This window comes from Flavobacterium sp. 38-13, from assembly GCF_001899155.1.
GTDB lineage: Bacteria > Bacteroidota > Bacteroidia > Flavobacteriales > Flavobacteriaceae > Flavobacterium > Flavobacterium lindanitolerans.
The window spans coordinates 348,996-399,140 of the sequence record NZ_MKVG01000014.1 but is presented as its reverse complement, the minus strand read 5'-3'; the positions used below and the strand labels follow the sequence as shown (position 1 = coordinate 399,140).

47 protein-coding genes (1 of these 47 cut by a window edge) are annotated in these 50,145 nt (G+C 38.6%); 32 read left to right on the top strand and 15 right to left on the bottom strand.

The features are described 5' to 3' along the window. Positions 1-3: 3 nt before the first annotated feature. Positions 4-168 (top strand): T9SS type A sorting domain-containing protein, encoded by a 165-nt coding sequence (locus BGO88_RS17400; RefSeq protein ID WP_353743400.1) that lies wholly within the window; start codon positions 4-6, stop codon positions 166-168. Between the two features lie 130 nt (positions 169-298). On the opposite strand, the gene BGO88_RS10125 is transcribed toward BGO88_RS17400, so the two are convergent. Continuing rightward, a complete protein-coding gene (locus BGO88_RS10125) occupies positions 299-754 on the bottom strand; it encodes an SRPBCC domain-containing protein (RefSeq protein WP_286706784.1) in 456 nt (151 codons plus the stop codon). A 185-nt stretch (positions 755-939) separates the two neighbouring features. Between BGO88_RS10125 and udk the strand changes: the two genes are divergently transcribed. The 13 genes from udk (at position 940) to BGO88_RS10060 (ending at position 13,336) form a co-directional block, all read left to right on the top strand. Beyond that, positions 940-1,548, top strand: a complete 609-nt coding sequence (gene udk / locus BGO88_RS10120) for a uridine kinase (RefSeq protein WP_056069670.1) — start codon at positions 940-942, stop codon at positions 1,546-1,548. 36 nt (positions 1,549-1,584) lie between these two features. Continuing rightward, positions 1,585-1,935, top strand: coding sequence for an FtsB family cell division protein (locus BGO88_RS10115; RefSeq protein ID WP_056069665.1), 351 nt, complete (start codon positions 1,585-1,587; stop codon positions 1,933-1,935). Positions 1,936-1,985: 50 nt separating this feature from the next. Further along, entirely contained in the window at positions 1,986-3,359 is a 1,374-nt protein-coding gene (locus BGO88_RS10110; RefSeq protein ID WP_286706783.1) for a methylmalonyl-CoA mutase subunit beta, read from the top strand. A gap of 4 nt (positions 3,360-3,363) precedes the next feature. Beyond that, positions 3,364-3,903 (top strand): hypothetical protein, encoded by a 540-nt coding sequence (locus BGO88_RS10105; RefSeq protein ID WP_286706782.1) that lies wholly within the window; start codon positions 3,364-3,366, stop codon positions 3,901-3,903. Next, positions 3,900-6,032, top strand: a complete 2,133-nt coding sequence (scpA, locus tag BGO88_RS10100; protein ID WP_286706781.1) for a methylmalonyl-CoA mutase — start codon at positions 3,900-3,902, stop codon at positions 6,030-6,032. The genes BGO88_RS10105 and scpA overlap by 4 nt, the downstream gene beginning before the upstream one ends. Positions 6,033-6,108: 76 nt before the next feature. After that, complete coding sequence (locus BGO88_RS10095) at positions 6,109-6,564, top strand: YciI family protein (protein ID WP_273239043.1); 456 nt, start codon at positions 6,109-6,111, stop codon at positions 6,562-6,564. 331 nt (positions 6,565-6,895) lie between these two features. Then, positions 6,896-7,777 carry an SDR family oxidoreductase gene (locus BGO88_RS10090; protein ID WP_286706780.1) on the top strand — a complete coding sequence of 294 codons (882 nt, stop codon included), beginning with the start codon at positions 6,896-6,898 and terminating at the stop codon, positions 7,775-7,777. A gap of 389 nt (positions 7,778-8,166) precedes the next feature. Further along, entirely contained in the window at positions 8,167-8,934 is a 768-nt protein-coding gene (locus BGO88_RS10085; protein ID WP_056069651.1) for a ParA family protein, read from the top strand. Positions 8,935-8,943: 9 nt separating this feature from the next. Next, positions 8,944-9,843 (top strand): ParB/RepB/Spo0J family partition protein, encoded by a 900-nt coding sequence (locus tag BGO88_RS10080; protein ID WP_056069648.1) that lies wholly within the window; start codon positions 8,944-8,946, stop codon positions 9,841-9,843. Continuing rightward, positions 9,843-10,403: a DUF5683 domain-containing protein gene (locus BGO88_RS10075; RefSeq protein ID WP_056069645.1), complete on the top strand. Its 561-nt coding sequence runs from the start codon at positions 9,843-9,845 to the stop codon at positions 10,401-10,403. The genes BGO88_RS10080 and BGO88_RS10075 overlap by 1 nt, the downstream gene beginning before the upstream one ends. A gap of 9 nt (positions 10,404-10,412) precedes the next feature. Continuing rightward, the gene (gene dapB, locus BGO88_RS10070; RefSeq protein WP_286706779.1) at positions 10,413-11,114 is read left to right on the top strand and encodes a 4-hydroxy-tetrahydrodipicolinate reductase; all 702 of its coding nucleotides are present in this window, start codon (positions 10,413-10,415) and stop codon (positions 11,112-11,114) included. A 43-nt stretch (positions 11,115-11,157) separates the two neighbouring features. After that, positions 11,158-12,720 (top strand): signal peptidase I, encoded by a 1,563-nt coding sequence (lepB, locus tag BGO88_RS10065; protein ID WP_286706778.1) that lies wholly within the window; start codon positions 11,158-11,160, stop codon positions 12,718-12,720. Position 12,721: 1 nt separating this feature from the next. Then, positions 12,722-13,336 carry a WbqC family protein gene (locus BGO88_RS10060; RefSeq protein WP_286706777.1) on the top strand — a complete coding sequence of 205 codons (615 nt, stop codon included), beginning with the start codon at positions 12,722-12,724 and terminating at the stop codon, positions 13,334-13,336. A 7-nt stretch (positions 13,337-13,343) separates the two neighbouring features. On the opposite strand, the gene BGO88_RS10055 is transcribed toward BGO88_RS10060, so the two are convergent. From BGO88_RS10055 to BGO88_RS10030, 6 genes are all read right to left on the bottom strand, one after another. Next, entirely contained in the window at positions 13,344-14,390 is a 1,047-nt protein-coding gene (locus tag BGO88_RS10055; RefSeq protein WP_277011778.1) for an endonuclease/exonuclease/phosphatase family protein, read from the bottom strand. Positions 14,391-14,438: 48 nt separating this feature from the next. Continuing rightward, positions 14,439-15,308, bottom strand: coding sequence for a rhomboid family intramembrane serine protease (locus BGO88_RS10050; RefSeq protein ID WP_286706776.1), 870 nt, complete (start codon positions 15,306-15,308; stop codon positions 14,439-14,441). 12 nt (positions 15,309-15,320) lie between these two features. Further along, positions 15,321-16,136 carry a rhomboid family intramembrane serine protease gene (locus tag BGO88_RS10045; RefSeq protein WP_273239037.1) on the bottom strand — a complete coding sequence of 272 codons (816 nt, stop codon included), beginning with the start codon at positions 16,134-16,136 and terminating at the stop codon, positions 15,321-15,323. Further along, positions 16,133-18,025 carry a DNA mismatch repair endonuclease MutL gene (gene mutL / locus BGO88_RS10040; RefSeq protein ID WP_286706775.1) on the bottom strand — a complete coding sequence of 631 codons (1,893 nt, stop codon included), beginning with the start codon at positions 18,023-18,025 and terminating at the stop codon, positions 16,133-16,135. Before mutL ends, BGO88_RS10045 begins: the two co-directional genes overlap by 4 nt. Positions 18,026-18,170: 145 nt before the next feature. Continuing rightward, positions 18,171-18,665: a 6,7-dimethyl-8-ribityllumazine synthase gene (ribH, locus tag BGO88_RS10035; RefSeq protein WP_286706774.1), complete on the bottom strand. Its 495-nt coding sequence runs from the start codon at positions 18,663-18,665 to the stop codon at positions 18,171-18,173. 65 nt (positions 18,666-18,730) lie between these two features. Beyond that, a complete protein-coding gene (locus BGO88_RS10030) occupies positions 18,731-19,510 on the bottom strand; it encodes a tetratricopeptide repeat protein (RefSeq protein WP_101471516.1) in 780 nt (259 codons plus the stop codon). A gap of 144 nt (positions 19,511-19,654) precedes the next feature. On the opposite strand from BGO88_RS10030, the gene recF reads away from it, so the two are divergent. The 11 genes from recF to BGO88_RS09975 all read left to right on the top strand — a co-directional run bounded on the left by recF (position 19,655) and on the right by BGO88_RS09975 (position 33,789). Next, the gene (gene recF / locus BGO88_RS10025) at positions 19,655-20,734 is read left to right on the top strand and encodes a DNA replication/repair protein RecF (RefSeq protein ID WP_286706773.1); all 1,080 of its coding nucleotides are present in this window, start codon (positions 19,655-19,657) and stop codon (positions 20,732-20,734) included. 195 nt (positions 20,735-20,929) lie between these two features. Then, a complete protein-coding gene (locus tag BGO88_RS10020) occupies positions 20,930-23,044 on the top strand; it encodes an ATP-binding response regulator (protein ID WP_286706772.1) in 2,115 nt (704 codons plus the stop codon). A gap of 239 nt (positions 23,045-23,283) precedes the next feature. Then, complete coding sequence (locus BGO88_RS10015; RefSeq protein ID WP_286706771.1) at positions 23,284-23,955, top strand: DUF2461 domain-containing protein; 672 nt, start codon at positions 23,284-23,286, stop codon at positions 23,953-23,955. Between the two features lie 61 nt (positions 23,956-24,016). Further along, a complete protein-coding gene (gene murB / locus BGO88_RS10010; RefSeq protein ID WP_101471512.1) occupies positions 24,017-25,030 on the top strand; it encodes a UDP-N-acetylmuramate dehydrogenase in 1,014 nt (337 codons plus the stop codon). Positions 25,031-25,204: 174 nt separating this feature from the next. After that, positions 25,205-26,311 (top strand): glycosyltransferase, encoded by a 1,107-nt coding sequence (locus BGO88_RS10005; RefSeq protein ID WP_056069600.1) that lies wholly within the window; start codon positions 25,205-25,207, stop codon positions 26,309-26,311. After that, positions 26,302-26,853, top strand: a complete 552-nt coding sequence (locus BGO88_RS10000) for an RNA polymerase sigma factor (RefSeq protein WP_056069597.1) — start codon at positions 26,302-26,304, stop codon at positions 26,851-26,853. The genes BGO88_RS10005 and BGO88_RS10000 overlap by 10 nt, the downstream gene beginning before the upstream one ends. Positions 26,854-26,964: 111 nt before the next feature. Next, complete coding sequence (locus tag BGO88_RS09995; protein ID WP_180326408.1) at positions 26,965-28,422, top strand: T9SS type A sorting domain-containing protein; 1,458 nt, start codon at positions 26,965-26,967, stop codon at positions 28,420-28,422. Between the two features lie 211 nt (positions 28,423-28,633). Next, positions 28,634-29,479, top strand: a complete 846-nt coding sequence (locus BGO88_RS09990) for an energy transducer TonB (protein ID WP_286706770.1) — start codon at positions 28,634-28,636, stop codon at positions 29,477-29,479. 185 nt (positions 29,480-29,664) lie between these two features. Next, a complete protein-coding gene (lipA, locus tag BGO88_RS09985; protein ID WP_056069590.1) occupies positions 29,665-30,537 on the top strand; it encodes a lipoyl synthase in 873 nt (290 codons plus the stop codon). 42 nt (positions 30,538-30,579) lie between these two features. Then, positions 30,580-31,581, top strand: a complete 1,002-nt coding sequence (gap, locus tag BGO88_RS09980; protein WP_056069587.1) for a type I glyceraldehyde-3-phosphate dehydrogenase — start codon at positions 30,580-30,582, stop codon at positions 31,579-31,581. Between the two features lie 30 nt (positions 31,582-31,611). Beyond that, entirely contained in the window at positions 31,612-33,789 is a 2,178-nt protein-coding gene (locus BGO88_RS09975) for an ATP-binding protein (RefSeq protein ID WP_056069584.1), read from the top strand. 353 nt (positions 33,790-34,142) lie between these two features. Here BGO88_RS09975 and BGO88_RS09970 read toward each other — a convergent pair whose 3' ends face one another. Further along, positions 34,143-34,955 carry a purine-nucleoside phosphorylase gene (locus BGO88_RS09970; RefSeq protein ID WP_056069581.1) on the bottom strand — a complete coding sequence of 271 codons (813 nt, stop codon included), beginning with the start codon at positions 34,953-34,955 and terminating at the stop codon, positions 34,143-34,145. Further along, the gene (lpxK, locus tag BGO88_RS09965) at positions 34,927-35,949 is read right to left on the bottom strand and encodes a tetraacyldisaccharide 4'-kinase (protein WP_286706769.1); all 1,023 of its coding nucleotides are present in this window, start codon (positions 35,947-35,949) and stop codon (positions 34,927-34,929) included. The genes BGO88_RS09970 and lpxK overlap by 29 nt, the downstream gene beginning before the upstream one ends. Before the next feature lie 118 nt (positions 35,950-36,067). Between lpxK and BGO88_RS09960 the strand changes: the two genes are divergently transcribed. Genes BGO88_RS09960 through BGO88_RS09950 form a run of 3 tightly spaced genes read left to right on the top strand, consistent with a single transcriptional unit; the run spans position 36,068 to position 38,857 of the window. Beyond that, complete coding sequence (locus BGO88_RS09960) at positions 36,068-37,162, top strand: Nif3-like dinuclear metal center hexameric protein (RefSeq protein ID WP_286706768.1); 1,095 nt, start codon at positions 36,068-36,070, stop codon at positions 37,160-37,162. A 3-nt stretch (positions 37,163-37,165) separates the two neighbouring features. Next, positions 37,166-37,945 carry a zinc ribbon domain-containing protein gene (locus tag BGO88_RS09955; protein ID WP_056069573.1) on the top strand — a complete coding sequence of 260 codons (780 nt, stop codon included), beginning with the start codon at positions 37,166-37,168 and terminating at the stop codon, positions 37,943-37,945. 36 nt (positions 37,946-37,981) lie between these two features. Next, the gene (locus tag BGO88_RS09950) at positions 37,982-38,857 is read left to right on the top strand and encodes an alpha/beta hydrolase (protein ID WP_056069570.1); all 876 of its coding nucleotides are present in this window, start codon (positions 37,982-37,984) and stop codon (positions 38,855-38,857) included. A 13-nt stretch (positions 38,858-38,870) separates the two neighbouring features. Here BGO88_RS09950 and BGO88_RS09945 read toward each other — a convergent pair whose 3' ends face one another. Beyond that, positions 38,871-40,541, bottom strand: a complete 1,671-nt coding sequence (locus BGO88_RS09945; RefSeq protein ID WP_286706767.1) for a S8 family peptidase — start codon at positions 40,539-40,541, stop codon at positions 38,871-38,873. A gap of 160 nt (positions 40,542-40,701) precedes the next feature. On the opposite strand from BGO88_RS09945, the gene rluF reads away from it, so the two are divergent. Further along, positions 40,702-41,526 (top strand): 23S rRNA pseudouridine(2604) synthase RluF, encoded by an 825-nt coding sequence (rluF, locus tag BGO88_RS09940; RefSeq protein ID WP_056069564.1) that lies wholly within the window; start codon positions 40,702-40,704, stop codon positions 41,524-41,526. Positions 41,527-41,570: 44 nt separating this feature from the next. Here the strand turns inward: rluF and BGO88_RS09935 are convergent, their stop codons facing one another. The 3 genes from BGO88_RS09935 to BGO88_RS09925 form a co-directional block, all read right to left on the bottom strand. Then, positions 41,571-42,452, bottom strand: coding sequence for a bifunctional 5,10-methylenetetrahydrofolate dehydrogenase/5,10-methenyltetrahydrofolate cyclohydrolase (locus BGO88_RS09935; RefSeq protein ID WP_056069561.1), 882 nt, complete (start codon positions 42,450-42,452; stop codon positions 41,571-41,573). 83 nt (positions 42,453-42,535) lie between these two features. After that, positions 42,536-43,873, bottom strand: coding sequence for a signal recognition particle protein (gene ffh, locus BGO88_RS09930; RefSeq protein WP_056069559.1), 1,338 nt, complete (start codon positions 43,871-43,873; stop codon positions 42,536-42,538). Positions 43,874-43,997: 124 nt separating this feature from the next. Beyond that, on the bottom strand, positions 43,998-45,368 hold the full coding sequence (locus BGO88_RS09925; RefSeq protein ID WP_286706766.1) for a LamG domain-containing protein: 1,371 nt from the start codon (positions 45,366-45,368) through the stop codon (positions 43,998-44,000). A gap of 180 nt (positions 45,369-45,548) precedes the next feature. On the opposite strand from BGO88_RS09925, the gene BGO88_RS09920 reads away from it, so the two are divergent. Genes BGO88_RS09920 through BGO88_RS09910 form a run of 3 tightly spaced genes read left to right on the top strand, consistent with a single transcriptional unit; the run spans position 45,549 to position 49,345 of the window. Further along, positions 45,549-46,073, top strand: a complete 525-nt coding sequence (locus BGO88_RS09920) for an RNA polymerase sigma factor (RefSeq protein WP_056069553.1) — start codon at positions 45,549-45,551, stop codon at positions 46,071-46,073. A gap of 39 nt (positions 46,074-46,112) precedes the next feature. Next, positions 46,113-47,009 (top strand): FecR family protein, encoded by an 897-nt coding sequence (locus BGO88_RS09915; RefSeq protein WP_286706765.1) that lies wholly within the window; start codon positions 46,113-46,115, stop codon positions 47,007-47,009. 56 nt (positions 47,010-47,065) lie between these two features. Further along, positions 47,066-49,345: a TonB-dependent receptor plug domain-containing protein gene (locus BGO88_RS09910; RefSeq protein WP_286706764.1), complete on the top strand. Its 2,280-nt coding sequence runs from the start codon at positions 47,066-47,068 to the stop codon at positions 49,343-49,345. Positions 49,346-49,382: 37 nt separating this feature from the next. On the opposite strand, the gene BGO88_RS09905 is transcribed toward BGO88_RS09910, so the two are convergent. Together BGO88_RS09905 and BGO88_RS09900 are read right to left on the bottom strand one after the other, a co-directional pair. Beyond that, positions 49,383-49,841, bottom strand: a complete 459-nt coding sequence (locus BGO88_RS09905) for a hypothetical protein (protein ID WP_286706763.1) — start codon at positions 49,839-49,841, stop codon at positions 49,383-49,385. Between the two features lie 101 nt (positions 49,842-49,942). Beyond that, on the bottom strand, positions 49,943-50,145 hold the 3' portion of the coding sequence (locus BGO88_RS09900; protein WP_286706762.1) for an MBOAT family O-acyltransferase. Its footprint extends 1,486 nt past the window's final position; 203 of the gene's 1,689 nt are visible here — the last part of the coding sequence; its start codon lies off the right edge, out of view — the gene reads right to left on this strand; the stop codon is at positions 49,943-49,945.

Below are 50,145 nucleotides of genomic sequence, written 5' to 3'. Positions count from 1 at the left end.
ACCATAGATTCGATTGAGGTATACAGCCTGTTGGGCCAACTGGTCAGAAAACAGGAGAGCCACGCTACGGAAGTAAGGCTATTCCTTGGCGATTTGCCTGACGGAACCTATGCCGTATCTGTCATGTCAAATGGAAAAAAATCAACTGTAAAAGTCGTCAAAAAATAAAATAGTAATAACCTAAAAAAAGCACGCCCATATTTGGGCGTGTTTTTTTATTTATCCAGATTCAGGTTTCCCAAATCTGCGTAATCATTTTAATCTGTGGCTAAAATAAAAATTCTCAGGTGACCTCTCTTTAATCTTCTCTCCTAAATTCAAAGGCTCCTTTTCTAAGGTTGATACCATATTCCAGATACGCTTTAAGACAGGCTAGAAAATTTGCCCAACCTTCCGTATTTCCCATCAGCCAGCTAATTCCTTCCTCGTTATTTTCCATTCCTTTCTCAGTAACCGTTACAACAGTATCTTTTCCTAAAGGTGCCAAGGTAATTCCTACCAGATTTTTCTTTTCATTCACATCCCAATAATAGGATACATACTTGTCCTTTTCGATTTTGCCAACCGTAATCGGGAATTGCATATCAAATTCAGGAAATTTCCATTCAATTTCTTTCCCTTCCTCCATCCTACCCGAACCTTTCGCAATAAAATAATTTGCCATTTTTTCAGGATCAACAATCGCTTCAAACACTTCCGATACAGGCTTGAGTATTTGGATTGCTACCTTAATGGTCAGTTCCTTTTTTTCCATAATTTTTTATTTTAATCTGCTATTTATCAGTCTTATTAAAATTAATAAAATTCCGTTGCTTGTGCATTAATTTTTTCTCAATTAATCAGAACTCCAATTCTCCGCTGAAACATTTCCCTAAAAAACAAAAACCACTCTCAATATAATTTCTATTTTTGCCAAAAGAAAAATATAACACAACCCTTATGCTCATTATCGGAATTGCCGGCGGAACCGGAAGCGGAAAAACAACTGTTGTCCAACAAATTATGAACGAATTACCTCAGACTGAAGTTGGAATAATCTCTCAGGACTCCTATTACAGAGAAAACCACAATCTCAGTTTTGACGAAAGGGCACTCATCAATTTTGACCATCCAAGGGCTATCGATTTTGAATTGTTAGTCGCTCATTTAAAGGATTTAAAAGCCGGAAAAAATGTAGAACAGCCAGTTTATTCTTTTGTAACGCACAATCGTACTGAGGACACTATTAACACACATCCAAGAAAGGTAATGATTGTTGAGGGCATCCTGATTCTTGCCAATCCGGAGCTTCGCGACATGTTCGATATAAAAATATTTGTCCATGCCGATCCAGACGAACGTCTGATTCGCCGTCTCAAACGTGATATTGCCGAAAGAGGCCGCGACATGGAAGAGGTATTGAACCGATACCAGACCACATTAAAACCAATGCACGAGCAATTTATTGAACCGACTAAAGCTTTTGCAGATATCATTATTCCAAACGACAAATACAATACCGTGGCCATTGATGTTGTCCGGGCCGTAATCAATCAGCGTATTTTATAATTTTTATTCCTAATTTTATAAAGTAAAAATTCAGGGATGAAAAATCCGTTCAAAAATATAATCAGCCGTTATCCTTTTCTGAGATTTCTCGGAAACAGATATGTATTGGTATTGGCGCTTTTTATTGCCTGGATGGTTTTTCTAGACAATTATTCCCTGCTCGACCATAGAATTCTTAACAAGGAAATAAAAGAACTGGAAGACAATAAAAAATATTATCAGGACGAGATTAAACTCGACGAAGAAAAAATAAAACTGCTCAAGAATCCTGATCAGATTGAAAAATATGCCCGTGAAAAATACTATATGAAACGCGACAGCGAAGACATATATATTATCGAATTTGAAGAAGACCTGCCAGAAGAAGAGCAAAGCAAATCATTATAATATTATCTCTGCGAAGATTAACAGTTTTAGCAGAACAACATAACCTAAAAATGGCCGACCATCTATTTGACGACTTCAATCCCGTAACTTCCAAACAATGGAAGCAGCAGATTCAGTACGAACTCAAAGGAGCAGATTATAACGAAACGCTAATCTGGGAAAGTCCGGAGGGCATCAAAGTAAAGCCCTTCTACCATATTGACGAATTTGAAAACCCGCTTTCTTTCTCAGAAAAAGAAACCGCTTTCAAAATAGTCCAGAATATTTTCGTACATGATTTGGATAAATCTGTAAATCGTGCCTTGGAAACCCTGTCCAGAGGAGCAGAAAGTATCCGGTTTACTATAGAAGATGAAAATCTGGATATAGCTAAACTATTGGAAAAACTTCCGTTAGAAACGATAACCGTTTACTTCCATTTATCATTCCTTTCAATCGATTTCGTCAAAAAAATCGACACCATTGCCAAAAACAGAAACGCCAACTTTTTTATACAAATTGACCCGATTGGAAAACTGGCAAAAGAGGGCAACTGGCACACGAATCTTGATTCCGACTTTAACCTTCTGAATACAATTTCCATCTCTTGCCAAAATGCGAATTTCCTTAGCATTGACGGAAGCCTTTATCAAAATGCCGGAGCCAATATTGTCCAGCAACTGGCTTATATGCTAGCCCATGCCAATGAATACTTTAACCGCATGGCAACCGTTTCAAAACCTATCACATTTCAGGTAGCTGTGGGAACAAATTATTTTTTCGAGATTGCAAAACTGCGTGCCCTACGCCTGCTTTTTGACCTTTTAGCTAAAGAATACGACCATAATTCAGGCTGCCACATACTTGCTATGCCTACCAAAAGAAACAAAACACTTTACGACTATAACGTAAACATGCTTCGCACCACCACAGAATGCATGAGTGCGATTTTAGGCGGTGCCGATGCCGTTTCGAATCTGGCATACGATTCCTTATACCATAAAGACAACGAATTTGGTGACCGAATTTCAAGAAACCAACTTCTGGTACTAAAACACGAAAGCTATTTTGACAAGGTCAATAATCCGGCAGACGGAAGCTATTATATAGAAACGTTAACAGAGCAATTAGCCGAAAAAGCTTTGGCCCTGTTCAAAGACATCGAAGCAAACGGTGGTTTAATTACACAATTGATTGAAGGCACTATTCAAAGAAAAATTCAGGAGAGTGCTGCAAAAGAACAGGATTTGTTTGATTCAGGGAAAGAAATCCTGTTGGGAACCAATAAATATCCTAACAAAAATGACAGGATGAGCCACGACCTGGAACTATTTCCTTTTGTAAAATCAAAACCAAGAAAAACGCTGGTAACACCAATCATAGAAAAACGATTGGCAGAAAAAATGGAACAGGAACGTTTGGAAAGCGAAAAAGAAAACGGATAAGGTTATGAAAAACTTTAAAAACTTATTAATCTGCATATTCTTTCTAGGCAATTTGACCTATGCGCAAAAGTCATTTAAAGATACATTTTCCCGAAATCTGATGCAAATTGAACTGGCCAATTTGAAATTGTATCTGAATAAATATACTGAGACGAATTTGGATTCTGTTTCAATGCTGTCAATCCATTACATACAGCCTCGAAAATATTGCCATTATTCAAAATATGTGGGCAATCCTAAGAAAGTAGAAGAATGGTTTGATAATTTCTATAAAGAAGGCAATGTTGTATTTCCGGAAAATTCCAAAATCATAAATTCTTTTTATGAAGAAAAAGGAAAGGAAAAATATACTCCGGAATACAATTATTATTACGATGAGAACCATTTTCTTCATAACTTAATAAACAAAATAAATAAGATGGAGAGTTGCGAGTGCTTTATCACTCTTAATTCGAAAGGCAAGCTTATGATAAAATATGGAGAAGTTAGTACAGACGAAATAAAACACTTTATCAAAGAAACAGCGATTCTAGATAAACCATGAAAAGAAAAGACATCCAACATATAAAATTAGATTCTCAAGCCGATGGCAAAAAGGCCAAGTCAGAAAACGTTGAAAACTTCCTGACGGCCGAAGGTATCGAACTGAAAAACACCTATTCCGAAGAAGACATCCAAAATCTGGAACATCTTAATTTTGGAGCAGGATTCGCACCAAATCTTCGTGGTCCGTACGCCACTATGTACGTTCGCCGTCCCTGGACTATTCGTCAATATGCCGGATTTTCAACAGCAGAAGAAAGTAATGCCTTTTACAGAAGAAACCTGGCTGCCGGACAAAAAGGACTCTCCATTGCATTCGACCTTCCAACGCACAGAGGCTATGACAGCGACCACGAAAGAGTGGTTGGCGATGTTGGAAAAGCAGGTGTGGCTATCGACTCTGTAGAAGACATGAAAGTACTGTTCGACCAGATTCCGCTTGATGAAATGTCGGTTTCCATGACCATGAATGGTGCCGTATTGCCAATTATGGCATTTTATATCGTAGCTGCTGAAGAACAGGGCGTAAAACCGGAACTGCTTTCAGGTACCATCCAGAATGACATCCTGAAAGAATTCATGGTACGAAACACTTACATCTATCCGCCTACTCCGTCAATGAAAATCATCGCCGATATTTTCGACTTTACGAGTAAAAAAATGCCTAAGTTCAATTCTATCTCGATTTCCGGATACCACATGCAGGAAGCCGGAGCTACGGCAGATATCGAACTGGCCTATACTTTAGCCGACGGACTTGAATACATCCGTACGGGACTAGCTGCAGGAATGAAAATCGACGAGTTTGCTCCACGACTTTCGTTCTTTTGGGCCATTGGGATGAACCATTTCATGGAAATTGCAAAAATGCGTGCCGGAAGAATGCTGTGGGCTAAACTGCTCAAACAGTTCAATCCTCAGGACGAGAAATCGCTTGCTTTAAGAACCCATTGCCAGACTTCAGGCTGGAGTCTTACAGAACAGGACCCGTTTAATAACGTAGCCCGCACCTGTATCGAAGCCGCCGCCGCCGCCTTTGGAGGTACACAATCATTACATACCAATGCCTTAGACGAAGCCATAGCCCTGCCTACGGATTTCTCAGCAAGAATTGCACGAAATACACAGATTTTCCTTCAGGAAGAAACCAAAATTACCAAAACGGTAGACCCTTGGGCGGGAAGCTATTACGTAGAAAAACTTACCGATGAAATTGTCCACAAAGCCTGGCAGCTCATTCAGGAAGTAGAAGAATTAGGCGGTATGACCAAAGCCATCGAAGCAGGAATACCAAAACTGCGAATTGAAGAAGCCGCAGCAAGAAAGCAGGCAAGAATCGATTCCAGCCAGGACATCATTGTAGGCGTAAACAAATACCGACTGGAAAAAGAAGACCCGTTACACATCCTGGATGTTGACAACCAGATGGTGCGCAGACAGCAAATCGAAAGGCTGGAAAAAATAAAGTCTACAAGAAATACCGAAAAAGTAAAAGAGACCTTACATAAATTGACCGAAGCTGCCAAATCAGGCAAGGGCAATTTATTGGAAATTGCAGTAGATGCCGCAAGAAACAGAGCCACTTTGGGTGAAATCAGCGATGCATTGGAAACTGTTTTTGGAAGATATAAAGCGCAAATCAAATCGTTTAGCGGCGTGTATAGCAAAGAAATTAAAAATGACGAAAGCTTTGAAAAAGCAAAGCAGAAAGCCGACGAATTTGCAAAATCCGAAGGCCGTCGACCAAGAATAATGATTGCCAAAATGGGACAGGATGGACATGATCGTGGTGCCAAAGTTGTCGCAACAGGTTATGCCGATGTAGGTTTTGATGTTGACATTGGACCTCTGTTCCAAACGCCGGCAGAAGCAGCCAAACAGGCCGTAGAAAACGACGTACATATTTTAGGTGTTTCTTCTCTTGCTGCCGGACACAAAACATTGGTACCTCAGGTAATCGAAGAATTAAAGAAATACGGACGTGAAGATATTATGGTAATCGTTGGCGGCGTAATCCCTGCCCAGGACTACCAATATCTTTTTGATTCCGGAGCCGTAGCCGTTTTTGGTCCCGGAACCAAAATCAGCGAAGCTGCCATTACAATCTTAGACATCTTAATGCAGGAATAATCATTTCAAAAAGCGGGAAATCATATTCCCGCTTTTTTATTGTCAAAACCCTACTCAAGGGACAAAACAACCAATCATGAAAAAAATACTACTTATACTGATGCTTGTCAGTTGCTTCAAAGCAAATTCTCAAACAGTAAATCCTAACTATGACAGCAAACTTGCCGAGTCTTTGGGTGCTGACGATTACGGAATGAAAATGTATGTCCTGGCTATCTTAAAAACCGGAAGCAATAAAATAGACGACAAAGAAAAATTAAACGAGCTTTTCAAAGGCCATATGGACAACATCAACCGCCTGGCTAAAGACGGCAAGCTGATTGTTGCCGGTCCTTTAAAGAAAAACGATAAAAATTATCGCGGCATCTTTATCCTGAATGCAAAAACAATTGAAGAAGCAAACGAATTATTACTTACCGACCCTGCCATTAAAGAAAAACTTTTTGAGGTAGAAGTATTTGAATGGTACGGTTCGGCTGCTTTACCTGAATACCTGAAAATACACGATAAAATAGAAAAGACGAAACACTGATTTAAAAAGTCTCTTCCAGATTTCCATTATTATGAATTTAGCGTTCTTGTGCCTTTGCTAGCAATATTTTCAGGCAAAGACGCAGGGCCGCAAAGTCTTGAAAATTTAATTAATATTTTCTTCTGCCTGACAGGAACTCTTCAATCTGCACAATCATCTAATCTGTGGCTGAACAGAAATTTATAAATCACACGCCCTTACCCTAAGTTAAACTGCCAAACGTTTATTAAGCATTAATTCCATCTCAACAACTACTTGAACATTTATTTTGAATAGGAAAAATATCTTTTGTAATAATTCCGTATTTTAGTAAAAAAGAAAAACGACACACATGGATTTTACAAAAAAAATGCTTCGCGATAATGCCCTTGAAGGAAAAACAATTGTTGTTACAGGCGGTGGCAGCGGACTTGGAAAAGCGATGACAAAATATTTTCTGGAATTAGGCGCCAAAGTTGCCATAACTTCCCGCGATCTTGAAAAACTAAGAACTACCGCAGAAGAACTTGAAAAAGAAACCGGCGGTGAATGCCTTCCTTTAGCCTGCGATGTCCGCAACTATGAGCAGGTTGAAACCATGCTCGCTTCAGTTCTGGAAAAATTTGATAAAGTAGATGTATTACTGAACAATGCGGCCGGAAATTTTATTTCTCCTACAGAAAGGCTATCGGCCAACGCCTTTGATACTATTATTGACATTGTGTTAAAAGGCTCCAAAAACTGCACCCTGGCTTTTGGAAAACATTGGATTGACACCAAACAGCAAAACACAACCATCTTGAATATTGTCACAACCTATGCCTGGACGGGCTCTGCTTATGTAGTTCCGTCAGCCACAGCAAAAGCCGGCGTTTTAGCCATGACCCGAAGCCTTGCCGTTGAATGGGCCAAATACGGAATCCGTTCCAATGCCATAGCACCGGGACCATTTCCTACCAAAGGTGCCTGGGACAGATTATTACCGGGCGACCTGAAAGACAAATTCGACCTGGCAAAAAAAGTACCACTAAAAAGAGTAGGCGACCATCAGGAATTAGCCAACCTTGCAGCCTATCTCGTATCTGACTTTTCAGCCTATGTCAACGGTGAAGTCATTACCATCGATGGTGGCGAATGGCTTAAAGGTGCCGGACAGTTCAATCTTCTGGAAGCCGTTCCTGAAGAAATGTGGGACATGTTGGAAGCTATGATTAAGGCCAAGAAAAATAATTAGGAAAGTTGCTAAGTTGCTAAGGTTCTGAGAGGCTAAGGTTTGTGCGTCATGTATATATAAAAGAATACGTTATGAAATAACTTTCATGTATTCTTTCATTTTGCATAAGCTTCAAAATCTGTGTAATCATACCAATCTGTGGCTAAAAAGCCGCTAAGCTGCTAAGGTCCTGAGAGGATAAGGTTGTGCGTTTTATCGACAAAATAGAAAGTTACCCAAAAACTGATTTTGAAATAACAAGGCATACTGCCAAAAACAAAAACAGCATCATAAGCCGGAGGAATACTTCCGGCTTTTTTATTCGCTATCTCTTTTTATATTGTTAACAAAATAGATTTTCAAAACCCATAAATAATTGTATTTTTACGGTTCAAAATTTTAGAAATTAAATGGGCAAAATCATTGCTATTGCAAATCAAAAAGGCGGCGTTGGCAAAACAACGACGTCTGTTAATTTAGCAGCTTCCTTGGGAGTTTTAGAGAAAAAAGTATTACTGATTGACGCTGATCCTCAAGCGAATGCAAGTTCGGGTTTAGGAATCGACGTAGAGTCGGTAGAAATTGGAACTTACCAGATTCTGGAACACAGTAATACGCCGGAGGAAGCAACAATCGAATGTTCATCTCCAAACGTATCCGTGATTCCTGCCCATATTGATTTGGTGGCTATCGAAATCGAATTGGTCGACAAGGAAAACCGGGAATATATGCTAAAAACAGCATTGGAAAGCGTAAAGGACAAATACGATTACATTCTAATCGACTGTGCTCCATCATTGGGATTGCTGACATTGAATGCATTGACGGCAGCAGATTCAGTAGTGATTCCAATCCAATGTGAGTATTTTGCTCTGGAAGGATTAGGAAAACTATTGAATACGATAAAAAGTGTCCAAAAAATCCATAATCCGGATCTGGATATAGAAGGCTTATTGCTGACTATGTATGATTCCCGCCTTCGCCTATCCAATCAGGTAGTTGAAGAAGTACAGAAACATTTCCACGATATGGTTTTTGAAACAGTCATCCAGCGTAATGTAAAATTGAGTGAGGCCCCAAGTTTTGGAGAAAGCATTATCAACTATGATGCAACCAGTAAAGGAGCAACCAATTACATCAACCTGGCAGAAGAAATCATTAAGAAAAATACGAAATAGAAACAGTTTATGACAAAGGCGATAAAGAAACAAGCATTAGGAAGAGGTTTATCAGCATTGCTAAAAGATCCGGAAAACGACATCAAATCGGCAGAGGATAAAAATGCAGATAAAGTAGTTGGTAATATTATTGAGCTTGAAATTGATGCTATTGAAATAAACCCGTTTCAGCCAAGAACCAATTTCAATGAAGAATCCCTTCAGGAATTGGCTACTTCCATCAGGGAATTGGGTGTTATCCAACCTATTACCGTACGAAAATTAGACTTTAACAAATTCCAGCTAATCTCCGGAGAAAGAAGGCTTCGTGCTTCAAAATTAGCCGGATTGACAGTTGTACCTGCCTATATCAGGCTTGCCAACGACAATGAATCGCTGGTAATGGCTTTGGTAGAAAACATACAGCGTCATGACCTTGACCCTATCGAAATCGCCCTGTCCTACCAACGTTTAATTGACGAGATTCAGTTAACGCAGGAGCAGATGAGTGACCGCGTAGGTAAAAAGCGTTCCACGATTGCCAATTACCTGCGACTATTAAAACTGGACCCGATTATCCAAACCGGAATCCGCGATGGTTTTATTTCTATGGGACACGGTCGTGCTATCATTAACATTGAAGACCATGACATACAGGCTGATATTTACCAAAAAATCGTCAGTCAAAACCTTTCTGTAAGAGAAACGGAAGCCTTGGTTAAAAATTACCAGGACAGCCTGAAACCGGCTCCGCCAAAAGCGGCAAAAGGTAATGCGTTTACTATTGATGAATCAGAAAAGAAAGCCATAGGAAACTATTTTGGCACAAAAGTAGATGTCAAAGTAGCCGGAAATGGTAAAGGAAAAATCACGATCCCATTCCATTCTGAAGAGGATTTCAACCGAATTATCAAATTAATCAAAGGTTAGTGAATAAGTTAGTTTCCATATTTTTTCTCTTTTTTCTGATTGGAACTACTTCCGTCAGTGCACAGGAAGAATTGAATATTGTCGTACGTGACAGCATTAAAGGAGAAGAAATCAATCCATTGGCTCCTTCTAAAGCTGCCTTTTATTCGGCAATACTTCCGGGTATGGGACAGGCCTACAATAAAAAATACTGGAAAATTCCCATCGTATATGCAGCATTAGGAACCGGAATAGGAATCTATGCCTACAACAACAAGAATTACCACAAATACAGAGACGAATACAAAAGGCGTTTAAACGGAACAGAAGACCCAAACGGAAAACTTTCCAACCTGACAGACAATCAGCTGATTTCCGCACAAAGGCAGTTCCAGAAAAACCGCGACCTTTCTTTGATTGTCACGGTAGGTATCTACATCCTGAATATTGTTGAGGCTAATGTGGACGCGCATCTCCTGCAATTCAATGTAAGCGATAAGCTCACGCTCAAGCCGGATATTTACCAAAACGACCTGAATTACAAAAAAAATGTCGGACTCACATTAAATTACAATTTTTAATAGCACAGCATGAAAATAGCACTTTTGGGATATGGCAAAATGGGTAAAGTGATTGAAAAAATCGCTTTGGAAAGAGGCCATGAAATCGTTTTGAGAAAATCTGCAGAAGATACTTTTGAAGGATTGGAACAGGCAGATGTCGCAATCGATTTTAGCATTCCTGACGCTGCGGTTAGCAATATTTCAACCTGTTTAGACAACAATATTCCAATCATTTCCGGAACTACCGGTTGGCTTGACAGCTATGACAAAATGGTTACGCTTTGTCAGGAAAAAAACGGGGCATTTATCTACGGTTCCAATTTCAGTTTAGGCGTAAACATATTTTTCCAACTGAATGACTATCTCGCCAAAATGATGTCAAACATCAGGGAATATAAAGTTTCCATGGAAGAAATACACCATACACAAAAATTAGATGCACCAAGTGGCACCGCCATCACCTTAGCCAAAGGAATCATAGAAAATTCGGACTATTCAAGCTGGGCATTGGAAAATGCAAAAGAGGACGAAATCTTAATTGATGCCAAAAGAATCGAAAATGTTCCGGGCACGCATAGCGTTTTCTACAATTCAGCCGTAGACACTATCGAAATCAAACATATTGCCCATAGCCGTGAAGGTTTTGCATTAGGCGCGGTAGTAGCCGCAGAATGGATTTTAGGCAAAAAAGGTGTATACACCATGAAAGATGTGCTTAATTTAACGTAACAAATCTTTTTCCCAACAGACATATACATAAAAATACATACAGATGACAATTAATCAATGGTTTCTATTTTTCCTTATCCTTCAGGTAGTACACTTTTTAGGAACATGGAAATTGTATAAAAAAGCAGGAAGACAAGCCTGGGAAGCAGCAATTCCAATCTACAACGCTATTATCCTGATGAAAATCATCAACCGACCGAAATGGTGGGTTATTTTGCTTTTTATACCTATTGTAAATCTTATCATGTTTCCTGTTGTTTGGGTGGAAACTTTGAGAAGTTTTGGAAAAAATACGACTTTGGATACGGCTCTGGGAGTGCTTACATTAGGACTTTATATCTATTACATTAACTATACTCAGGATGTAAAATATATTGAAAACAGAAGCCTGCATCCAAAAAACAAAACTGCAGATACTGTCAGTTCCCTGCTATTTGCAGTAGTAGTTGCTACAATTGTCCATACCTATGTAATGCAGCCTTTTACCATTCCTACAGGTTCGTTGGAAAAAACACTTTTGGTAGGCGATTTTCTTTTTGTCAGCAAAAATCATTATGGTGCCAGAACACCTATGACCACTGTTGCCATGCCAATGGTTCATGACACAATTCCGGGACTTAAAACTAAATCTTACCTAAACAGGCCTCAGCTTCCGTATTTCAGATTTCCGGGATTTGAACCCATCGAAAAAAATGATATTGTAGTATTCAACTGGCCTGTAGATACTATCCCGAATGCTACAGAATCCAATTTCAAACCTATCGACAAAAAGACAAATTATGTAAAACGTTGCGTAGGAACTCCTGGTGACAATCTTTCTTTTATTGATGGCGATGCTTATATTAATGGCAAGAAACTAATTTTATCAGACAGAGCCAGAGTTCAATATTCTTACAGAGTAACTACTGTAAATGGCAGCATGCTTGACCCAAATTACCTCACAAAGGAGTTAAAAATATATCCGGACGATATTGGCTTCAATCAGAATGACAACAGCTATTTCTTTATTTCTTTAACCGATGAAAATGCGGCTATCCTGAAAAAGAATCCAGCTGTGGAAAGCGTTACAAAACTGATTGCCAAAGCAGAAGAACATCCTGATCCAAGAATCTTTCCATATACCAAAAAATGGAATCAGGACAATTTCGGCCCTATCTATATTCCTCAGGCTGGAAAAACAGTAAAACTGGACAAAGAATCACTTCCTTTTTACAGAACGATTATCAAAGAATATGAAAAGAACGACCTAAAAGTTGAGGGAGACAAAATCATCATCAACGGTCAGGTGGCTGATTCTTATACATTCAAACAGGATTATTACTACATGGTTGGAGACAACCGCCACAACTCATTAGACAGCCGTTATTGGGGCTTTGTACCCGCAGACCACATCGTAGGAAAGCCGGTGTTTATCTGGATGAGTTTGGACCCGTACACTCCGTGGTCAAAAGCTATTGACAAGATTCGTTGGGAAAGACTATTCACAACTGTTGGCGGAAGCGGCGAACCGGTATCCTATTTCAGTATTTTCGTCCTATTAATGGCAGGGTATTTTATTGCTAACTTCTTTATCAGAAGAAAAAAGAAAAAATTAGACAGGTATTAAGATGAATATCCTTTTGCTTCCTACCTATTTCCCGTCCATCAGCCAATTTGCTGCCATGGTTCAGGCCAATTCGATTACCTTTGAGATGGAAGACAACTTCCAAAAACAGACCAACAGGAACCGAATGTATATCTACAGCCCGAACGGCATACAGATGCTTAACATTCCTGTAAAGCATTCCAAAGGCGACAGGCACCAGAAAACAAAAGACGTTCGTATTGAAGATGCCTTTGACTGGCAGAAGCAGCATTTCAAATCGCTTGAAGCAGCCTACAGGACATCACCTTTCTTTGAATATTTTGAAGACGACCTGGCTCCTGTTTTTCAAAAGAAGCACGACTTTTTGATGGACTTGAATTTTGAAGCGATGGAAATCGTTTCAGACTGCCTTGGCTTTGAATTTAGCTATAAGAAAACGGAAGAATATTTTCATGAAGCACCTCAATTCACAGATTTCCGACCTTTAGCAAACGGGAAAAAAGATACTTTGGAATTTGAGCCTTACACTCAGGTTTTTGGAGAAAAACACGGCTATCTGAACAATTTGAGCATCCTGGACCTTTTGTTCAACGAAGGAAGGCATGCCTTAGATTATCTAAAAAATCAATCGCTTTAAACCCGATTTAATTTTCGAACGCCAGCCTTGCCATAACCGGAAAGTGGTCTGAATTGACAAAATCAGGATAATTTTCAAAGTTTTTGACCTGCATCTTCTTATCCACAAAAATATAATCGATTCGGGCCGGATAGTATTTGAAATTATATGACTTTCCAAAACCGCTGCCGGCTTCTTCAAAGGCATCATTCAGATTTCCTCTGATACTTCTGTACACAAACGAGAAAGCACTGTTATTCATGTCACCGCATATAATTTCAGGGAGCTTACTGTTTTTCTTGTGATTCATTATGATTTCGGCCTGCTCCTGCTGCTCTTTAAAAGCCTCACTCATCCTCTTGATAATCTTCTTTGACTTTTGCTCGTTAATACCGTTTATATCTTCATTGATTTCATGGACATCGGGCGTAATTCTGATGGATTGCAAATGCATATTATAAACCCTGATCGTATCCTTCCCTTTTTTGATATCGGCATAAATAGCGTTATTATTAGAATTTGGAAATACGATATCACCTCTGCCTACAATTGGAAATTTAGAAAATATGGCATGTCCCGTCTTTGTCTTATTTCCTTTCATCAGGATATATTTGTGCTTATAAGCCCTCAAATTAATTTTCCCTTCAGAATATTCCTGAATGCATAGAATGTCCGGATTCTTATCATTAATGAAATTGGCTATCAGTTCCGGCACATCGTCCCTTTCAATCCATTTGTAAAGATTAAAAAGACGTACATTATAACTCATCACTGTAAAATCATTATCAGAGGGCGGAAGGTCTGTAGTCGAAAATTTATAGAACTTATTAATAAAAGTAATACCCATTAACAGCACCACCGAAGAAAGCAAAATCTGCCTTTTCATCTGTATTCCCCAATAAATAAAAAAGAGTAGATTTAAAATCAACATGAAGGGCAATATCAGGGTCAGTACAGATAGAATGGGAAATAATTTAGGAGCCAAAAACGGTAAGATATAAGCAACAAAAGTCAATACAGTCAACACTATATTGAAAAAAAACATTGCTTTATTGAACCATGAAAGGTTTTTCATTTTTTGGCAAAAATTTTTTGAGTTCTGGCAAAGATTATAAAACTTTCTTTACTTTCCTGCTTTGAAAAGAAATTCTTTTTCTTCTTTTGTCAGGCTATCATAACCGGACTGGCTTATCTTGTCAAGAATTTCATCAATCTGCTGTTGTGTTTTATCCTTCACAACAATCCGACTGGCAGGAGCCGTTTTCGGTTTCGGCTGACTAACATTTCGATGTACCTTTTTAAAAGGCGTTCCCTTTTTAGGCTTAAACAGATTGGCGAAGAAGTCCAGGATTCGGGTAACAATCAGGCTCAAATCGGTTCCGTTCTGCAAAAGCTTAATATAAATAAAGCCAAATACGGCACCACCCAAATGGGCAATATGTCCTCCCATATTATTGGTTGGTATCTGTATCAGGTCCAATATCAGGAAAACAATAGCAATATGCCATAATTTGACAGTTCCTATCAGCAACAGCCTTATCTGATATAATGGCGCATAAGTCGCTGAACCTATAAGCACCGCCATAATTGCTCCTGAAGCTCCAATAATAGGGGCTTTATAGCCAAAAAGGAAAAATGTACCCAGAAAAACCAATCCGGCAAAAATAGCACCCAACAAATACAGTCCCAAAAACTGCTTTTGTGTAAAAAAAGTAAGGAAAAGTCTTCCTGAAAAATTAAGCATAATCATATTGAACAGTAGATGCAGTACATCCACATGCAGAAAACTATACGTAAGTATTGTCCAGGGCTTTACAATAAACTCTGAAGGATCAGAAGTAAGCTGTATCCACGACATCAAAGACAGGAATCCGTCATTTGAAAAGGCGTGCAGCAAAAACAAAGGTATAGCAATACCAATATTCCAGAAGATCAACTGTAACGTAATTCCTCCGGTTTTGTATTGCATCTTTAGATCATCAATGATTCCCATAAAACCCAAAGATTAATTCCAACGATTGTTATGAAACTGGTTCTTTTTCCAGTACCACATCATCAAAAATCCAATAATGGCTCCTCCAATGTGGGCAAAATGGGCCACTCCACCAGGACCATCGCCAAATAATGACTTTCCTGAAGTTCCTAAAAACAAATCCAGAGCTAATAATCCCGGTACAAAATATTTTGCTTTGATTGGAATCGGAATAAAAAACATCATCAATTCAGCATTAGGAAACATAAAAGCAAAGGCTACCAACAATCCATAAATAGCACCAGAGGCTCCAACCATAGGAGTCTGATTTAGCATGGCGGCATCAAACAAACTTTTAAAACCTGCATCGGTAAGATTTGTTTTCCCTGCTTCTTCTAAAATTGGCTTGATTCCATTATAAAACATATCTCCGCGATAAGCATTACCATCAGAAAAAGTCACATTCAGTATCTGATGCAAAGTATTATCTGACAAGCCCAGGTACCTAACCGGTTCCAAAAGATGCTGCATTTCAAGATAATTCACTCCAATCTGCATCAAAGCCGCGCCCAAACCACAAGAAATATAGAAAAACAGGAATTTTTTCGCTCCCCAAAAATGCTCCAAAGCACTACCAAAAGAAAACAGGGCAAACATATTGAAGAAAATATGCATTGGATTTCCATGCATAAACATATGTGTTAGAGGCTGCCAAAATTTAAAATGGTCATTTTCCGGATAGAATAACGCAAAAAGATATTCGGCATATTGCCCTACTACCTGCGTCCCTATAAAAAATATAATGTTTATAATCAATAACTGCTTGACTGTAGGCGTGATATTCATCATACTGCAAATTTTTTGTCTAAATCCTCAACACTCATCGTGATAAAGGTTGGTTTATGAAAAGGCGAAACATTAGGCTCCTTACAGGCAAAGAGTCCGTTAACGAGATTCTCCTGCTCTCTTTCTGTCAGATAGGTTCCTGTTTTCACAGCAAGGCTTTTTGCCATCGATTTTGCAATCGTATCGTTCTGGCTGAAACTGCTTTCCGGAATTTCGTCTTGTAGGTCACTCAATAACTGTTCCAACAGGATGGAAACCTCGCTCTCTGTCACATTGACCGGAATACCCGAAATTACAACGTTGTCTTCTTTAATTTCTTCAAAAACAAACCCGGTATTGACCAGAGAAAGCTCCAATTCAGAAATCAATAATATTTCCTGGGATGAAAAATAAAGATTCAGCGGAAACAACAACTGCTGGCTTGATGCCTGATGCACTGTCATATTCGCCAGAAACTGTTCATACAAAACCCGTTGGTGTGCCCGTTGCTGGTCAATAATCACCATTCCAGATTTGATTGGACTGACAATATACTTTTTATGAATCTGATAGGTCTTGTAAATCGCTTCTTCGATTTCCTTATCATTAAACAGAGAACCGGTTACTTCTTCAGATTCAAATTGGATATCCTGAATATCAGTAATCGTTTCCGTATCCTGTTTTAATCCCACATAAAGGCTTTCCCAGTTAGACGATTCAGGCTTTCTGTAAGAACCACCCGAACCACTATAACTGCTGCTATTGCTTCCGCTACTGTATGATTTTGCCGGTATCGGATCCGGATCGCCAAACGGATTAAAATTAGCATCCACCTGAATTAAAGGCATAGATGCTTCTTTCTTCTCATATTCGTAGGGCGTATCCAGATTAGAATCCCTGTCGAAATCCAAAACCGGAGCCACATTAAACTGTCCCAAACTGTGTTTTATGGCAGAACGTAAAATAGCGTAAAGCGCATGCTCATCGTCAAATTTTATTTCCGTTTTTGTCGGATGTATATTGATATCAATTGTATTGGGTGGAACGTCCAGATAGATAAAATAACTAGGCTGGCAACCATCTTTCAGCAATCCTTCATAGGCAGCCATAATAGCATGGTGCAGGTAACCGCTTTTGATAAAACGGTCATTGACAAAGAAAAATTGTTCGCCACGGTTCTTCTTTGCAAATTCAGGCTTGCTCACAAACCCCTGTATTCCTACGATTTCTGTACTTTCCTGAATCGGAACCAGTTTTTCATTGGTTTTTCCTGAAAAAATATTCACGATACGCTGACGCAGGTTTGATGCCGGAAGGTTAAACATTTCACTTCCGTTATGATACATCGTAAAATGAATATTGGGATGGGCCAAAGCAACCCTCTGAAATTCATCAACAATATGGCGGTGTTCCACCGTGTCCGATTTCAGGAAATTCCTTCTTGCCGGTATATTAAAAAAAAGATTCTTTACCGCAAAAGATGTCCCTTTTGGCAGAACGGCCACATCCTGCGACACAAACTTGCCTCCTTCAATGGCGAGATGCGTTCCCAATTCATCCTGCTCCTGCTTTGTTTTCATCTCTACATGTGCAATTGCGGCAATAGAAGCCAATGCCTCGCCACGGAAACCTTTGGTGTGCAATGAAAACAAATCTTCTGCTGCTCTGATTTTTGAAGTAGCATGACGCTCAAAACACAAACGCGCATCAGTAACACTCATACCAACACCATTATCAATCACCTGTACAAGCGATTTTCCGGCGTCTTTAATAATAAGTTTGATATCGTTGGCCTTAGCATCAACTGCGTTTTCAAGAAGTTCTTTCACCACAGATGCAGGCCTTTGGACTACTTCTCCAGCGGCTATCTGGTTGGCGACATGATCGGGAAGCAATTGAATTATACTCGACATTCTATAAATTTGTTGACTTCCAAAGTTACATAATTAATATAACAATTGAAAAATTAGAAAATGGGAAAACCGGAAAGTTTTTCACACAAAAAAGCCTATTTCGTGTAAAGGAAATAGGCTCTATAAAAAGTTTATCGGGACTTTATTATTTCGAAGACTGCTGTCTTAAATAAGCCATCTTTATTGCCGCAATCGCCGCTTCGGTTCCTTTATTTCCATGAACCCCACCACTTCTGTCAATAGATTGCTGCTCATTATTATCAGTCAGCACACAAAAGATAACCGGAACGTCTGTCTGAACATTCAAATCCTTGATGCCTTGCGTAACGCCTTCACATACAAAATCAAAATGTTTGGTTTCTCCCTGAATCACACAACCGATTACGATAACCGTATCCACCTGCTGTGTTTCTATCATACGCTTAGCCCCATAAACAAGCTCAAAGCTTCCCGGAACATTCCATCGGATGATATTATCCGGCGTGGCATCACAGTCCAGTAATGCCTTTTCAGCCCCGGAAAAAAGACCCTCCGTTATTTTGTCATTCCATTCAGAAACAACAATCCCAAACCGAAAATCTTTCGCGCTTGGGATTGAGTTTTTATCATATTCTGATAAATTTTTATTAGCTGTAGCCATTGTAATAAGATTGCAATCTCAAATCAAGACTTCAGAAATCTGAAATCTAAAATTCAAAATCTAAATTATTGTGCCAATCCAATCATTGCATCAATATTCATCGCTTCAGGAGCCGTATCGTATTTCTCCTTGATTTCGTTGAAATATTTCAATGCTGTTTCTTTTTGCTTCAATGCCAAAGCCGTTTGCCCTGCTTTCAGCAAGAAACGTGGCGTAGTCATGTCATTCTGATTCATTTCTGCAGCCTTAACATAATACTCTAAAGCTTCTTTTGGCTGATTCAATTGAGAGAAGGCATCACCAATTGCTCCTTTTGCAATTACCGAAAGCATCAAATCATCTGAACTGAATTTTTCAAGATATTCAATTGCTTCTTTGTATTTTTTAGTATTCAGATAAGCGATACCCGCATAGTAATTTGCCAGGTTAGCCGCATTGGTACCAGAATAGTTTTCTATAATTCCTGTGAAACCCAGCTTCCCTTCTCCACCTTTTAGAGACAGGTTGTAAAGCGAATCGCTTGCTGTTCCTTCAGTTGCCTGCTGGAAGTATTTCTGAGCCTGGAACATTTCGTTCGCAGCTTCATCTTCTTTAGGCTCTACAATAAATTTCTTATATAAAAGGTAACCTGCCGCTATAAGGGCAACAGCACCAATAACGATAAAAATACCTTTTTGGTTTTTAGCAACCCATTCTTCGGTTCTAGAAGCACCCTCATCTAAAGAATTGAATACTCCTGCAGTTGTGCTATCTTTTTCTGAAATTGCATCAAGTGGGTCCGGTTCGAATTCGTTTTCTTCCTTTGGTTTAGGAGCCTTATAGCCTCTTTTGTTATATGTTGCCATTCATGTTTAATTAAGTGAGGTGCAAAAATAAAATTTTTATTCAAATGTAAAAGATGTTTTGTCGTTATTTTTCAATAATTTGCACCCTCTTAAAAAAATTGTGTCAAAAACCACAAGGTTCTCACTATCAGCTGGCGTTTGCAGATGTATCTAAAAAAAATAGCATTATTCAATTATAAAAACTTTTCGGAAGCCAATTTCGAATTCGACAGCAAGATAAATTGCTTTGTAGGAAAAAACGGTATCGGCAAAACCAATGTACTTGATGCCATATATCATTTGTCCTATGGTAAAAGCTATTTTAATCCTTTGGCCGTACAGAACATCAAACACAACGAAGAGTTTTTTGTGATTGACGGAGAATTTGAAAAAGACGACCGAAACGAACAAATTGTCTGCAGCTTAAAAAAAGGACAGAAGAAAATCCTGAAAAGAAACGGAAAACAATATGAGAAATTTTCCGACCATATCGGGTTCATTCCTTTGGTTATTATTTCTCCGGCCGACCGCGACCTGATTATCGAAGGAAGCGAAACAAGAAGAAAATTCATTGATTCTGTCATTTCCCAATTGGATTCCCATTATCTCCAACAGCTCATACAATACCAGAAAGTCATTAGCCAGCGAAATGCATTATTAAAATATTTTGCCATCAACCATGTTTTTGAAAACACAACACTGCTCATCTACAATGAGCAGCTCCACAGCCTGGGTCATGCTATTTTTGAAAAGAGAAAACAATTCCTTGAAGACTTTGTGCCCATCTTCAACAGGCACCATCAGGCAATAACGGGAAATGCAGAAACCGTACAACTGGTTTATGAAAGCCAGCTCCATGAAAAAGAGCTGATGGCATTGCTGGAAGAAAGCCTGGCAAAAGACCGCATCATGCATTATACCACGGCCGGAATCCACAAAGACGACCTGTCTTTTGAGATTGACCACCATCCTATAAAAAAATTCGGTTCGCAGGGACAACAGAAATCTTTTCTGATTGCCCTGAAACTGGCGCAGTTCGAATTTGTAAAAAAACAAAGCCATCAGAATCCGATACTCCTTTTTGATGATATCTTTGACAAGCTGGACGAAACCCGTGTTGGAAAAATAATAGAAATGGTTAATAATGATAACTTTGGGCAACTGTTTATCTCCGATACGCATCCGGAACGCACAGAATCTGTGATAAAATCAATGCATCAGAGTTATAAAATATTCAACCTGTAGCCTGTAAGGTATTTTTTACCAAAATCTATTTGTAAATTACAAAAAATCAGCCGTACATTTGCAGCAAATTATTTAAACTTTTCCTACCGCACTATCTTAAGTTTTCTTAATTTTAAGCATCTATATTTAATAGGCAAGCTTCCCCGGTTTGTTTGAACAAAAAAGTTCATTGCTTCTTAACTTAAACCTGCTCCCATGTTAGCGTCTTTAAAACACAGGAAAACAATCCATAGCGGACTTTTCATTTTTGTCATTTTACTGCAAGTGCTGATTTTTTCTTTATGGTATAACCAGAATACCAACGAAAACGAACTTGCCGGTTCTTTCCAGAAAGCCAGCCGGCAAAGCCTGATTATGAGCTATTCGGGCGAAGTAACCAAAAATTATTTTGATGCGGAAGATTCTTTTATGGAATACCTGTACAGCTATGACAGGAGTGCGTTGCACAAATACCGCAACTCACTTTCGCTGATGACCTCCTATCTCGACAGTCTGAACCGAATACTGAATAAAGACGAAAAAACACTGCCTAACATCCAAAGTAAAAAAGAAAAAGAAAAAAAAATCATTGTTCTTAGAAAAGAATTGGATTCTTTAATCAAATACAGAGTAGACCCTGTTTCTGAATCCAATCCGGAATTATTCGCCCTGAAGCCTTACAACCACAAAAAGGTCATGAAGTCAATTTCATACGACACAATACGGTCTTCTGAAGGTGTAGAGAAAAAAGGATTTTTCAAAAGAATAGGCAATGCTATTGCCGGAAAATATGACGTCGAAAAAGAAGAATTCCGTTATTATATGACCATGACTTTTGGCGCTGTCGAAAAAACCGGAACTCCTGAGGAACAGATGGCAAATATCTTCAATAGCACACGCCAGTATTACGAAAAAGAGTTTGGGCGCCTTAGAAACACCTATTCCAACCTAAGGGAAATAGACCGGGAACTAATGGTCATCAACAAGAAAATATTAAAAAACAGCCAGGACATTATTCTTCTCTATGACAAATCTGTTCAGGAATCCAACAAACAGCAATTTGAAAAAGCACTGGAAAACCTAAAAAACAAAAGAAGCCTGATTGCAACCCTAATGATTGTCATGTCAATATGCACCGGACTGCTCCTGCTCTACTCCATCTTTGCCTACCATTTTGAGAAAAAATTGGCTGCCGCCAAAATAGAAGCAGAGAAAAATGTGGAATTCAAAAACCGTATTATCGGAATGTTAAGCCACGAAATGCGTTCGCCTTTGAGTATTATTTCAAATCTCACCAACAAGCTGATTTCAACCAAAATGGACGGCGCACAAAACGATATGGCCAAATCGTTAAACTTTACATCAAACTCACTGCACATTACCGTGAACCAGATATTGGATTTCTTCAAAAATGAAAACGGAAAGCTGCAATTGTACAATTCCAAAACGGTACTGAAAAACGAGATTACATCCATTGTAGAATCCTTAAAATCTTTAGCCGATGCTAAAAAAATAGAACTTGTCTCACGCGTAGACGATTCCTTGCAAAATGAAGTCTGGGCTGATAGCGGAAAAATACACCAGTTGTTCTACAACATGATAGGAAATGCCATAAAATTCACTTCAAAAGGAAACATTACCGTTGATTGCAGATTTACCGAAGTCAAAGATAAATTCAAATTGGATGTAAAAATCAAAGACACGGGAGCCGGCATCCCTAAAGAAGACCTCGATAAAATATTTGACAAATACTATCAAAGCAAATTCCACAAAGACCAGGCAAGCTTTGGCGCCGGTTTGGGACTTAGTCTTTGCAAAGAAATTATAGAATTGTATGACGGAGAAATACGTGTTGAAAGCGAACCTGGCACAGGAACCGAAATTTCATTCCATCTGTTCCTTGAAAAATCAGACAGTTCACAGGAAACCAATCAGGCAAGATTAATCCGCAATTACGGAAATTCGGGAATCAGGGTTGCGGTAATAGACGATGACAGGATAATCACCTCATTATTGAAAAAACTGCTGTCCGATATCAACTTCGAAATGATAGGCTTCAATTCAGACATTGCCGCCAAAGAATACCTGCAAAAAGAAAACGTCAACATTATCCTGACCGACTTGCAGATTGCCAATGCCTCAGGAATTGACCTCATCAAAGACATCAAAAGCATACCGAATCACAATGCAACCGTTCCTATTATTGCAATAACCGGCGATACCTACATGAATTCGATTGAACTATCCAGTATACAGGCTGACGAACTGCTAATCAAGCCAATCAACAAAGAAGAATTATATTCAAAACTACTGAAAGTGCTATCTAAATAAACCAAACGCATTCCTGCTTTGCGCCTCTGCGCCTTTGCGAGATAATATACGCAAAGGCGCTAAGCTTATAAAATCTGCATAATCATTCTAATCTGCGGCTAAAAAAACCTTTTCTTCTTTCATTTAACAGAAACCTGCCAACAGCCATTAAAATTGACTTTGGACACCCATAAATCGAATAAAATTTCTTAATATTGTTAGGCTGTTTTCAGCCTAACTTAAATAATTTTCCAATCCGTATGCTTTCACCAAAAACACTTCAATTCCTAGAGGACTTAAAAGAAAACAACAACCGTGATTGGTTTCAGGCCAACAAACCTTATTACGAAGAATATAAAAAAGAATATCACCGGCTGATTGCCGACTTTTTAGAAGAAATGGCACCGCATGACGAATCGTTACGAACGCTGGAACCCAAAAAATGCGCTTTCAGAATCAACCGCGACATTCGCTTTTCCAAAGACAAGTCGCCTTACAAAACCCATATGGGAATCTGGATGACTACCGACCAAAACTGTGGTAACGCTCCCGGATATTATGTCCATATCGAAAAAGGCGGAAGCTTTATTGCTGCCGGACTCCATGTGCCGGAAGCTCCGGACCTGAAAAAAATCCGAAAAGAAATTGCTTATTTTTATGAAGACCTGGAAGAAATCTTCGCCGATAAGGATTTCAAAAAAATCTATTCCGAATTTGACAGGAACGAATCCAATTCGCTAAAAACAGCTCCGAAAGATTATGAAAAAGATCATCCTGCTATTGAGTTTCTAAAACTAAAAAGCTTTACGGTGACCCAAAAACTAGATGACAAATCATTACTGGAAAAAGATTTTGTCAAAAAAACAGCAAAAAAACTGATTGTTGCAAAACCACTGAACGATTTTCTAACCCGCGGCCTAAATACCGAATAGTTCATTATGAATTATTAATCGTTTAAAGTACTTTTGCCTTTTATTTTTATTCCTATTCATAATGGAAATTATCGATAATTTTTCCCTTAAAAACTACAATACTTTTGGTATTGAAGCCAAAGCAAAACAATTCGTTTCGGTACATTCGGTTGAAGAACTTCAGACCGTACTCAAAGAAAACCCTGCCCAGAAAAAATTTATTCTTGGCGGCGGAAGCAATATGCTGCTGACAAAAGATATTGAAGCACTGACCATCCATGTAGATATCAAAGGCAAAACAATTATCGACCAGACAGAAGATGCCGTTTGGGTAGAAGCCAAAGCCGGTGAAAATTGGCATGAATTTGTTCTGTGGACGATTGACCAGGATTTTGGCGGATTGGAAAACATGTCTTTAATTCCCGGAAATGTAGGAACTACGCCCATACAAAACATTGGCGCCTACGGTACCGAAATCAAAAACACCTTTGTGTATTGCGATGCCGTAAACATCCAAACTTTAGAAATCAGACGATTCAATAAAGAAGAATGCAAATTTGGCTATCGTGAGAGTATTTTTAAAAATGAGGTAAAAGACCAGTACATCATCGTTTCTGTAGTTTTTAAATTGACCAGAAAAAATCACAAAATCAATATTTCATACGGAGATATTGCTGCCGAACTCGCCAAAAAAGACATTTCGGCTCCTACATTAAAAGAAGTCAGCAACGCCATCATAACCATAAGACAAAGCAAACTTCCGGACCCTAAAGAACTGGGCAACAGCGGAAGCTTTTTTAAAAACCCGATTATCCCAAAAAGTGATTTTGAAAGAATTCACCTGTTGCACCCCGAAATGCCAAGCTATACTGTTTCTGAAACCGAGGTAAAAGTTCCGGCCGGATGGCTCATTGAAAAAGCCGGATTTAAAGGAAAGCGTTTTGGTGATGCCGGAATCCATAAAAATCAGGCGCTGGTTTTGGTTAATTACGGCAACGCAACCGGACAGGAAATCCTGAATGTTTCTAAAGAAATCCAAAAAACGGTTAAAGAGCTTTTTGATATTGAAATTGAAGCTGAAGTTAATGTGATTTAACGTTTTTTTCAGGTAACAGAAAGCTAAAATAATTGCAATATTTTTTGTTTCTGGCTATTCAAAAAATATAAAAACTGTAATGGATAATTTTCTTAATTTTAATTGCGATTCACAATTGAAATTCCGCTTATCAATTGTACCTTTGCACACATTTTTTAAAGACACCAAGCTTATATGTTGACTATTACTTTTTATGCGTTTATCGGAGTTGTGGCTTTACAGTTATTCTATTACATTGTTGTTTTCGGGAAATTTTCTTTTGCAAAGCCACAAAAAAGCACCCCAAAAAGAATTCCTATTTCTGTAATCGTATGTGCCAAGAATGAAGAAGAAAATGTAAAAAAGTTTGTTCCGCTTTTGGCAGAGCAAAATTATCCGGATTATGAAATTATCCTGATCGACGATGCCTCGAGCGATAATACTCTGGATGTTTTTGAAGAATTTGAAAAACAATATTCCAACATCCGTTTGGTAAAAGTTCAAAATAACGAAGCTTTTTGGGGCAATAAAAAATTCGCGCTCACTCTGGGAATAAAAGCCGCTAAAAACGAATACCTTCTTTTTACCGATGCCGACTGTTATCCTTCTTCCAAAGAATGGATTAAAGAAATGAGCTCACAATTTACGATGAGCAAAACCATAGTGTTAGGTTATGGAGCCTATGAAAAAATTGCCGGTTCGTTCTTAAATAAAATCATCCGTTTCGAAACCATGCTTACTGCCGTACAGTATTTTTCCTGGGCAAAAATGAAGCATCCTTATATGGGCGTTGGAAGAAACCTGGCCTACAAAAAAGAAGAGTTTTTTAACGTAAATGGCTTTATTGACCATATGAAAATCAGGTCTGGCGATGACGACCTTTTTATCAACCAGGCTTCCACTAAAAAAAATACGACCATTTGTTTTACTCCGGAAAGCTTTACCTTTTCAGAACCTAAAAAAACGTTTAAAGATTGGTTTGACCAAAAAAGAAGACATGTTTCAACCGCATCTTTTTACAAAGCTTTTGACAGAATGCAGCTGGCAGTTTTCTTCCTGTCACAGTTTTTATTTATTGTTTTGGCTGTAGTACTGCTTGCTTTCCAGTTTAACTGGATGATTATCGTGCCAATTGTAGCGGGAAGATACCTTTTCTCCTGGATTTCCTTAGGCTATTCTGCCGGGAAGCTAAAAGAAAAAGATGTTATTTATTGGTATCCTGTCATTGAAATAATGCTTATATTCACACAATTGAATATCTTTATAACAAACCTCTTTTCAAAGCCTGTCCATTGGAAATAAAAAAGCAAATAGAGAAAGCTAAAGTCGGAGACCAGGTTGCCTTCACTACTCTATTGGATTATTACTGGAATGAAGTCTACGGATTTATGCTCCAGAGAACACAAAACGAAACCGATGCGGAAGATATCACTATAGAAACTTTTGCCAAAGCATTCGACAAAATTGCCACCTACAATCCCGATTTCCAATTCAATACCTGGCTGATTTCCATTGCCAAGAATGTCCACATCGACATGCTCCGCAAAAAAAAATCTACTCTTTTTATTGATATCACTGATGAAGAAGACAGCCAGGCCTATAACATTGCTGACAGTTCTCCTTCTGCGGAAGACAAACTGATTACCGAACAAAATCTGTCAAGACTCCTCCAATGCATTAAGGAGTTAAAACCACACTATCAGGAAGTCATCCAGCTTCGTTATTTTCAGGAGTTAAGCTATCAGGAAATTTCGGAAGAGCTTGAAGAGCCCTTAAGCAATGTAAAAATAAAATTGCTCCGTGCCAAAAAGCTTCTGGCCGAAATTATCAAAAACAAACGATAGGCGGCTTTCATTTTCAAGTAGTATTTTTTTTAACAGGGCGCTTTTGTAAAAAAGCGTAATTTTATATTGTTAACCAATCATATACTTAAAATGAAACAAAAACTATTTTTCATGTTAGCCGTCTTCCTTTCGATGACGGCGGCAAAAGCCCAGTACACCACGCCAAACACGGGTGTAACCTGGAGCCTCGACGACCTGGTAGCCAATTCCTCAGGTGCCTTAACCTTATCAGCAGGAATTTATACCCTATCCCAAAACCTTACAATTGCAGCCAATGATGCTATTGTAATCAATACAGATGCTACCCTGAAAATTAATGCCGATATCGGAATTCTTGTCAACGGCGATTTTACTTCCGATGCCGGTGCAATTACCATTACCGCAACAAATACCGCAACTCCATACAATGCCATAACTTTCGAAACAGGTTCTAGCGGTTATTTCAGGAACACAACCATCAGCTACGGAAAAGGAATACGTGTAGCTACTCCTGATTTTGAGATGCAGTCCTGTGTTATGTCGTATCACATGAATGGCTCAACGACAAGTTCGGCCATAAATTTCTCAACTGGTGGAAACGCATTAATCAACAATTCCAGATTCTTATTCAATTATTATCCGGCTTTTAGTTCAGGAGCCAACCAGTCTGTTGCCCCAACACTGACCAATAATTATTTGGAAGGAAACAACCAATCCAACGGAAACCGCCCGCAAATTAACATGGGACCTAGTGGTGCCGATACATTGAGAATAGTAGGTAACACTATTAAAGGCGACCGGACAAAAATCAGGACCGGAGGTATTGGAGCTTCAAATTTACTGGGAGGAGGTCAACTTAAAGTCATAATCGACAATAATATTGTTACTGACAACCGTTATGGCATCACTGTTGTAGGAGCCGCTTCATCAGGATATATCAGAGGTAATATAATTGAAGATAATAACTCCCAGAACATTCCTGCAGAAGGAGGAAGTGGTATTTCGTTAAGTGCTTCCGGGGCATCAACAATGAACATTATTGCAAGCCGTAACCAAATCCGAAGAAACCTTTGGGGTATTACGGTAATCGGGACTGCAAGAATCAATTTGGGCGACACCAATGAAGCTACTTTTAATGAAGGCGGTAACATATTCTCAGAAAATGGAAATACTGGAGCAGCCTACGCTTTGTACAACAATACTGCATTTCCTATAATGGCCAAGAACAACTGTTGGATTGAAGGTCAGACTCCTACAGAGGCACAGGTAGAAGCCGTAATCAGCCACCAGGTTGACGATAATACTTTGGGACTGGTTACCTTTACTCCTTTTGGTTGTGATGCCTTATCAAATCCTGATTTTACGGTTGTAAAACCTATCATTTATCCTAATCCGAGCAAAGGAAATATTGCCATAGATACACCCGAAAACGGAACATTAAAAATATTTTCCATCAACGGGATGTTTATCAGCAGTTTTGATCTGAATGCCGGAACAAATACTATCAAACTGGATTTACCTGCGGGAATTTATGTCACAAAAACAGAAACAAAAGACAAAAATTTCAGCAATAAGCTAGTTATTCAATAAGCAAGTTATCTCATAATTATTAAGGTAGGCCCGACCGGGCTTGCCTTTTTTTTATTAAGTTAAAAGAGGATTAACTTTAATTGGCAATTTATAAACATAAAATTGCTTTTTTATTTAAAAAATAAGCAATAAAAAAGTTAACATTAACGTTATGTAATTAAACACTTCCAGCTTATGGGAAACATCTACGCTAACTTAAAATTATGCAATCATGTCAAACCTCAACATTTTTAGCCAAAGCTGGAACGAAAACGTTTTTGAAGGAAGAAACAAAGAATATGGCGCTTACCAGCTACGCCAGGAAAATCCAAAAACTACCCTGAAAGCATTATTTTTTGGAACTTTAGCCTGTGCTTCTTTAGTGAGTATCCCTATTATTTCTAATTTGCTGACAGAAAAAGATCAGGCAATAGTTAATCCTCCAACAACAGAACTGCCTCCTGTAACCTATGTAAACCTGGGAGAAAAACCCAAAATAGAACCGGAAAAAGCAACCAATATTATACCTGAAAAATCATCAGCGAAGCAAACCAAATATGTGACTCCAATAATAACTGACAATCAGACCACCCCACAAGATGTAGCAACAATTGACCCTGCTAAAAATATCAAAACGGGCGATTCTGATAATCCCGGCGATAACATGGGGGCTGTAGCCCTTGGAAACAGCTCAATTGACGGGACAGGAACCGAACCTGCATTTGGAAATACCGGAACCGCTACAGACCCCGGAGATGGTATCTTTACAAACATAGGACTTCAGGCCAGCCCTGAATTTCCGGGCGGTATCAAAAACTTTCTGGCTTTGGTCGGAAAAAATTTCAGACTGCCAGAGATAGGAGAAAAAGCAACAATGAAAGTGTTTGTTTATTTTGTAGTCGAAAAAGACGGAACCCTGACCAATATAAAAGTGGTAAGAGACCCCGGTTACGGATTAGGAGCTGAAGCCATTCGCGTTTTAAAATCTATCAAAACAAAATGGAAACCGGGCATCCAGAACGACAAACCTGTGAGAACGGCCTACAACCTTCCTATTACCGTTGAGATAAAAAATTAAATTTAGTAGTTAGTTAACTATTTATTTCAAAAAGCCCTGCATACTGTGCGTGCAGGGTTTTTTATTGGTAAAAACCGCATCTTAATTTGCCAATATTTCTTTCACTTCATCACCAAATTTCACTAACATCACATTAACGTAATTAATAAAAACATTCGTTATCTTTGTGCTTTCAATTTAGAGTTATGGACACTGTTTTAGATAATGCTATTTTACCTACAGGAAAGCCAAAATGGCTTAAGGTAAAATTACCTATAGGCCAAAAATACACAGAACTTAGAGGATTAGTTGACAAGTACAAACTGAATACTATCTGTACGTCAGGAAGCTGTCCGAATATGGGAGAATGCTGGGGTGAAGGAACGGCAACATTTATGATTCTCGGAAACGTCTGTACGCGTTCGTGTGGTTTTTGCGGCGTAAAAACAGGCCGGCCGGAAACTGTAGATTGGGATGAACCGGAAAAAGTAGCCCGTTCTATCAAAATCATGAATATCAAGCATGCGGTTGTCACCAGTGTTGACCGCGACGATTTGAAAGACGGCGGTTCAATTATCTGGATGGAAACCGTAAAGGCCATCCGAAGAATGAATCCAAACACTACACTTGAAACTTTAATTCCAGATTTCCAGGGAATCGAAAGAAACATAGACCGAATCGTGGAAGCCAATCCTGAAGTAGTTTCACATAACATGGAAACCGTACGAAGACTAACCCGCGAAGTACGAATTCAGGCAAAATACGACCGTAGCCTTGCCGTACTTAAATATTTAAAAGAAAAAGGAATCAACAGGACAAAATCAGGCATTATGCTTGGTTTGGGCGAAACAGAAGAAGAAGTCATCCAGACCTTACACGACCTTCGCGAAGCCAATGTAGATGTTGTAACGATTGGCCAATACCTGCAGCCAAGTAAAAAACACCTGCCGGTAAAAGAATTCATCACACCAGACCAATTTGCCAAATACGAAAAGATAGGACTGGAATTAGGTTTCCGCCACGTAGAAAGCGGTGCTTTGGTAAGGTCATCTTACAAGGCCCAAAAACACATTCTTTAAATTGTAAGTTTACAGTTTGACTTTTAGAAACTGACCATACCAATGACTAAAACCAGGATTGCCATTAATGGATTTGGCAGAATCGGAAGAAATCTATTCCGCTTACTGCTTAACCACCCAACCATTGAAGTTGCGGCCATCAACGACATTGCAGACAACCGAACAATGTCACATCTCATTAAATACGATAGCATTCACGGCGTATTGCCATTTGAATGTTCTTTTGACCAGGACAATATCATTATTGACGGAAAACCCTACCCGTTTTTTCATGAAAGAAGTATTTCAAATCTGGATTGGAAATCGCTGGATATTGATGTTGTCATAGAAGCTACAGGAAAATATAAAACTTTTGAAGACATCAATCTCCATATTCTGGTTGGTGCCAAAAAAGTAATCCTGTCTGCTCCTTCAGAAACCGATAAAATCAAGACCGTAGTTTTAGGTGTTAACGAACACATACTGGACGGCACCGAAAAAATCATCTCGAATGCAAGCTGTACGACAAACAATGCAGCTCCTATGATAAAGGTCATTAATGACTTATGTGGTATTGAGCAGGCCTATATCACTACCGTACACTCTTACACAACAGACCAAAGCCTGCACGACCAGCCTCATAAAGACCTTAGAAGAGCGCGTGGCGCGGCCCAATCCATTGTCCCTACAACAACCGGAGCCGCCAAAGCACTGACAAAAATATTTCCTGAACTGGATGGTAAAATTGGAGGAAGCGGTATTCGTGTTCCTGTTCCGGATGGCTCACTAACAGACATTACCTGTTATGTGAAGCGTGAAGTCACCATCGAAGAAATCAACAAAGCGTTCCAACAGGCCTGTCAAAACCAGTTCAACGGAATCATGGCCTATACAGAAGACCCAATCGTTTCTGTAGACATTTTAGGTAACCGAAATTCCTGTTTATTTGATTCGCAACTCACCTCGGTAATTGACAAAATGGTAAAGGTTGTAGGGTGGTATGATAACGAAATCGGATATTCTTCACGCCTTGTCGATTTAATTTTATTAACAAATAAGAAATAGCTACTTTTATCCTTTATCAAGGGTTTTAGAATGAAGCATTTACCACTTTTCTTTATTCTTCTTTTTTCAACGCTGTTACCCGCACAGCATGACAAACTTATGTCTGAAAAAATCGATAGTGTTGACTATTATATTCAGCTGGCCAACTTCAACCTAAAGATAAATAATTACCAGAATGCGTTGGAAAGCTCTCAAAATGCCATTGAAGTCTCACAAAAAAAAGGGAACAAAGAACAGGAAGCAAATGCCTACACTTTTTTAGGAAGTATTTATTTCGAACTTAAAAAGTATGATGACGCTATCGAAACCTATGTGCGCAGCATCTCACTCTATAACGACCTCGAACCATCTACAGAACAGGCCTATTGCTATTATAATCTCGGGTTATGTTATATGGAAAAAGGAAAATATGGTGTAGCCGAAATTTATTTTGATAAGGCAAATGTCATTTATGAAACCATTGACATTCCGGATGCAAAAGAATTACTGAACCTTCAGAAAGGAATCCTGTACAAAGCCAAGGGCAAAACCCAGTTGGCAGCCACTATCTTTAATTCCATTATTGCAAAACCCGATAATAATGACAGTTTCAAGACCAAAGCCGAAGCCTTATATCAGATGGGCGCTATTGAATTTGAAGCCGGCCGAAATAATCTGGCCTTGAATTATCTAAGACGGGCACTGGATTTAAATGCCAAAAGCGACAACTTCGAACAGAAGTCAAAAATCCTGAAACTGATTAGCGAAACCTATGAGAAAATGATGGATATTGACAATTCGTTTATCTATCTGAAAAAACACCTGGCACTAAAAGATTCTATACTAAGGCTCAACAGTCAAAAAATTGGCGCAGAAGCTTTCGAAAAATTTAAGGAAAGCGAGCAGATGAAAACCATCAAGCAGAAAGACAAAGAAAACCGGGAGCAGAAAAAATTAATTAAGGTGTCCAAACTCACCAGCGTGTTGAGCATTGCCCTCATAACGATTCTTTCGCTTTTGAGTTTGTCACTCTACAAAAACAACATTATCCGAAACAGGACGAACAAACAGCTGCAGGAAAAAAATACGGAGCTTGAAATCGCCAAAGACAAGGCCGAAAAAGCATCACAGGCCAGAGCCGAATTCTTATCTACCGTAAGCCATGAGCTCAGAACGCCATTAAACGCCATTAACGGCATTACGCATTTGCTGATTGAAGAAAATCCGAAAAAATCCCAAATCGAATATCTGAAATCGCTTAAATTTTCAGGAAACTATCTACTGACATTCATCAATGAAATCCTGGAAATCAACAGGATTGAATCCAACAATATAGAAATTGAAAACATCTGTTTCAATCTAAGGCAGCTTTTGACAGACATCCAAAACTCATTAAAAGAGATTGCCAGCCAGAATAATATTGATTTCGGATTGGAAATAGACCCGGAAATCAACACTTCATTTTCGGGCGACCCTACAAAGCTTTCCCAGATTTTTATGAATCTGATTAACAATGCCCTCAAATTTACGGAAAACGGAACCGTTATTGTCCGTGCCAAACTTTTGGGAGAGACAGAAACCAGACAAAATATTTATTTTGAAATCGTAGATACGGGTATCGGAATACCAGCTGAAAAACAAGAGGTTATTTTCGAAAGCTTTTCGCAAGGTTCCGTTGAAATCAACAGAAAATATGGAGGAACCGGTCTTGGGCTGGCCATTGTAAAACGATTGGTTTCTTTATTGGGCGGTACCATTAAATTAGAAAGCACCATTTCCAAAGGTTCTAATTTCAATTTCAGCCTCGAACTGGAAAAGGGAATCGAAAACAAAGAATCCCTAAAACTTTTCACAAACGATTCTGATTTTGTCGATAAAAAAGTACTGCTGGTTGAAGACAATAAAATCAACCAGATGGTTACCCGGAAAATGCTGGAAAAGAAGCAAATTCAATGCGAAATCGTTGACAACGGAGAAGATGCCATAGAGGCTGTCAGAGAAAACAAATACGACCTTGTGTTAATGGACGTGCATCTTCCCGGCATAAACGGAACCATTGCCACTCAAAGTATCCGAAAATTTGACAAAAAGACGCCAATCATAGCCCTCACGGCTATTTCACTGAATGAAAACAGGGAAATGCTTCTTTCATTTGGCATGACCGATGTAATCACCAAACCTTTTAATCCGGACGTTTTTTACAGGGTTATTGCTGAGTCAATGAGCTAGACTAAATGACTATCGGGAAGCGTATACAGATAAAGTAAAATTGACTTTGATACTATCGGTTCACAGCGATTTTATTTTAATCGCTGATTTAAGAAATTCACGCTATAATTAGGTAACGATCAATTTCTATTATTAAGAACTTTGCGGCTCTGCGCCTTTGCGTGAAATAATTGCTCGCAAAGGCGCAGAGCCGCAAAGCATTAAGTCTTATCAAAGAAAAGGTTATGAAAGTAAGCCTTTTTCGGGTTTCCTTTTATTTTATATGAATTCTTTAAATCTGTCTAATCATTTTGATCTGTGGCTAAATCCACTATTCTTTGATTTCGTATAAACTACCCGATAGTCATTTAAGATTAATTTCTTGAAATCAATTCCCTGATAAGCGTTCTCACTTTTGGCTCCGCCTTTTTGGCTGCTTCAAGCACTTCGCTATGGGAAACAGAGTCGATATTATGTTCATCACCCATATCTGTAATGACAGAAATTCCAAAGCATTCCATATCCATATGACGTGCCACTATAACTTCCGGTACGGTCGACATCCCAACACAATCAGCACCTAAGATTTTTACCATTCTGTATTCTGAAAGCGTTTCAAACGTTGGCCCCTGAAGTCCGTAATAAATTCCGTCTTTTACTTCAATATTCAGCTCAATAGCAATTGCCTTGGCCTTATTGATTAAGTCTCTTGAATAAGGCTCACTCATGTTCACAAATCTTGGTCCAAATCTTTCATCGTTATGGCCTCTTAACGGATGTTCCGGCATCATGTTGATATGGTCATAAATTACTACAATATCACCAACCTTGTAAAAAGGATTCACACCTCCGGAAGCATTGGAAACAACCAATCGCTGTACGCCCAGATATTTCATCACTCGCACAGGAAAAGTCACTTCTTTCATGTCGTAACCTTCGTAAAAGTGGAAACGCCCCTGCATGGCAACTACTTTTTTACTGCCAATGGTTCCAAAAACCAAAGCCCCTTTATGGCCCTGAACGGTTGAAACAGGAAAATTAGGAATTTCACTGTAAGGCAATGTAAACTCAATCTGGATATCTTCTGTAAAACCGCCAAGTCCGGAGCCTAGTATAACCCCATATTCCGGTGAAAAATTGGTTTTTGACTTTATATAATTAACGGTTTCTTGAACTTTTTCCCACATAATTTAAAATTGTTTTATCAAAATCATCACCTCCGGATATGAAATCGCTCTTTATTGGAAGATAGAAAAGCTGGCTGTCCGGTAGTTTTCCTTTTAATCGGACAAAATCTTTTTCGGTTGTAATGATTTTTTTGTCTTGTGCTTTATTTTTTATTTCTGCAATATCTTTTTCCGTAAAATGATGATGGTCCGGAAAAGTCATGACTACATCGTTATCGCTTTGCAAATATGCGAAAAACGGTTCGGGTTTGGCTATTCCTGCCAAAAGTAATTTATCAACATCCTTTATTTCGGAAACGGCAAGCTGGCTTTCTTCGGAAAAAACAAACGTATCATAGGCTATGGTCGTAAAGCATAATTTTTGGTCCAAATCTATTTTTAATTTCCGCTTAATATCATATTGCTCCTTTGCCGAAAGATTGGGCGGACATTTTGTAACCACAATGATTCCCGCACGTTCTGCCCCACTTCTACCTTCACGCAGGTTTCCTGCCGGCAATATGAAATCATTCACATACAAATCACCATAAGCTGTGAGCAAAATATAAAATCCCGCCCTGACTTTCCGGTGCTGATAGGCATCATCCAGCAAAATGATTTCCGGCCGGGTAATTTCCAAAAGCCGTTCAATACCATTTCTCCTGTCTGCATCAACAGCCACATTAATATTGGGGAATTTTTTATAAAACTGGAAAGGCTCATCTCCTAAAAGGGCAGCATCAGAATTTTCATCGGCTAAAACAAATCCTTCTGATTTTCGTTTATAGCCCCGGCTCAAGGTAGCCACTTGATATTCCGGAGAAAGCAAACGAATTAAATATTCAATCAGAGGTGTTTTACCCGTTCCACCCACACTAAGATTGCCTACAGCAATAACAGGAAGGCCAAACGAGTAGGATTTAAATATCCCCTTGTCAAAAAGAAAATTCCTAATGCTTGTTATTAATCCGTATAGAACAGAAAAAGGAAGAAGTATTTTTCGTAGTAACATCATAGTACGAAAATATAATATTTTATCTTTGAAACATAAAGCAAATCCGAATTTAAAAGGCTTTTTACAGCCAAAGCCTTAAAACAAATCACCTCAGATTGATAAAATTTCGTTTAAAGTTATGAAAATAAAAGAAGTAATTTCCGTTATAGAAACCATGGCACCGCTGGCCTATGCTGAAGATTTTGACAATGTTGGCCTACTCGTAGGAAATCCGGAAGACGAAACCACAGGAATACTGGTCTGCCATGATGCCTTAGAAAATGTGATTGACGAAGCCATTTCAAAAAAGTGCAATATGGTTGTTTGCTTCCATCCTATTTTATTTTCGGGGCTAAAGAAAATTACGGGCAAAAATTATGTAGAACGCGCGGTATTGAAAGCCATCAAAAATGATATTGCAATTTATGCCGTACACACTGCTTTAGACAACCATCAAAACGGGGTAAACAAAATTTTTTGTGATGCTTTAGGGCTGCAGAATGCCAAAATTCTGGTTCCAAAGGAAAACTTCATCCAAAAATTAGTTACTTATACGATTCCTGAAAACCATCAAAAATTGCGAAATGCTTTATTCGATGCCGGAGCCGGAAGCATTGGAAATTATGAAAACTGCAGTTTCAATACGCAGGGAATTGGCAGCTACCAGGGCAACGAAAACAGCAACCCTGAAATTGGAGAACGTGGTGAATTTGTGGAAAATACCGAAATAAAAATAGAAGTCACTTTTGAAAAACACCTGCAAAGTAAAATTCTGAAAGCCTTGTTTTCCAACCATGTCTATGAAGAGGTTGCCTATGAAATCTACGACCTGAAAAACAGCCACCAAAACATAGGCCTGGGAATGATTGGCGAATTGGAAACTGAAATGCCGGAAAAAGATTTCCTGCTGTTCGTAAAAAACAAAATGAAAGCGGACGGAATCCGACATTCGGAATATTTGGGAAAACCAATTAAAAAAGTGGCAGTACTTGGTGGTTCGGGAAGTTTCGCCATTAAAAAGGCCATACAGGCCGGTGCCGATGCATTTTTGACTGCCGATTTGAAATACCACCAGTTCTATGAAGCTGAAAACCAACTACTTTTAGCCGACATCGGGCATTATGAAAGCGAACGCTATACAAAAAATTATATAGTTGATTATCTTACGAAAAAAATTCCTAATTTTGCAATCATTTTATCAGAAGAAAATACAAATCCAGTTAAGTACTTATAAAATATGGCGACTACAAAAGAATTGAGTGTTGAAGACAAGTTAAGAGCGATTTATGACCTACAGCTAATCGACTCAAGAATTGACGAAATCAGAAATGTTAGAGGTGAATTGCCTTTAGAAGTAGAAGATTTAGAAGATGAAGTGGCTGGCTTGAGCACACGTCTTGACAAATTAAAAAATGACCTGGAAGTTATCGAAGAGCAGATAAAAGGAAAAAAGAATGCTATCGACGAGCATAAGGAAGCCATCAAAAAATACACAAAACAACAAGAAACCGTTCGCAATAACAGAGAATTCAACTCTTTGACTAAAGAGGTAGAATTCCAGGAGCTTGAAATTCAATTGGCTGAAAAGCAAATCAAGGAAATGAAAGCTTCTATTGAGCACAAAAAGCAGGTAATTGCTGATTCTAAAGAAAAATTAGAAGCAAAATCGGCTCACCTAAAACACAAAAAATCAGAATTGGAAGCTATCATGTCTGAAACAGAAAAAGAAGAAATCTTCCTTACTGAAAAATCAGCTGAATATGAAGCTTTAATCGAAGAAAGATTATTGCAGGCTTACAAGAGAATCAGAGGAAGCGTTCGCAACGGATTGGCAGTAGTTTCAATCGAAAGAGGTGCTTCTGCAGGTTCTTTCTTCACGATTCCACCACAAACTCAAATGGAAATTGCTTCCCGTAAAAAAGTAATTACAGATGAGCATTCAGGAAGAATCCTGGTTGATGCAGCCTTAGCTGATGAAGAAAAAGAGAAAATGGAGAAATTATTTTCACAATTCTAGATATATTTAGTCCCGATAATCATCGGGACTTTTTTTATGAAAAAGATAAGCAATTTTCTTCTCGCCAAATCTGTAGGATTGTATATCAACCTGCTCAGTTACGTATTTCCAAAGAAAGCGTCACAACTGGCCTATAAGTTTTTTAGCGAGCCAAGAACAGGAAAGCTTTTCTCAAATCAGATGCCGGATGTACTGAAAAATGCCAAAACAGAAATCCTAAACCTTCACGAACACCAATTCCCGGTATATATTTGGGAAGGTAATGACACCTATGTATTACTTGTGCACGGATGGGAGAGCAATGCTTCGCGTTGGGAAAACTTTCTCCCTTATTTGAAAGAAAGCGGCAGCACAATTATTGCCCTGGATGCGCCGGCTCACGGCTTGTCATCAGGAAGAGAATTTAATGTGCCCCGATATGCCGAGTTTGTAAACGTAGTGGTTGAAAAATACAAACCGCAATTTTTAGTAGGACATTCCATGGGTGGGGCCACTTCCCTATATTACCAACACCTTTACCAGAATAAGGCCGTAGAAAAATTAGTTTTATTGGGCGCTCCTTCTGATTTACAGACTTTGGTTTTAAATTATGCAAAATTGCTGAGCCTGAATCTAAAAGCCATCAGCATGATTGAGAACCATTTTATGGAACATTTCAAAATCAAAATTGAAGAATTTTCCGGAAAGGTATTTGGCTCGAAAATTAAAATAAAAGGGCTCATAGCCCATGATATTGATGATGATGTGGTTTCCTTTGAAGAAGCTAAAAAAATAGTAAGTTCCTGGAAAGAAGCCGTCTTTATAGAAACCAAAGGCCTGGGACATAGCATGCATGATGACATGCTGTATCAGAAGATATGCTCTTTTCTGTTTGAAAAAGACAATTATAGGGATAAAAAAAGAGCATCTTAGTGATGCTCTTTTTTTATTTCTTTACTATTTTTTTAGTCTGCGTTTTGTTTCCATCAGTAACTTTCACAAAATACAGTCCCTGTGAAAATGAACTCAGGTCAATTGTATTTTCCTCAGCTATTGCTCCTTTATGAACAAACTGCCCCAAAGAATTGCTGATTTCAACTTTTGCATTTGCTGACAGGTCTTTTGTTTTGATAGTCAATCTGTCCTGAACCGGGTTAGGATAGGCTATAAATTCCAGTCCCGTCCATTTTTCCCTGCTTAAAAACTCATCCTGAATATAAAGGATGGCTGCCTCCATATCCGGAAACTGGCCAATATTTCCTGTAGTTGCTGTTCCTTGTGGCAAACCGGTATTTTTAAGGAGATTCCTCATCTGTACAGAAGTCATATAATTTCCGGTAAGACTATGATAATAGGATTGCAAGACAATGGCACAAGAAGCCACAATAGGCGTTGCCGAACTCGTTCCTGAAAAATTGGTATAATATTGATTGAAATCACCTCCTATTTGCTGTGCATCACCATAACCCGATGAAAAAACACCCGTTCCCCAGCCTTGTACATCTACCCTGTCACCATAAGTACTAAAAGAAAGCTTATTGTGATTTATTGTATTATCTCCGGCTCCAACAATAATGGCTCCGCTATTGCCTCTGTTTCTATAGCTTTGATAAACCGCATCATCCAGATTTTCCGCACCATTGCCTGCAGCAGCTACGATTACCATTCCGGCATCGGTTGCTGCTTTGGTCAAATCCCAAATTGTACCAGTATATTCTGCCGGTCCATAATTTCCCTGGGCACCTGTTGCCTGCATCTCATAAATCAAAACATCGCCTGCTGTAGAATTCGCTATAGCCTGTGTAACGGCATTAACACGATTATATCCGGATTGCTGCCATTCCGGAGCAAGCATCATTTCTGCAGCTCCATAAGCCATCCCTGAAATGCCATAAGCGCCTTTATCTCCATATACGATACCAAAAACTGCCGTTCCGTGTTCCGTGAAACTTACACTGGCACTAGCAGAAATTGTCATTCCCGGTGCTATCGAAACATTTCTTTCATTTAAATCTTCATGGCTGGCATTAAAACCATATTCTACATCACGTACTCTTATTCCTGCTCCCGTAAGATTCAATCCCCAGGCATAGGTCATGTTTACACCGGGATTGGGCCTGATATAGGTTTGGTTTACCTCAAAATTTGGCGTTGTCGGGGCAATATCGTAAGGTGGTTGTACAGGCTCTAAAGAATTTAATGAACAATATTCCACTTCCTGAAGTCCTTCCAGTTTTTTTGCCAGTTCCAATAGCCTTTCGTTGGTAGGATTGTCAATTCTTACTTTAAGTATGTTGCGCAATTTTGCTACAGAATTTCCCTTTCCGGTAAGTTCAATTGCCTTTTGCTCCATTTCTTCAAGCTTTTCGTCAGAAATCAATATTCCTTTTTCCAAAACAATATTATATTCTTCCTGCAATGTCTTAAAGTCCGGTATTTTTTCAAGAGCCACAGCCTGGTAAGCCTCTCCTTCAAAATGCAACGTTGGTTGAAAAGAAACATACAATTCGTGAGATGCACTTCCTTTTTCCAAAACAAAACTGCCTTTCCTGTCCTGCCCGAAGGAAACGGATAGCGAAAACAAGGCACAACTTATAACAAGAGTAATTTTTTTCAAAATAATTGGGCTTTAGTTATTATGCATAAAAATCTGATGCAAGATATATATTTTTCAGACACACTAACTTGGCACTTATTAATATTTATCTGTTTCAAAGCAACTTATATAAATAATCAGGATGTTTTCCTAAAAAGCAAATTAACCCTACCTTTGCATTATGGAAGAAAATATCAAGCGTCTCAATAAATTTATTGGCGAAACAGGCTATTGTTCACGCCGTGAGGCAGACAAACTTATCGAAGAAGGCCGTGTAACCGTTAATGGCTCTGTAGCCGAAATGGGCACAAAAGTTTCCCAAAATGATGAAGTGCGTATTGACGGAAGGCTGATTGTTGAAAAAAAGGAAAAGCCAATTTATCTTGCTTTCAACAAACCGGTGGGAATTGAGTGTACAACCAATCAGGAAGTCAGGAATAATATAGTTGACTATATTAATTATCCTACTCGTATTTTCCCTATCGGACGTTTGGACAAAGCCAGTGAAGGTTTGATTTTTATGACAAACGACGGCGATATTGTCAACAAAATTCTGCGGGCACGTAATAATCACGAGAAAGAATATATCGTAACCGTTAACAGACCGATTACAGACCGGTTCATTGAAAGAATGAGCAATGGGGTTCCTATTTTAGATACTGTAACCCGGAAATGTAAGGTTGAGCAGGTTAGCAAATATATTTTCAAGATAATCCTTACCCAGGGACTGAACCGCCAGATTCGCAGAATGTGTGAGTATTTGGGTTATGAAGTTACTGCACTGAAGCGTATCCGTATTATCAATATTTCATTAGATGTTCCGGTTGGCAGATACAGGGAACTGACAGACAAGGAAATAAAAGATATGAACCAACTGATTGAACCTTCAAGTAAAACAGAAGAAGCAAGCCTTCCAAAACCAGAACCGAGGCAACCTCAGCAAAGAGTTATCCGAAAAATTCCACCAAGAAATAAGGACAATAGAAATTTCAGAAAAGACAGATAAAAAATAAACCCAAGACGAAAGCCTTGGGTTTATTTTTTTCTTATTTAATCTCTCAAAAGTTTCTGTTCTCTTGCCAGAAGCGTATTTTTAAGCAGCATGGCAATAGTCATTGGACCAACTCCACCGGGAACAGGCGTAATAAAGGATGCCTTTTTGCTTACAAATTCAAAATCCACATCTCCGGTAATTCGGTATCCTTTTTCACTATCATCGTTAACACGTGTAATTCCCACATCAATTACCACAGCATCATCCTTCACCATTTCTGCTTTCAGGTAGTTTGGCACTCCCAAAGCTGTAATGATAATATCTGCCTGAGTAGTGATTTGGGCAATATTTTTAGTGTAGCTATGGGTTAAAGTAACCGTGGAATTTCCGGGAAAACCTTTGCGTCCCATCAAAATACTCATTGGTCTGCCAACGATATGGCTTCTTCCAATAACTACGGTGTGTTTTCCTTTCGTTTCTACACCATATCTTTCCAACAATTCCAAAATTCCAAATGGCGTAGCAGGAATAAAAGTACTCATATCCAAAGCCATTTTCCCGAAGTTTTCCGGATGAAACCCGTCAACATCTTTTTTAGGGTCAATTGCCATCAATACTTTTTGCGTATCAATCTGGTCTGGCAAAGGCAATTGTACAATGAATCCATCGATATTGTCATCTTCATTCAATTGCTGGATTTTTTTTAGAAGTTCTGTTTCAGAAGTAGTACTTGGCATTTTTACCAGGGTCGATTCAAAACCTACTCTTTCGCAGGCTTTTACTTTACTTCCCACATAAGTAAGACTGGCACCGTCATTACCCACAATTACGGCAGCAAGATGGGGCACTTTTTCGCCCTTTTCTTTCATTTTCTGCACTTCGGCAGTAATTTCATTCTTGATGTCATCCGAAACTTTTTTTCCGTCTAGTAGTTGCATTCTCTTTTAGTTAGTGTTGTTTATAAAAATTTTTAGGGCTTAAAATTTCAGCCCGAAACTTTAAGCCCTAATGTATGTTTTAGTTATCTCATTCCTTTCATTCCCCCCATCATTCTCATGAGGTTTTTGCCGCCACCGCCTTGCATCATTTTCATCATTTTGCTCATCTGGTCAAACTGTTTCATCAGCTGGTTGACTTGCTGGATATCCGTTCCGGAACCTTTTGCTATACGGTTTTTTCTTTTCAGGTCGATAATTGCCGGTTTGCTTCTTTCGCCCGGTGTCATGGAATGAATGATAGCTTCAATATGTTTGAAGGCATCGTCTTCAATTTCCACATCTTTTAATGCTTTACCGGCACCCGGAATCATTCCAACAAGGTCTTTCATGTTACCCATTTTTTTGACCTGTTGTATCTGAGTCAGGAAATCATCAAAACCAAATTCGTTTTTGGCAATTTTCTTTTGCAGTTTTCTTGCTTCTTCTTCATCAAACTGTTCCTGAGCTCTTTCTACCAAAGACACAACGTCTCCCATTCCCAGGATTCTCTCTGCCATACGGTTAGGATAGAAAACATCAATAGCATCCATCTTTTCACCCGTACCAATAAACTTAATTGGCTTGTTGACAACAGATTTGATAGAAATTGCAGCTCCACCACGCGTATCACCGTCCAGTTTCGTCAGGATAACCCCGTCAAAATTCAACCTGTCATTAAATGCTTTTGCTGTATTCACTGCATCCTGTCCGGTCATCGAATCTACAACAAACAGAGTTTCCTGTGGTTGGATTGCCTTATGAACGTTTGCAATCTCGGTCATCATTTCTTCATCAACCGCCAAACGACCAGCCGTATCGACAATAACTACATTAAAGCCATTTGATTTCGCATGTTTGATAGCATTTTGTGCAATTTCAACAGGATTTTTATTTTCCGGCTCAGAATATACTTCTACACCAATCTGCTCACCTACTACGTGCAACTGGTTTATCGCCGCAGGACGGTAAATATCACAGGCAACCAATAGCGGTTTTTTATTCTTTTTCGTTTTAAGATAATTCGCCAGTTTTCCGGAGAAAGTTGTTTTTCCGGAACCTTGAAGTCCTGACATTAAAATCACCGTTGGATTGCCTGAAAGATTAACTCCCGCTGCATCGCCTCCCATCAATTCAGTCAATTCATCCTTAACCAACTTTACTAAAAGTTGTCCCGGCTGCAAGGTTGTCAAAACGTCCTGACCGATTGCTTTTTCTTTTACTTTGGTTGTAAATTCTTTTGCAATCTTAAAATTGACATCGGCATCAAGCAAAGCACGGCGCACTTCTTTAAGAGTGTCTGCCACGTTAACTTCCGTGATTTTTCCATGTCCTTTTAATATATGGAACGCTTTATCTAACTTATCGCTTAAATTATCAAACATAATGATTTTCTTTATTGAAGGTGCAAAGATAAGAGAAAGACGGTAAGTATCAAAGAGACAGCAAAGCAATCGTAAATAAAAAAAACCAGACATCGCTGCCTGGTTTCCCGTCTTAACTAAACTACTAATTATCTAAACAATTATTATTATCGCCTTCTAATTGGAAAAGCGTTGTGACCTGTTGTGGCGTCAATGCTTTTCTGTAAACTCTCAAATCATCCACAAAACCTTGAAAATCTTTTCCTATATAATAATCAAAAGCCTGTGTATTACTGAATAGATCTGAACCCTGATCCGAATTTCTTAGGATTCCATCTCTATAAATCTTCACATTATCTACATTTCCAGCAGCGGCGCGCTCAACTGTTATAACTACATGATGCCAATTTGTAGTATCATACCGCAAGTTAGGATCCATAAGCCAGGAATCATCCCAAACACCAAGTGTATTACCGTAGAACAAAGGTGCATTTCCGTCATATATCGCTACTCCAAATCGTGGTTGGAGATGACTCGATGTACCATTCGATTTTTCAAATATTCGCTCTAAATCACCCTCCTCTGTATTCTGCATTCTGAACCAAACACTAACTGTTAATGAATTTCCAACTTGTATATTGCGGGCCGCAGTCGTATTAAGCCTAAGGAAGTTGGTACGGGTAAATGAAATTGCGCTATTTGCATTCCCATTTCTGTCTGTCACAAATGTTGGAGCAGCAGCAGGAACAGCATAGTCTCCACTAACCAAATCACGAACTTCATTTGCAAAAGGCATATAAATTATCAGGTCGTTGGTTAATATATTCGGATTCGGGCATTGGTTATTGATACAGTCCTGAATAGCACCTGTCATTTCTATATTGTTTCGGATGGTAACCTGATTGCCTTCCCTGTTTGTTATGGTAATTGGATAATCGACTGCATAAAATTCAGTAGCGTTCAAATTGAATAACAGTAGAAAAAACTCCATATCATTACGAATGGTATAAGTATGCGCCAATTGGTAATTACTGTTGTACCCAAAAACACGTATTGGGTAATGAATGGAAACACATGAAATATTCCTCTGTTCCGGTTCAGGCTCCTGGCACGCGTCTTTTAATGCATCGAATTGTGTCTGATTTTGAACAACTACTTCGCTGTAATCCGGATAAATAATTGTAATCGGGAATACAAAATCCACATAATCCTGGTCGGTGTCTGTCACTTCAAAAATATCGTTTACCAAATGGTAATCATTTTCTGTATTGATAGTAACCGACTGGCTGTTCACAATCAAATTGACCGGTAATTTTATGCTAAAACAACTTGTACTGTCAATGACATTATCATCTGCCGTTGCATTCATCGACACTCTTTTCATCAGGCCTGTCAATGGTGCTGTCTTACTTAAAGTCTCTTCATTCTGGCGTGTTTCGTTCTCTTCATCCTGACAGGAAATGGCAAAAACGGCAATACAGCTCAACACTAAAATCGATTGTAAAACTTTTTTCATATTCATAATTATTTGGTTTATGGTTTTGCTATAAAACAAGCAATACCAAAAATACCCTACCCGGGCAAACCACTTTTTTTAATTAAAGCCTATATTTGGAAAACTTAAAAAAATAATGAGATATAAAGGTAGGGTTTTTATCATCTTAACTGTTATACGTCAGGAACTGTCTTTAACTGTATGGAAGAAATAAAAAAAATCGGGAGCATCTGCGAAGAAATTGTCTTTTCGGATTTCTTTCGTTCCCATGCAAAAACCTTACGGAATTATCTGTTGTATAAGTTTGGCAATGAAGAACAGGCTAATGATATGTGCCAGGAGGCTTTTGTAAAACTTTGGGAAAACTGCGCCAACGTGCCTGTAGGCAAAGCAAGATCATTTCTGTATACGGTTGCCAATAATGCAACCTTAAACCAGATTGCACATCAAAAGGTAGTTTTGAATTATGTAAAAAAAGAAAGTTCTTCACAGCATACTAACGAAAGTCCCGAATTTATTTTAGAAGAAGAACAGTTCAAAAAGAAATTAGAACGCGCTATCCAAAACCTAAGTGAAAGCCAAAGAACGGCTTTTCTTTTGAATAGGATTGATGGCAAAAAATACAGTGAAATTGCAATTCTGCTCGACATCAGTGTCAAGGCTGTGGAAAAAAGAATACATGGAGCCCTGGTTTCTTTGCGACAGGAAATTGAAAATATAAAGTAGGGTTTTCCCGCAGTTGTCTGTTTTTTAATAAAAAAAGCAATGGAAAATAATGTTGATTTAGCAAAGTGGCTGGCCGGAGAAATGACAGGAAGTGAATTGGAGGCTTTTGAAAAATCGCCTGAATTTGCTACCTATCAAAAAATTAAAAACTATTCGGGTAGTATGGAAGCTCCAGCTTTTGATACTGACGAATCGTATCAAAACGTTATAAAACAAGTAAAAAAGGAACCGGTACGAAAGCAAAACTACTGGTTTATAAAACTAGTCGCTGCTACTCTTGTAATCAGCCTGGGAACAGTGTTCTATTCAAAAAACAAGACCACTACCCAATATGCAGAAGCCGGGCAGAAAACAACTTTTTCTCTTCCTGACCAATCAGAAATCGTACTGAATTCTGATTCAAAAATCCAATATAAAAAATGGAAATGGAAAACCAACAGAAGTTTGAAGCTTGAAGGTGAAGCTTTTTTTAAAGTTGCCAAAGGCGAAACGTTTGACGTGAATACCAGCCTTGGAAAAGTAACGGTTGTAGGCACACAATTCAATGTCAAATCCCGAAACCGGAATTTTGAAGTGGAATGTTATGAAGGAAAAGTAAAAGTTGCCTTTGAAAATAAGAACTTCCTGTTAGAAAAAGGAAACCGCATTACGGTACGAAATGGAAACATAACCGCTACAGTGCCGCTGAATACAGAAAAACCAAGCTGGCTTTTGAACGAAATAAAATTCAGCCAAAACAACTTAAAAGAAGTCATGGACGAAATTCAACGCCAGTACGGTATTGAAATTGAATATCCTCAAATTCATTCGGGTCAGTATTTTACCGGGACAGTTCCGGCAGACAATATTGATACGGCCATGAAAATTATAGGCAAGGTGTATCATTTGAATTATATAAAAGCATCTGACAAAAAGATTATTTTGAAGAAAGAATGAGGAAAATAACCTCGCGATTATTGTTGTTTTTGGTGTTATTTTTCGCGGGCCAATCGATGCTGGCTCAAGAAGAAAGCCCTGTTGTACCCTTAAAAGAAATTCTTGCCAACTTATCCAAACAGTATAAAATCCAGTTTAATTTTCTTGAAGAAGAAGTAAAATATATTTCGGTCATACCGCCTTCACCTGAATTGAGCTTGTCTGAAAAACTGCACTATTTAAGCAACCGGACGGCATTGACTTTTGAAAACATAAACAATCGCTATATTGTTATTACTTCACAAAAGCAGGCAATTACTATAATTGACTCAGTTAAAGGTATTCCTATTCCTCTTGAAGAAACGGTTATTGAAAAATACCTGACCAAAGGCATTGCCAAAACCGCAGAAGGAAATCTGGTCATAAAACCTAAAAAATTCGGGATACTTCCAGGGCTGACGGAAGCAGATGTATTGCAGACCATGCAACAGGTTCCGGGAATTTACAGCGCTGACGAAACGGTTTCCAACATCAATGTGAGGAGTGGCACCCACGACCAGAACCTGTTTTTATGGAATGGAATCCGGATGTTCCAGACCGGACATTTTTTTGGGTTGATTTCTGCCTTTAATCCGTCACTTCCACAAAAAATAACCATTTCAAAGAATGGCACTTCTGCCTTTTATGGAGAAAGTGTTTCCAGCACTATTGCTATATCTTCTTTTCCTGAACCTATTGAAAATACGGCTTCCAGCATCAGCACTAACCTCATTGCGGCACAGTTCAATTCTAATATAAAAATTTCCGACAATTCCAGCTTTCAAATTTCCGGCAGGCGTTCCTTTACGGATTGGGTCAATTCTCCAACCTATCAGAACTTATATAATCGCGTTTTCCAAAATACTATCGTAACCAATATTGAAAACAATGAAATCTCTGATTATCACACAGACGAGAAATTTTACTTTTATGATTTTACCGCCCAATACCAGCAAAAAATAGGCTCCAAGTCTGAAGCCACGGCCGCATTTATAGGAATCAACAATTCACTGGACCTTGACCAGAACATGATTTCCGAAGGAATCCAAAAATCCCGGAACAGTGATTTGAGTCAGCAAAATTTTGGAGGTATGTTAGCACTAAAAACAGTCTGGAATGATAATATTTCCAGTAAAATTAGCGGCTATCTTTCCTATTACAATCTCAATTCAAAGAATGAAGCCGTAGAAAATAACCAAACGCTGGTTCAGCAAAATACGGTTATCGATATGGGATTCCGATTGGAAAACAGACACATCCTGAATCCAAACATGGTTTTAAATACAGGCTACCAATACAACGAAACCGGAATCAGGAATTTCGAAGACATTGATAATCCGGGATTTTCCAAAAGCATTAAAGAAGTCTTACGTTCCCATTCTTTAATTTCTGAAGCCGAAATGCATTATCTCGACGGACATCTTTTTATAAAGCCGGGCTTCCGATTTAATTATATTGAAGAATTAGAAAAATATATTTTTGAACCGCGCCTGCAATTCAATTACAGACTCACACAGGAAATAAGCATAGAAGTTCTGGGTGAACTAAAAAGCCAGACCGCCTCACAGGTTATTGACCAGCAGCAAGACTTTCTTGGTATTGAAAAAAGACGTTGGGTTTTGGCTGACGACCGCTCTATCCCGATACAAAAAAGCAGGCAGGCTTCTGTCGGGTTTACCTACAACACATCAGATTGGCTGATTTCTTTAGATAATTTCTACAAAAAAGTAACCGGAATTACAACACCAAGCCAGGCATTCCAGAATCAATTGGAATTTATAAAACTCAATGGCGATTATACGGTATTGGGTTCCGAATTTCTGATACAGAAAAACTTTGACCGATTTTATTCCTGGATTAGCTATAACCTGAGCAGCAGCGAATACAATTTCGGGACACTCCTACCTTCTCAATTCAGCAACAATTTCCAGATAATCCACAATATCAATTGGGCAGTGATTTATGATTGGAACAATCTTAAGGTAGCTTTAGGTACTAAATGGCATTCCGGAAGACCGGAAACCACTCCGGCAACAAATCTCCTGGATTTGAGTAATCCGGCAAAACCTGAAATCTATTATAACTTCCCAAACAATAAAAACTTAAGCGATTATTTTCAGGTAAATTTTTCTGCTGCTTATTGCTGGAAGTGGAATTCAAAAAACCAACTGGAACTAGGCATATCAGTTCTTAACCTATTGAACAAAAAAAATACGATTAGCCGTTATTATAGGGTGAATGATAATAATGCTATAGAAAGCTTCAATACCTATTCATTGGAAAGAACACCTAATATTGCTTTGAAATTTAATTTTTAAAGTCAAAAAAAGCCGGTCTTTTCAGACCGGCTTTTTGTTATTCTACATTTTTTTCAAAAGTCAGGTAATCCGTTCCACTACCACCGCCACTCACGTCAACAAGCCTGATTTTTGTTGGGGTTGTTTCCAGAATATCCCAATCATCGCTTAAATCTGCAAAAGTAGCCGGTGCAGTAAAGGAAATATTAAAGTCGATGTCATTTGCTGAATCATCGTCACGTGTTACACTCCATACACCCTGATAATTATTGGTACCATTGTTAGCTATGAGAATATCACCAGCTCCAAAAGTAAAATTATAGTTTGTAAAATTATCGGTTTTAATAGTCCCGCTATCTATATAACTGGTAATTCTCCAGCTACCTGAACGGGCAATATTGGTAACCTGTTGAATTGTTGCATTTGTCGACGATGAATTACTGTCATCATCCGAGCTACAAGCTGTTGTAAAAAACAGTGTCATAGCAAATACTCCAAAAATTAGCTTCTTTTTCATAGTTGGTCGCTTTTATAGTTAAAATAATATTCTATTAACAATAATAACGAATTTATCCGTTTATTTATTACAAATAAATCTTAAAATAATACAAAAAAATACTAAAACTGGAAATAGATAAAAGGCTGCGGGCCTGCTGTTGCAGTAGCATAGACTATCCAATAGACGAAGCCTAATATCAAGGCTTTACCAACCAGCGGAGTTTTGTCAAAAGCCAGCTTCATGTTTCTGGTAATGCCTTCCGGAAGGAAATGCCAGACATAACCTATCAGCATCAAAAGAAATACATTTTTATAGCCCTGAA

Bases quoted from the DNA above. Each gene is read 5' to 3' on its own strand.
- BGO88_RS10115 (WP_056069665.1), top strand. From the start codon at position 1,585: ATGAAAAATCCGTTCAAAAATATAATCAGCCGTTATCCTTTTCTGAGA.
- BGO88_RS10020 (WP_286706772.1), top strand. From the start codon at position 20,930: ATGTTAGCGTCTTTAAAACACAGGAAAACAATCCATAGCGGACTTTTC.
- BGO88_RS10060 (WP_286706777.1), top strand. From the start codon at position 12,722: ATGAATATCCTTTTGCTTCCTACCTATTTCCCGTCCATCAGCCAATTT.
- gap (WP_056069587.1), top strand. From the start codon at position 30,580: ATGACTAAAACCAGGATTGCCATTAATGGATTTGGCAGAATCGGAAGA.
- BGO88_RS09975 (WP_056069584.1), top strand. From the start codon at position 31,612: ATGAAGCATTTACCACTTTTCTTTATTCTTCTTTTTTCAACGCTGTTA.
- BGO88_RS09960 (WP_286706768.1), top strand. From the start codon at position 36,068: ATGAAAATAAAAGAAGTAATTTCCGTTATAGAAACCATGGCACCGCTG.
- udk (WP_056069670.1), top strand. From the start codon at position 940: ATGCTCATTATCGGAATTGCCGGCGGAACCGGAAGCGGAAAAACAACT.
- mutL (WP_286706775.1), bottom strand. From the start codon at position 18,025: ATGTCGAGTATAATTCAATTGCTTCCCGATCATGTCGCCAACCAGATA.
- murB (WP_101471512.1), top strand. From the start codon at position 24,017: ATGGAAATTATCGATAATTTTTCCCTTAAAAACTACAATACTTTTGGT.
- lpxK (WP_286706769.1), bottom strand. From the start codon at position 35,949: ATGATGTTACTACGAAAAATACTTCTTCCTTTTTCTGTTCTATACGGA.
- BGO88_RS10030 (WP_101471516.1), bottom strand. From the start codon at position 19,510: ATGGCAACATATAACAAAAGAGGCTATAAGGCTCCTAAACCAAAGGAA.
- BGO88_RS10015 (WP_286706771.1), top strand. From the start codon at position 23,284: ATGCTTTCACCAAAAACACTTCAATTCCTAGAGGACTTAAAAGAAAAC.
- BGO88_RS10050 (WP_286706776.1), bottom strand. From the start codon at position 15,308: ATGGGAATCATTGATGATCTAAAGATGCAATACAAAACCGGAGGAATT.
- BGO88_RS09990 (WP_286706770.1), top strand. From the start codon at position 28,634: ATGTCAAACCTCAACATTTTTAGCCAAAGCTGGAACGAAAACGTTTTT.
- BGO88_RS10005 (WP_056069600.1), top strand. From the start codon at position 25,205: ATGTTGACTATTACTTTTTATGCGTTTATCGGAGTTGTGGCTTTACAG.
- BGO88_RS09915 (WP_286706765.1), top strand. From the start codon at position 46,113: ATGGAAAATAATGTTGATTTAGCAAAGTGGCTGGCCGGAGAAATGACA.
- BGO88_RS09910 (WP_286706764.1), top strand. From the start codon at position 47,066: ATGCTGGCTCAAGAAGAAAGCCCTGTTGTACCCTTAAAAGAAATTCTT.
- BGO88_RS10125 (WP_286706784.1), bottom strand. From the start codon at position 754: ATGGAAAAAAAGGAACTGACCATTAAGGTAGCAATCCAAATACTCAAG.
- lipA (WP_056069590.1), top strand. From the start codon at position 29,665: ATGGACACTGTTTTAGATAATGCTATTTTACCTACAGGAAAGCCAAAA.
- BGO88_RS10080 (WP_056069648.1), top strand. From the start codon at position 8,944: ATGACAAAGGCGATAAAGAAACAAGCATTAGGAAGAGGTTTATCAGCA.
- BGO88_RS09925 (WP_286706766.1), bottom strand. From the start codon at position 45,368: ATGAAAAAAGTTTTACAATCGATTTTAGTGTTGAGCTGTATTGCCGTT.
- BGO88_RS09905 (WP_286706763.1), bottom strand. From the start codon at position 49,841: ATGAAAAAGAAGCTAATTTTTGGAGTATTTGCTATGACACTGTTTTTT.
- dapB (WP_286706779.1), top strand. From the start codon at position 10,413: ATGAAAATAGCACTTTTGGGATATGGCAAAATGGGTAAAGTGATTGAA.
- ribH (WP_286706774.1), bottom strand. From the start codon at position 18,665: ATGGCTACAGCTAATAAAAATTTATCAGAATATGATAAAAACTCAATC.
- lepB (WP_286706778.1), top strand. From the start codon at position 11,158: ATGACAATTAATCAATGGTTTCTATTTTTCCTTATCCTTCAGGTAGTA.
- BGO88_RS10110 (WP_286706783.1), top strand. From the start codon at position 1,986: ATGGCCGACCATCTATTTGACGACTTCAATCCCGTAACTTCCAAACAA.
- rluF (WP_056069564.1), top strand. From the start codon at position 40,702: ATGGAAGAAAATATCAAGCGTCTCAATAAATTTATTGGCGAAACAGGC.
- BGO88_RS09920 (WP_056069553.1), top strand. From the start codon at position 45,549: ATGGAAGAAATAAAAAAAATCGGGAGCATCTGCGAAGAAATTGTCTTT.
- BGO88_RS10095 (WP_273239043.1), top strand. From the start codon at position 6,109: ATGAAAAAAATACTACTTATACTGATGCTTGTCAGTTGCTTCAAAGCA.
- BGO88_RS10085 (WP_056069651.1), top strand. From the start codon at position 8,167: ATGGGCAAAATCATTGCTATTGCAAATCAAAAAGGCGGCGTTGGCAAA.
- BGO88_RS10055 (WP_277011778.1), bottom strand. From the start codon at position 14,390: ATGAAAAACCTTTCATGGTTCAATAAAGCAATGTTTTTTTTCAATATA.
- ffh (WP_056069559.1), bottom strand. From the start codon at position 43,873: ATGTTTGATAATTTAAGCGATAAGTTAGATAAAGCGTTCCATATATTA.
- BGO88_RS10045 (WP_273239037.1), bottom strand. From the start codon at position 16,136: ATGATGAATATCACGCCTACAGTCAAGCAGTTATTGATTATAAACATT.
- BGO88_RS10105 (WP_286706782.1), top strand. From the start codon at position 3,364: ATGAAAAACTTTAAAAACTTATTAATCTGCATATTCTTTCTAGGCAAT.
- BGO88_RS09935 (WP_056069561.1), bottom strand. From the start codon at position 42,452: ATGCAACTACTAGACGGAAAAAAAGTTTCGGATGACATCAAGAATGAA.
- BGO88_RS09955 (WP_056069573.1), top strand. From the start codon at position 37,166: ATGGCGACTACAAAAGAATTGAGTGTTGAAGACAAGTTAAGAGCGATT.
- BGO88_RS09995 (WP_180326408.1), top strand. From the start codon at position 26,965: ATGTTAGCCGTCTTCCTTTCGATGACGGCGGCAAAAGCCCAGTACACC.
- BGO88_RS09970 (WP_056069581.1), bottom strand. From the start codon at position 34,955: ATGTGGGAAAAAGTTCAAGAAACCGTTAATTATATAAAGTCAAAAACC.
- recF (WP_286706773.1), top strand. From the start codon at position 19,655: ATGTATCTAAAAAAAATAGCATTATTCAATTATAAAAACTTTTCGGAA.
- scpA (WP_286706781.1), top strand. From the start codon at position 3,900: ATGAAAAGAAAAGACATCCAACATATAAAATTAGATTCTCAAGCCGAT.
- BGO88_RS09950 (WP_056069570.1), top strand. From the start codon at position 37,982: ATGAAAAAGATAAGCAATTTTCTTCTCGCCAAATCTGTAGGATTGTAT.
- BGO88_RS10090 (WP_286706780.1), top strand. From the start codon at position 6,896: ATGGATTTTACAAAAAAAATGCTTCGCGATAATGCCCTTGAAGGAAAA.